Origin of the sequence: Tenacibaculum bernardetii (assembly GCF_029125915.1) — a bacterium.
GTDB lineage: Bacteria > Bacteroidota > Bacteroidia > Flavobacteriales > Flavobacteriaceae > Polaribacter > Polaribacter bernardetii.
Genome location: NZ_JAQJCU010000017.1, coordinates 1 through 44620 on the forward strand (window position 1 = coordinate 1; position 44620 = coordinate 44620).

Consider the following 44620-nt stretch of genomic DNA (forward strand, 5'->3'; position numbering starts at 1 on the left):
ACGAAAGTCCTCGCGGACTTTCTTGGTCGGTAATTATTTACTAAATTAGTTGCTTGAAACACGCAACAAACCATATACATAAACGTTAGCTACAATACCGAAAAGTGAAATTAATGAAAATCAAAATCGATTCAGAATTAGAATTAAGACAATTAGAATTATCAGATTCAGCTGATATATTTAATACGATTAATAGCCAGAGAGAATATTTAGGTAAGTGGTTACCTTTTGTTGCATTTACAAAAAAACTTGAAGACACTGAAAATTTTGTCAATTCAGTTGTGAATGCTCCCAAAGATAAATTTGAATACACTTTCACAATCAGGAAACAGAATGAATTTATCGGTTTGATTGGATTAAAAGACTCTGACAGAATAAATAAGATAACAGAAATTGGTTATTGGATTTCTGAAAAATTTCAAAAAGAGGGAATTGTAACGAAAGCTGTAGATAAACTTTGTGTTTTTGCCTTCGAAGATCAAGGATTTAACCGAATACAAATTAAATGTGCTGTAGAGAACAGAGTTAGTGCTAACATACCTAAAAGACTTGGATTTAAATTCGAGGGAATTGAAAGAGACGGAGAATTGCTAACTGGAAATGTTTTTACAGATTTGGAAGTTTATAGCAAATTGAAAAATGATTAATGATAGAATAAGCCTGAAAAAAAGTACTGTAGCTAACAATGTATAAAAAACATAAGTAGTCCTGTGATTTACGAAGCTTTCGAGCATTTAATCAGCTCCGCCAAATCTGCGATTTGACGGTTTGTTTTAAAGCTTTAAATTTGTGTCAAAACGCAAATTTGGCTCAGTGCAAGTTGACAGGTAAGAGCTTCGAAATTACTTACGTTTCTTATACTCACCGTTGGCGTTAATTTGAGAAAACCGAACAGAAATTAAAATTATGGGATTTTTTGACAATCTATTTAAGAAAAAAAACGAATCAAATTCATCGGAATTAATAACTGAAATTCCCGAAAGTTGGAGTGTTTCGACTGGAGAAAATAATGGAAAACCAATGTTTGTGCGGAAAAATGTTGCGTGCGACAAAATAGCTGGAAATAAAAATTATTCAACGAATTGCGGAATTGCTTTCAAAATGTTATCGCCAAATGCTGACGGATTACCTGACATTGAAAACGAACCTGAATTGGATAATCTTGAAGACGATATATTTGACTTTTTAGAATCGGACTTTAATTCAATTGTTCCAATCACTATTACGACTTCTGGATTTCGAGAATTTGTGATTTACACAAAAGATTTAGCGGAATTTAATGTGAGATTGGAAAAATTAAAAAAGAAATATCCTAAATATGAACTTACGACTTATAACAAAACTGACCAAAATTGGAATACTTATAAATCGTTTAAATAAGAAAAACTAACGCCAACACCGTATAAAAATAATTGCGGTTTAGTGCTTAATCAAAGGTCGTTGCGTGTTTGTAACGTCTGATTTTCCTTCGGAAAATCCTCGTATACAAACCCGCAACTATTCTTATACATAAACGTTGGCAATAATTAACAACCGAAATCAAAAATGAAGAATCTATTATATTTAATATTAGTTTTTTTAACATTTATAAGTTGTGAAGTTTGTCCTTCTGAGAATGAATTTATTGGAAAATATTATTTAAGAACGATGTTGTTTCTTAAGACTTACAAAAAGAGAACTCGATTAATACTTTAGATTTCTATATTTACATAATGGTATAATTAATAAAATCGAAATAAAATAATTATGAAAGAAAAACTAAAAATAGATATCGTATCAGACGTGGTGTGTCCTTGGTGCACCATTGGTTATAAGCGATTAGAAAAAGCGATTAAAGAACTTGGTATCGAAGATCAAATTGATATTGAGTGGCAACCGTTTGAACTAAATCCTAATATGCCTGCAGAAGGGCAAAATGTTATTGAGCATCTTACTGAAAAATATGGTTCGACCGTAGCACAACAAAATCAGTCTAAACAACAAATGACAGAAATTGGTGCAGAGTTAGGTTTTAAATTCAATTATTTTGATGACATGAGAATGGTAAATACATTTAATGCGCATGTTTTATTAGAGTATGCTAAAGATTTTGGAAAACAAACCGAATTAAAAATGCGATTAACAACTGCTTTTTTTAGTGATCAAAAAGATGTTTCTAATAATGCTGTATTAAAAGAAGCCTTATTAGATGTTGGTTTAAATGCTAATGAAGCCTTGGCTAAATTAGATGATGAAAATGCCCGTTACGAAGTAAGAAATAAACAAAACTATTGGAAAAACTTAGGTGTAAACTCTGTTCCTACTTTTGTGTTTAACAAAAAAAGTGCAATTACAGGAGCACAACCTTTAGACTCACTTAAACAAGTTTTAACTGAATTAATTAATCAGCCATCAAATAAAAATTAATTAAGAGAGTAGAAACAAAGACGTATTTAATTTTAAACATCTTAATTTTCTATTTAAATTTGAAATCAAAATTTTAATAACACCTTATGATTAAAGCAAACGCAACAATAAAATTCTCTAACGGCTCAATAATGAACAATCGATTCATGTTAGCTCCTTTAACCAACCGACAAAGTCATGAAAACGGTCAGCTTTCTGATGATGAATTAAATTGGTTAAAATTGAGGGCTGAAGGTGAATTTGGTTTAGTGATGACGTGTGCTTCTCACGTACAAGAAATCGGTAAAGGTTTTCCTGGGCAATTAGGTATTTTTAGCGATGACTTAAATGACGGACATAAAAAACTAACCCAAAGCATTAAAGAAAAAGGAAGTTTAGCTGTTATTCAATTACATCATGCAGGAATGCGTACGCCACATGAATTGATAAACGAAAAACCTGTTTCTTCTTCTGATAATGAAAAAACAAATGCAAGAGGCCTTACACTTACAGAAGTAAAACAATTAAGAGATGATTTTATTACTGCAGCTGTTCGTTCTAAAGAATGCGGTTATGATGGTGTTGAAGTTCATGGCGCACATGGTTATATTTTAACACAATTTTTAAGCTCAGAAATAAATCATAGAACAGATGAATATGGTGGTTCGCTAGAAAACAGAGCTCGAATAATTTTTGAAATTGTAGACGGCATTAGAGAACGATGCGGAAAAGAATTTTTAGTCGGTGTTCGTTTATCGCCTGAAAGGTTTGGAATGGATATTGGTGAGGTGAAAATTGTTTGCCAACAATTAATTGATGCAGGAAACATTAATTTTTTAGACATCTCTTTATGGGATTGTTTTAAAATGCCTAATGATGAAAAATATCAAGAAAATAGCTTATTAGATCACTTTAAAAGTTTAGATTTTAAAGATGTTAAATGGACAGTTGCTGGTAAAATTAGCAAAGCTGTTGATGTTCAAAAAATATTAGATGCTGGTGTAGATTTTGTATCAATAGGAACCTCAGCTATATTACATCACAATTTTCCGAGGTTAGTGATGAATGATTCTAATTTTACACCTGTTTCAACACCTGTTTCAGAAGAACATCTTTTAAAAGAAGGTGTAAGCAAAACATTTATCAAATACTTAAAAAGATGGCCCAATTTTGTTAAAGAAGATTAGAAAGTAACTACTTACATTTCGATTTTAAATTAACTAAAACAGCGTCTTAAAATTACTTTTAAGACGCTGTTTTTATTGTTATAAATATATTTAAAATCGCCAACACACAATGCGTGTAACTTTATTTCCCTGGCTCATCGGTATCACCTTAAATTCTGCTACTTTTAGCTTTTTAGCAGAATCTTCTAAACTCTTTACATTCTCTTTTTTAGACACTAAACTAGTAAACCACTTACTTGCTGTAGGCTGTAATGAGCTTTCATATAAATAGGTGTGTAAAAATGCTTTTTCGCCACCAACATACCAAAGTTCATTTGAATTTCCTGCAAAATTACGAACCGTGTTATTACCTAAGTTTCTAGATTTTCTTCGGTTTGCTCCTCTTGCTTCTTCTGCCGATTTATAAAACGGAGGATTACACATCGTTGCCGAAAAAGAATCTCCTTCCTCTATAATATCTTTTAAAATATGGGCTTCATTAAACTGTTGACGTAATTCAATTTTATCACTTAAATCATTATCATCAATAATATCTTGTGCATAATCTAACGAATCTAAATCGATATCTGTAGCTACAAAATTCCAATCATACTCTACAGTTCCTAAGAGTGGATAAATACAACTTGCTCCCGTACCAACATCAAGTATTTTTACGTTTTTGGCATCACCAATTAAATCCGCTAAATGATGAATATAATCTACTCTACCAGGAATTGGCGGACATAAATTTTCATCAGAAAAATTCCAATCTTTTATATTATAATGCGCTGCTAATAATGCCTTGTTAAATTCTTTTACTGCTATTGGATCAGAAAAATCGATTGTTTCTTTATCAAATTTCTCGATAACAAACTCTTCTATTTTCGGATACTTTTCTTTTAGCAATGTAAAATCATATCCGTTTCTATGTTTGTTATTTTTATGTAATTTACTTTCTTTGTCTTTCATTAATTTTTGTTTATGAAACCGAATTCAAATGCGTATTATAAAAAGAAAACTTCTTTGTTTGTAAAAAACTGGAAAACTAAAAGAAATAACAAATCGCTATTCGCCTTTAAAAGAGCCCTTAGTTTTGCACTTCCTTTTTAGTTTATATTTATTTTTTGGGAAGTTGGTTTTTCTGAAAAATTCTTTTATAAATTCCGTTGTCCTTTTTATCAACATGGTCATCTATTTTACTTTTGCTTATTTCATCTCCTATAAATTAAACGAAAAAAGTTATCAAAAATATAAAAACCAAGGATTTTAATTTAAATCTCTATTACTGTAAATTCTAATTGCAATGGCTGTAAACCTTCTTTTAACGCTTTAATTAAAGTAGCTCCGTACTCTAAATAATACTCAGAAAAATTTCGTTGTCGCTCTTCTAAACTTTGGTTTGGTAATATTTCGTTTTGCAATAATACAATTCTATCTACCAAATCTTTTTGTCTTCGTTTTTCTGCTCGTAACCAACGTTTTTCTAGATTATCTAATCCTTTTAATTGCTTTTTTTCTTGAGCATTTACAGCACCTACAAATGATACATCTGTTTTTTTAGCCAATTCTCTTAAATCGACAAACTGTTGCTGTAAAAATTCTTTTTGACTCGTAAAATCAACTTTTTCTTCTGAGGTTTCTAATACTTTATCTTTTAGTAAGCTGTTTTGATCTTGAAAAGATTCTTCTAATGAAATATCTAGTTTTGCTAATTTCTTAGCTTGCTTTTCAGAAATTATCTGCACTGAATTACGCAACAATAAAATAGGAAAAGATACTTTAACTTCATCAAAGTAATCTTTTAACTGCATCCAATAAGCCAACTCTCCTCCTCCACCGATATAACATAAGTTTGGCAGTACTACTTCTTGAAATAACGGACGCATAATTACATTTGGTGAAAATCTTTCTGGAAAATCATGAACTTCTTTTAACAACGCATCTAACTCCCAATAAATACTAGTGTTATTTACTTTATACACATCATCTTCAAAAACAATACGTTCACGAATTTCATCTGTTAAATAAAATAAATTAATTTCTCTTGGGTTTACCTGAATCTTATACTCTTCACCCAAACGCTTTATAGTTTCGGTTACTTTTTGGTGTGAAATCTCTTCTTTTAATTCGCGCTCAATAAACGGAATAAACTCTTGCTTTAATTCGCGGTTATCGGCATCAAGAATTACCAATCCATATTCACTAAACAATTCATTCGCTATGTATCTTGTTGCATCAGCTAAATTATTGTGTTTTATATATCCTTCTTTAAAAAGGTTGATTAAATATTGTGCATTTTTTGAAGTTCCTAAGTGGTTCGAAAACACCTCTAAAACATCTTCTAATCCCTCTGTAGAAAAACGTCCTACACCTCCTGTTTGGTTAGAATTCCATTGTACTTTTTTCCCTTTGAAGTTGAAGTAGTTTATTTCTTCAAAATCATGATCTTCTGTTGCCATCCAATAAATTGGCACAAAGTTTTGTTGCGGATAATTAGCTCTTAGTTCTTCACACAAATTAACAGTTGAAAATATTTTATATAGAAAATATAAGGGTCCCGTAAACAAATTTAACTGATGCCCAGTAGTTACCGTGAAAGTATTCTCTAATAATAAATCATCAATATTTTGCTTTGTTGCTTCTGATGTTTTTATCGTAGTATATTGTTTTTTTAAAACAGTAACTAAAGTTTTTCTTGCTGCTGTTGAAAAATTTTTGCTTTCTATCTGATTTTTAAAACTTTCTAATGATGGAAAGTTTTTATAAAATGGTTGTAGTTTTTCTGATTTCTCTAAATAATCGATCATTGTTTTAGAGAAAAAACCGGTCTTTTTAAAAGGAATATCTGTAACTTTCATTTACTTATTTATTCTTTGAAACAATGTGTAAATATAAGGTCTTTTTCCACCATACGGATTTACAAATATGTGATTAAATTCTGTGATTAACTTAAACTGATTTCCTAAACGCTCTTGCAACATTTCGCTATTGTATCTCTGCAACTCTAAGCCGCAACATTTTTCTGCGCCATCTAAAGCAAAAACTGCAATAATTACGAATCCGTCTTTAACTACAACTTGCTTTAACAAATTAAAATAAGCTGCTTTTTCTTCTTCTTTTAAAAAGAAATGCAATACAGCTCTATCATTCCATAAATCAATATTACTTAGCTTATTTAATTTTTCAGGCTGTATTAAATCATCCGCAATAAAAGTTACTTTCACTGCTTCTTCAGCTAAGCGGTCTTTTAAAGTAGTTAGTGCTTTTTCAGATAAATCGCTTGCTATTAAATTCGTGTAACCATCAGCCAATAATTCGTCTATTAAAACCGAAGAACCAACACCTACATTTAAAATAGTTGCGGTTTTTTTTAATCTTGATTTAGAAATTAAAGACATTGTTTGTGCTGCCTTTTCTTCAAACCAACCTAACTTCTCGGTTGTGTTTTTTGTGTATGCAGTATTCCAGTGATTTTTATATTCAATTTTCGCTGGGCTTTTACAATCACTCTCTTTTGTAGTCATAGTTCAAAAATAGTGAAATTTGACATCTTGTCGAAAACAAAACACTTTTCTAACAGATTTTTAACTACATTCTTTTTTAAATCATCAATTTGGCTATTTTTACAGTTAATAAGTTACCTTGTAAAAACATTTTTACGAAAGCTAAATCACTTAAAACCTCACTTAGTGAGCAAAAAATGAACTATGCAGTTTAAACATCCTGAAATTTTATACTTCTTAGTACTTTTACTAATTCCTATTATAGTTCACCTATTTCAATTACAGCGATTTGTTAAAGTTCCGTTTACCAACGTTGCCTTTTTAAAAAAATTAGCACTACAAACTCGTAAAAGTTCTCGCATAAAAAAATGGTTGATTTTAGCTACGCGCTTACTATTATTTGCCGCTTTAATCATCGCTTTTGCACAACCTTATTTTAGCAATCATAAAAGCGATCAACAACAACATTTCTTAATTTATTTAGATAATTCTTTAAGTACAAATACCGATGGCGAAAAAGGGAACTTATTACAAGTAGCTAGCCAAGAAATTCTAGAAAACATATCAGAAAAAGCAACTTACTCTTTAATTACAAATGATGAATTTCATAAAAATAAAACAGCTTCTGATTTAAAAGATATTTTGTTAAAAGTAAAAAATACCGCTAAAAAAACGGAATTAAAAGATGTTTTATTAAAAATATCGACCGAAAACAAAACAAATATACTTTCTGAAAACATTATTATTTCTGATTTTCAGAACGTAAAAAAAGAAGACTTATTAAGTTCTCCAAAGAATACCTCTTTTGTAAAATTAAATCCGCAGCAAAAAAGTAATTTATCAATAGATAGTGTTTTTATAAGTGACAACGGTACAACAAATTTTCAAGTAAATATTCTTGTTAAAAATCAAGGTATCTTTAAAAAAAATGTACCAATTGCTATTTACAATAAAGAGAAGTTAATCAATAAACAACTTTTTTCTATTGAAGAAAATAAAACCCAAAAAGTGGTTTTTTCAATCTTAAAAACAACTGATTTTTCTGGGAAAATTGAACTAAATTTTAAAGACACTTATACTTTTGATAATTCCTTTTATTTCGCCATAAACTCCAACACTAAAACTGCTGTTTTAAATATTGGCGAACCTGCTGATTTTTTAAACCGAATTTATACAAAAGAAGCATTTGACTTTACATCTTCTACTATTAAAAATCTGAATTACAATTTAATTCAGAAACAGCATTTAATTGTTTTAAATGAAATTGATAATATTCCAGAAAATCTTATTGCTAGTTTAATTGAATTCACTAAAAATGGTGGAAATTTGGTTGTAATACCTTCTAGAGATTTAACCATTTCGTCTTACAGCAGTTTATTTAACAAACTTAAAATAGGAAAACTACTCTCTAAAAAAACTGATAGTTTAAAAATTACAACTATAAATTACAAACATCCGATTTTAAAAAATGTGTTTGAAAAAAATGTGCGTAATTTTCAATATCCGTTTGTAAAAACCGCTTATAATACGCAACTATTAAACGCGAGTACTGTTGTTTCTTTCGAAAACAAACAAGGCTTTATACAACAAGTAAACTTAACAAATTCGGCTATTTATTGGGTAGCGGCTCCGCTTAGTAAAGAGAGTAGTAATTTTATAAATTCGCCTTTGGTAGTGCCCGTTTTTTATAATATTGGTAAATACAGTTTACAACTTTCTAAATTATATTATACGATTGGTGAGCCCTCGGTTATTGATATTAATAAACAATTAGGTAAAGATGAAATAGTAACTATTTCGAATAACCAAACGTCCTTTATACCGCTGCAGCAAACACTTCAAAATAGTGTAAAAATTACAACTACAGATCAACCTTTAGTTGCCGGGTTTTATCAAATAAAACAAGAAGCTAGTATTTTAAAGAATAGTGCTTTTAATTATCCGAAGAAAGAAAGCTTATTACATTTCTTAGATTCAGAAAACTTAAACTCAAAAACCAAAGCTAATTCGGTTAAAAATACCTTAAACAATATTAATAGTGAAAATAAAATTCAATGGCTTTGGAAATGGTTTTTAGTATTAGCCATTGTATCTTTGCTTATAGAAATTTTGATCTTAAAATTCTTTAAACCATGACAACGCTGCTAAAATCGGCTACAATTATTGATGCCTCTAGTCCTTATCACCAACAAACTAAAGACATTTTAATTACTGATGGTATTATTACCAAGATTAACGATACGATTACTTCTGAAAAAGAATATCAACTTGTAAAACTTGATAACCTTCATGTTTCTACAGGTTGGTTTGATACAAGTGTTTCTTTTGGTGAGCCAGGCTATGAAGAGCGCGAAACAATTAAACATGGTTTATTGGTCGCTGCCAAAAGCGGTTTTACAGCTGTTGCCGTAAACCCGAATACAAACCCGGTAATTGATAATAAATCTGCTGTGGAATTTTTAATTAATAAAGCAAACGGATTCGCTACGAACCTATATCCTATTGGTACGTTAACGCAACAAAGCAAAGGTGTTGAAATGGCAGAATTGTACGACATGCAACAATCTGGTGCTATTACTTTTGGAGATTATAACAAACCTATTGCTAACGATAACTTATTAAAAGTAGCCCTACTTTATACACAAAACTTTAATGGTTTAGCAATGAGTTTTCCAAAAAACAATGCGATTGCTGGTGAAGGCGTTGTTAATGAAGGTAAAAACAGTACGCTTTTAGGTTTAAAAGGAATTCCTGCTTTGGCAGAAGAGCTTCAAATTTCTCGTGATTTATTTTTATTAGAATATACCGGTGGGAAACTACATATTCCTACAATTTCAACTAAAAAATCGGTACAATTAATTAAAGACGCTAAAAAGAAAGGTTTAGATGTTACGTGTAGTGTAGCGGTGCATAATTTATTTTTAACAGATGATGAATTGCATGATTTTGATGGTAATAAAAAGGTAAATCCACCACTAAGAACATCTAGCGATATAAAAGCTTTATTAAAAGGAGTAAAAGACGGAACGATTGATATGATAACTTCAGATCATAACCCAATAGACATCGAACATAAAAAAGTAGAATTTTCAGAAGCAAAAGACGGAACGATTGGTTTAGAGAGTGCTTTTAGCGTTTTAAATTCAATTTTAGACATCGAAACTATTATAAACTGTTTATCTAACAATCCTAAAGAACGTTTTGGAATTGAAAGATCAGTTATCAAAGAAAATGAGAAAGCAAATCTATCAATTTTTAATCCTGATGGATCTTATACTTTTTCTGAAGAAAACATCATTTCAACATCAAAAAACAGTATTTTTTTAGATAAAGAATTAAAAGGAAAAGTATACGGTATTTACAATAATAATCAATTAATCTTAAATTCATAATATGAGTTTACATTACATCCTAAGAGAACCTAAGAACACAACTACAAATCCGCCTTTATTAATTTTACTACATGGGTACGGTAGTAACGAGCAAGATTTATTTTCGTTTGCAGAAGAATTACCTGATAACTTATTAATTGTTAGTGCGCAGGCACCACACAGTATGGGTATGGGAGCTTATGCTTGGTATGCTATTAATTTTGATGCTGTTAACGGAAAGTTTTCTGACTTAGTGCAAGCAAAAGAATCAGTAGATGAAATTGCTTTATTTATTGATGAAATAAAAAACAAATACAACACAAATCCTGATAAAACATTTCTTTTAGGTTTTAGCCAAGGAGCTATTTTAAGCTACGCACTAAGTTTTAATTACCCTAATAAAGTGCAACATGTAATTGCTTTAAGTGGTTATATTAACGAAGAATTACTACCTAAAGAAATAAGAAGTACGATTACTACAGATTATTATATTTCTCACGGAACTGTTGATCAGGTACTACCTATTGATTGGGCTCGAAAAGCGCCACAAATTTTATCAGACAATAAATTACAAAGCGAATATTCAGAATATCCTGTAGGACATGGAGTTGCGCCACAAAACTTTTATAGTTTTAAAAAGTGGATAGAAAATCGTTTGTAAAATTTAATTATTATTTTTAAGTAAAAAAGAATATTTTTGTATTCTAAAGAGTCAACATGGATTTATTAAATCAAGATGTTCTATATTTTTGGAGCACACCATTTTTTATTTCAATAATTTTAATTGAAATATATTTTAGTTATAGATCGAAAAAGAAAAATTATAATTTTAAAGACACTTCTACGAATGTTTATTTTGCACTAATTAACTTTAGTCTAGATCTGTTAATGAAAGTAATCTCTTTTGGAGTAATGGGAATTTGCTATTATTACCGAATTGTAGATTGGGAATATTTAGGCGTAGCTTATTGGTTATTTGCTTTTATTGGTCAAGACTTTTTATATTACATACATCATTATGTAGATCATCATTCAAGGTTTTTTTGGGCGGTTCATGTAACACACCACAACTCTGAATATTATAATATTTCAACAGGCTTTCGTTCACCAGTATTACAGCCTTTATTTCGTTATATGTTCTTTTTACCTTTAGCTTTTTTAGGGGTTGAACCTTTACATGTTATGTTTGCTTATGCACTGAATCAAATTTACGGTACTTTATGCCACACAAATTTCATAAAAAGTAAATTAGGTCTATGGGGATTTTTCTTTGTAACTCCGTCACATCATAGAGTGCATCATGCCTCAAACACCAAATATTTGGATAAAAACATGGGAATGGTTTTAATTATTTGGGATCGTATGTTCGGAACATTTCAAGCTGAAGAAGATGAAGTAACTTACGAAAAACTACGTTACGGATTAACTTCTCCGCTAGAAGACAAAGGTCCTATCAATATTATTTTTCATGAATGGAAAGAGATTTTTAAAGATTTCTTTAATAGAAAAAAACATTTACCACTAGGCACTCGACTTAAATATGTTTTTATGCCTCCAGGTTGGAGTCATGACAACAGCTCTAAAACAAGTAAAGAGTTACAAGCTGAATTATCCGCTGAACAAAAATAAAAAAACCGAGCTTTAAGCTCGGTTTTTTGTTATCCTTTTAATTTATCAAACTACTACAAACTAACGGTTTGTATCTTCACTATTTTTTATATATATTAGAGTTATTTATTTTATGAAAAAACTTATTACTCTTTCTCTTCTTTTATTATTGAATAATGCTTTTTGTCAATTAAAAAAAGACACGATGTTTGTTAATGTCTTTGGTCAAAAACATGGTTTATTACAGTTAAACATAAAAGGCTTAAGTCAAGATAACAGAGGCTATGTTTGGGCAGGAACAGAAGATGGACTTCATCGATTTAATGCCTATGAATTTGATAACTTTGTTCATAACCCTAAAGATTCTTTAAGTATAAAAGATGATCACATTAGAGATTTAAGTGCTATAAATGACACTTTATTCATAGCTACAAATACAAACGGAATTATTGGTTATGAATTTTATTCTAATCGATTTTTTGATATTTACAATTCTGCAGAAAATAAAGAAACTCAATTTGGATATCGGGTTGTTAAATTATCCAATGAAAAAATAATTTTTTCTACAAAAAATCATATCATTTTATATAATCAAAAAAACAAGCAATCAAATGTTATACGCTTACCTAAATCTCAAAAAGAAAATATCGCGTTAGATTTTTTTAAAACAGATGAGGATAATATTTTAATTGCCACCAGTAACTCAGGAGTTTTAAATTTAAATATAAAATCGTTAAAATTAACATCTGTATATAGTGCTATTAACAATACTTCAGCCATATATAAAAGCAACGGAGAAATAATTATAGGAACTCCTTTAGGTTTAAAAATATTAGACTCTGATAAAAAATTAAAAAAAACAAGCATAAAGTCTTTTGTGCAATGCTTCTATAAAATAGAAGAAAGTTTATATGTTGCTACAAAAAAAGGAGTTTATAAATACAACTTATATACTGCAAAAATTACTCCTATTGTTTTTAAGAATAATAATGATAAAATAATACACCCTGTAAATATCATTAAAATAACCTGCGATAAAAAAGGTAATATTTGGTTTGGTAGTGAAGGAGAAGGCTTATTTCATTATAGTAAATACCAAAAAAAATTTAAAACAACCAATATAAAACTAAAAGAGTTTCCTAATATAGGGAAAATAAGTTCTTTTAATTTTCTAAAAAATCAAGATTCTTTATTATGGATTGCTAGCGGACAAGGTATTATTAAATATAATAATAAAACAAAAACTTTTAAATTATATAATAAAACTAAAGGAACCTTAATTTACACAATTAAAGAAGACTATAAAAAAAATATTTGGGCTGGAGGTTTTGGCGCAGGATTATTAAAATACAATCAAAAAGAAGATGATTTCAAGCAATTTTTACCTAATGCAAAAAAAAACAATGGCATTACAGATGATGAAATCATTGAAATAATACCCATCAATGAAAATACTTTATGGATAGCAACCTGGACCGCTGGTATTTTTGAATTTGATATTAATTCTGAAAAATTTAAACCTATTTTAATAAACAACAAGCAATTAAATAGGGCACGTATTTCATTGGTTGATACTAAAAAAAATATATGGTTGGGATCTGACGAAGGGCTATATAAAATATCTAAAAACAACACAAAACTTTATAATTTTGAACTTCATGAAACCAAAAGAATATCAAATAATCGAATTTTTGCAATAAAAGAAGATCGTAAAGGTAACTACTGGATAGGTACCGCATCTGGATTAACCAAAATAGATAAAAATGAGAATACCACGCTTTATCACAAACAACAAGGCTTACCTAATGATTTTATTTACAGCATTAATATAGACAAAAAAGACAACATTTGGGTAAGCACCAACTATGGTATTGCTGTTTTAGATGTTACAAAAAACACCTTTAAAAACTATACTGATAAAGATGGCTTACAAAATGTTGAATTTAACGGTAAAGCAGGATATCAAGATGCTAAAGGGATTTTTTATTTTGGAGGCATCAACGGTATTAACATTTTTAACCCTGCAACGATAAACGAAAACCCAAATCATCCCAAAGTTTACATAGAATCTATTGAATTATTTAACAAACCTCTGAAAAAAAATAAAGCTTTAAAAAACGAATTAGAATTTAAAAGTTCTGAAAATGTGTTAACCTTTAACTATACAGCACTAAATTACCTTAACCCTGAAAAAGTTTTATATCAATATAAAATGGAAGGTTTTGATAATAATTGGAGGCCAGTAACTAAAGACAGAACCACTACTTACACAAACTTAAATCCTGGTGAGTACATATTTAAAGTTAAAGCTACGAATGATGTTGGTGTTTGGAACAAATCACCAATATCATTAAAAATTAAAATAACACCACCTTGGTATGCGCAATTATGGTTTAAAATATTGATTATTTTAAGTGTTTTACTTGCTAGTATTTTATTTTACTTTTATAAAATAAACAAGTTAAAAAAAGACAAAATTAAACTTGAAAAAACTGTTTATGAAAGAACCCATGAGTTAATTGAAAAAAATGAAACCTTAAAAAAGACGTACGCATTAACAAAAAAACAAAAAGAAAACATTTCATTTTTAATGAAAGAAATGAACCATCGTGTACGAAATAACTTACAAATTATTTCTAGCTTACTAAACATTCAAGCCAACACTATAAAAAACTCAGAGACTAAAGATATTTTAATAATAGCAAAAAATAGAATTTTATCGATAGCGCATATTCAAATGTTGTTAAATATAAACTCTGAAAATGTAGAATTAGGTAAATTTATCATCGAAATATCAAACAAAATAATTCATACCTTATCTAATGAAAACAATCCTTTATTTAAACAGGTCTATAATGTTGATGTTATCAACGGATATTCAAATAAAAACCTATCTTTAATTGGTTTAATTCTTAACGAATTAATAACGAACACTCATAAATATGCTTTTAAAGAGAAAAACGAAAAAAACACCCTAAATATCAGTTGTAAAAAAAATAAAACCCATATTGAAATTAAAATCACTGATAACGGTATTGGCTACTCAACTAAAAAGAATAAAAACTCTTCTTTAGGGTTAGAGCTCGTTGCCGAAATGACCTTACAATTAAATGCAAAATTAATTACTGATAATAGTCAAGGTGTTAGTAATAAAATTTTAATACCTCTATAATTTTCTCTATATTTAAAAAAAACTACCTATGAAAAAAATTTTACTTATAGAAGATGAATTTATTATAGCCAAAGACCTACAAATTTTACTCGAAAAAGAAACTGAATATATTGTTAGTGTTGCCAGAAACTATAGCCAAGCAGTTGATACATTTCAAAAAGAAAGTATCGATATTATTATATGCGACATAAATTTAAATGACCATAAAGATGGTATTCACTTTATAAAAAATACAGTTCCAAAAAACAGTATTCCTGTAATATACTTAACTGCATATAGTCAACCAAATATTATTGAAAGAGCAAAAAACACTACGCCTTTTTCTTATTTGTTAAAACCTTTTAATGAAAACCAATTAAAGGTAACTATTGAGTTAGCTTTGTTAAATTATAAAAAAGTAAAATTAAATATAAAAGAAGATACTGTAAACACCGAAAAAACAAACTCCCTAACTAAAAGAGAAAGGGAGGTTTTAATTGTTTTAGCTTCTGGAAAAACAAGTAAAGAAACTGGAATTCTTTTAAACATTTCTAGTTTAACAGTAGAGAAACATAAAAAAAATATAAAAGAAAAACTAAACCTAAATACAATAGGCGAACTTATTCATTTTACAATGTCAAGTAACCTGTATGTAGTAAGCTAGCTGTAATTTTTACACCTACTTTAAAATCTGTTTAGCGTGTTCTTTTGTTTTTACTTTACTTATTATATCTTCAATAATTCCGTTTTCATCAATTACAAAAGTCGTTCTGTGAATTCCATCATATTCTTTTCCCATAAACTTTTTTGGACCCCAAATACCAAAAGCATTGATTACTTCTTTAGTTTCGTCTGCCAATAATGGAAAAGGCAACTCATGTTTGTTTATCCAGTTTTGTTGTCGTTTAGCAGAATCTGCACTTGCTCCTAAAACTTCGTAACCTTTTGCTAAAAAAGCCTGATAATTATCTCTCAAATCACACGCTTCATTTGTACAACCTGGTGTACTTGCTTTAGGATAAAAAAATAAAACTAACTTTTTACCTTTGTAATCTGTAAGTTTTACTGTATTTCCTTTTTCATCAACAGATTCGAAATTTGGTGCTTTATCTCCTATTTTTAATGTTGTCATAATTTGTATTTTTGTCGATATAAAGATAAAGAAAATGACCAAGGCAAACAAAGTTCAATTTGTGATAGATACATTAGAGAAATTGTATCCAGAAATACCAGTTCCTTTAGATCATAAAGATCCATACACCTTACTTATTGCCGTTTTATTGTCTGCGCAATGCACTGATGTTCGTGTAAATAAAATTACACCTCTTTTATTCGCTAAAGCGGATAATCCTTACGATATGGTAAAAATGACTGTAGAAGAAATTAAAGAAATCATTAGGCCTTGCGGATTGTCACCTATGAAATCTAAGGGAATTTATGGTTTATCTAAAATATTAATCGAAAAACATAACGGAGAAGTTCCTGAGAGTTTTGAGTTTTTAGAAGAATTACCTGCTGTAGGCCATAAAACTGCTGGAGTAGTAATGAGTCAAGCTTTCGGTGTTCCTGCTTTTCCAATAGATACTCATATTCATAGATTATTGTATCGTTGGAATTTAACGAACGGTAAAAATGTAGCTCAAACAGAAAAAGATGCAAAACGTTTATTTCCTAAAGAAATTTGGAATGATCTTCACTTGCAAATAATCTGGTACGGACGTGAATATTCTCCTGCTCGTGGTTGGGATTTAGAAAATGATATTATTACAAAAACAATAGGGAGAAAAACTGTTTTAGATGAATATTATAAAAAACGCGCATAAAAAAGCTTCAACTAGTGTTGAAGCTTTTCCTCTCTTAATTCAAATTCAATTCAATGAGATAGTTTGATTTGGTTTTAACTACTTGTAAAGATTTAGAAAAATTAATCAAAAATTGAATTGTTTCTTGTTTAGGTTTCATAATGAAATCCGAAGATCTCTGTGAGTAAGTTTGCATCATATATTCCCTTTATATATTTTGTTATCAAGTATTTAACGACGAATTTTTACTAATATTGTCTAATTTACTAAAATTATTTTATTTTTCTCTATTATTTTCCTTAAATTAATTAATGCATATCTCATTCTCCCTAAAGCCGTATTAATGCTCACGCCTGTATTCTCAGAAATCTCATTAAAACTCATATCGTTATAAATACGCATTTTTAAAACTTCTTTTTGCTCTTCTGGCAATTCTTCTACTAAATCTCTAACGTCAGATAAAATTTGTTCTTTTATAATTTTATTTTCAGCATTTAAAGCACCATCAGTTAGTACCGAAAAAATATCAAAATCTTCTGTATTATTAAAAGTAGGCATTCTATTATTTTTTCTGAAAAAATCGATAATTAAATTATGAGAAATTCTCATAACCCAAGGCAAAAACTTACCTTCTTCGTTATAACGTCCTTTTTTAAGTGTTTTTATCACCTTAATAAAAGTGTCTTGAAAAATATCTTCTGTAGTATCTCTATTCTGTACTTTGCTATATATAAAGCTATATAATCTTTGCTGGTGGCGTTTAATTAGCAATTCTATTGCTAACTCTTTTCCATTAATGTAGTCTCTTACTAAAGCGCTATCGCTTACAACATCTTTATGCATCATAATTACTTTTTTAAGAACGTCGTTAGACATTCTTTCGTTAAGGGTATATCTTTAAAAAGTAATTATTTAGCTATAGGCTTTTTATTTATTGATTAGTAACTAGTTACAAATATTGTTATTTTTATTAACAAATACAAGTATTAAATTAATTTTATAGTTATTTAAAAAAAAAAGAACAAATTATCTTCTTCATTCATTTACAAAAATGGTATTTTTATACATTATTTTTTTATAGATGAAAACAGATATTTCTACCGTTAATCCTAAGGAAAACATTATTATAAAAGGGGCAAAACTGCACAATTTAAAAAATATTGATGTTGTTATTCCTCGAAATAAATTAGTTGTAATAACAGGCCTTTCTGGTTCTGGAAAATCTTCTTTAGCTTTTGATACTTTGTATGCCGAAGGACAGCGTCGTTATGTAGAAAGTTTATCTTCATACGCACGTCAGTTTTTAGGAAAATTACACAAACCTAAAGTAGATTATATAAAAGGGATTGCTCCGGCAATTGCAATCGAACAAAAGGTAAACTCAACAAATCCAAGATCAACCGTAGGTACTTCAACAGAAATCTACGATTATATAAAACTATTATACGCGCGTATTGGTAAAACTATTTCGCCAATATCTGGTAATGAAGTAAAAAAGCATACCGTTTCTGATGTGCTTACTTTCGTTAAAAATTTCGAAGAGCGCACTAAACTTTTATTACTTGCGCCAATTACCATTAATGAAAACAGAGATTTAAAAACTGTTTTACAAGTATTAACGCAACAAGGTTACGCACGATTAAAATATAATGATACTGTTTTAAGAATTGATGATTTTCCTATTGAAGATTATAATGATGAAGCATTATTTTTAGTGGTTGATCGAATTGTTTTAAAACACGAAGAAGATTTTTACAATCGTTTAGGAGATGCTATTCAAACTGCTTTTTTTGAAGGAAAGGGGTTCTGCTTAATAGAAAACCTAAATACGAACGTTGTTACTGAATTTAGTAATAAATTTGAGTTAGACGGTATTACTTTTTTAGAACCGAACACTCATTTATTTAGTTTTAACAACCCATACGGAGCCTGCCCTACTTGTGAAGGTTACGGAAGCGTAATTGGTATTGACGAAGATTTAGTGATTCCGAATACAGGATTATCAATCTTTGAAGATGCTATTTTTCCTTTTAAAACTGATGCTTACAGAATATACAAAGAAGAACTAATTCTTAACGCCGAAACATTTGATATTCCTATTCATAAACCTTGGTTTGAAATTTCTGAAGCACAAAAAGAGCTTATTTGGAACGGGACAAATAAGTTTGAAGGAATACATGATTTATTTAAAAAACTAGAAGAAAAAAGCTATAAAATTCAAAACAGAGTAATGCTTTCTCGCTATCGCGGAAAAACAACCTGTACCGATTGTAACGGTAAAAGATTACGTAAAGAAGCCAACTACGTAAAAGTACACGATAAAATAATTTCTGATTTAGTTACACTTCCTTTAGATGAATTGGCTGTTTTTTTTAAGAACATAAACTTAAATGAAAACGATAAAAACATTGCAAAAAGATTGCTTACCGAAATTAACAATCGTTTGCTTTTTTTAACTGATGTTGGTTTAAAATACTTAACCTTAAATCGCACCTCTAACACGCTTTCTGGTGGTGAAAGTCAACGTATAAATTTAGCCACTTCTTTAGGTAGTTCGCTCGTAGGATCTATGTATATTTTAGATGAACCAAGTATTGGTTTGCATCCAAAAGATACAGAAAGACTAATTGAGGTTCTTAAAGATTTACGTGATTTAGGGAATACCGTTATTGTGGTTGAACATGATGAAGATATTATGAAAGAAGCTGATTATATTATTGATATCGGCCCTGAAGCAGGTACTTATGGCGGACACGTAGTTGCCGAAGGTACTTTTGATGCTATTATGAAATCAGATTCGTTAACGGCTAAATATTTATCCGAAGAATTAAAAATTGATATTCCAACTTCTCGCAGAACATCAAAAAACACCATTAATATTATTGGTGCACGAGAAAACAACTTAAAAAATGTAGATGTTTCTTTTCCTTTAAACAACTTAACGGTAATTACAGGAGTTTCAGGTAGTGGAAAAAGTACGTTGGTTAAGAAAATTTTATATCCTGCAATGCAGAAAAAGCTAAACGGATATGGAGATAAAGTTGGCCAATACACCAACATAACAGGAAGTTTTGATACTTTAAAACATATTGAATTTATCGATCAAAATCCGATTGGGCGTTCTTCAAGATCAAACCCTGTTACTTATATTAAAGCTTACGATGACATTCGTAAATTGTTATCAGATCAAAAACTATCTAACATAAGAAATTACCAACCTAAACATTTTTCTTTTAATGTAGAAGGTGGTCGTTGCGAGGTTTGTAAAGGTGAAGGTGAAGTTACGATTGAAATGCAATTTATGGCCGACGTGCATTTGCAGTGCGATACCTGTAACGGAAAACGCTTTAAAAAAGAAGTGTTAGAAGTTACTTTTGGAGGGAAATCTATCGATGACATTTTAAATTCAACTATTGATGATGCTGTTGCTTTTTTCTCGGAACACGAACAACCTAAAATTGCTAAAAAATTAAAACCTTTGCAAGATGTTGGTTTAGGGTATGTGCAATTAGGGCAATCGTCTTCAACCTTATCTGGTGGAGAAGCGCAACGTATAAAATTAGCCTCGTTTTTAATAAAAGGAAATACTAAGGACAAAGCTTTATTTATTTTTGATGAACCTACAACTGGATTGCATTTTCATGACATTAAAAAACTATTAGCATCGTTTAATGCTTTAATCGAAAAAGGACATTCGATAATTGTTATTGAACATAATATCGAGTTAATTAAATGTGCCGATTATATTATCGATCTTGGTTTAGAAGGTGGTAAAAATGGCGGGAATTTAATTTTTACTGGAACGCCTGAAGAGTTAGTTAAAAATAAAGCATCTTATACCGCTAAGTATTTACAAGAGAAACTAATTTAATATAAGTTCGATATAAGAAAAAGTGTCAGTTCGAGTGAAATTATGCAAGAATTTAATTATAGAAAACAACATTTTTTGTTTTTTAAACTATACTTCTTGATACAATTTTCAATAGAAAATTACTCGAAGTGACAATTTAAAATCAAAATTTTTATATCGAACAGATATTAAACGAATAAAAAAGCTGCTTGGTGACTAACCAAAACAGCTTTTCATTAACAAAAACTAACAAAATAATTAACAATTACTGAAGATTTTTATCTCCAGTATTAACGTTATACACATAATTAAACGTGTAATATTGTGCGCCTGAATTTACAGGGTCTGCAGAATTTGAGCTATCCATATCTTTATAATAACTTATAATTTCCATTTTAGCATAATGTCCGTCATTTGTTTTTACGACTATAATTTTTCCGGCTACAGGGTCTATGCTACGATCTTCTCTATCATAAGAATACCATGTGGTTTTTGGTAGTGCTAATGCTTCAATAGCATCTTGTTTAAAGGTATTCTCTAAAGGTGCAGTTTTAACATCTGAAAATACACCTTCTACTAATGCTAAAGCTGCTTCTTTTTTTCTTTCAGGTTCATTTGTAATTCCTGTAGAAACACCTCCGTTAACCAAAATGGTAGTTCCTCTAAAAGCAATATCCCAATTATCACCTGTTGTTACTGCACCCGTACTAAAACTGAATTTAACAAACTCTCCTGAAACTACCGCTGGATGTACAGATCGATCCGTTGTTTCTTTTGCGTGTAAATTAACTACTTGTTTAGCAACCACCTCATCAGGTAATGTATCATTATTCTCACTACATGAAACAGCTACAAAACTTAACATTACTACTATTAAAACTGATTTTAAAATTCTCATTTTTTATTGATTTATATATTAAAAATTAAATTGGACTCTACCATAATAAGTGCTTCCTAAGCGCAAAACACTATCGTTATTTTTAAAGGTGCTTTTATTTTCTGTTCCTTTTTCATCGAAAATATTATTAACACCAAGTTGAACATTCATCAAATTGAAAAATGTTTTTGAGGCTGCTATATTAACCTGTGTATTGCCTACAACAAAATCATCATACTCATCAATAATTCCTTGACTGTTATTCGTATCAAACAAGGCATGTTTACTTCTGTACACTGCTCTTATATTTGCTGAAAAATCATGCTGATAATTTTCATAAAAAACTTTAAAGTTTGCCATGTGCTTTGATCGATTTGGCAACCCATAATAATTTGAAATTGTCATTTTTTCCGATGAAGACAACGGTGTTCTTCTGTAAAAAACCTTACCTGACTTTATTAAATCTTCTTGCGATTTATCGCCCGTATCCAAAAATTGATACCCTCCTAAAATGTTAAAATTTGAGGATAGTTTATAATTCGCCTCTAGCTCTACTCCTTGTGTGTATACTTTGTTTGTATTTCTGTATGAAAATGTACGTGTTCCGGCGGGCAAACCTAATATTGACGCATTTAATTGAGTGTCATACGTATCAATCAAGTCTTTAATATCATTTCTAAATAAATTAATATTTAGTTTTAAGCTTGGTAATGGTTTTAATTCAAATCCGAAGTTATAACCAACAGAACTTTCTGGTTTTAATTCTTTATCAATTGATTGTATTTCTGGTAGATTACCATACAAATCATGTAACGATTGGGTTCCTAAAACCACGTATCCGCTTGCTGAATTTCTAAAATTAAAATATAGTTGCCTAAAATCAGGTGCTTTAAATCCGTAACCTACCGATACTTTTGCCGTGAGCCAACTATTAATTTTATAGCTTGATGATATTTTGGGTGTAAATGCTGATTTGTATTGATTACTATTTTCAAATCGAGCGCCTATAATTACATTTAAATTATGGGTTGGATTAAAATCAAACTGTCCAAACACATAAGGTGTATCGTATTTTTTAATACCATTGAACTCGGTTCTTTCTAAAGCGTCAAAATTAGCTCCTATTCCTAAAATTAAAGTTCCGTAATTAAACTTATTTGTCGATTTAATTTCTGGTCGTAGCAAAGTTTGTTTATACAATGTTTCATCATTATTAAATACACTTTCTGCCTTATACTTTGTGGTATAAAAATTATAATCTAACTGCCATTTGTCGGTTATTTTATGATTAATTGTAGTATTAACATTCCAATCGGTTTGTTTACTTTTATGCTGATTTTGTTGATAAAATCGATTCGCTACACTAACTTTTAATTGATTAGAAAAATCGTAACTTAACTTTAAATGTCCAGTAAAATTTTGGTGTGCTTCTGTTGTTTTTGGAGTAGTTTCAGGTGATAAATCAAAACCATTACTCGAGTTTAAATTTATTCCCGAAACCAACCCAAAACCCTTCCTTTTCACATAAACGTTTGTATTAATATCTAACTCATTTGCAGCACCGCCTTTTACATAATAACTAACAGTTCCTTTTAATTTTTCATTTTTTGGTTGCTCGGTAATTATATTTATTACACCACCAATAGCTTCAGAACCGTATAAAGATGAAGAAGGTCCTTTAACTATTTCAATTTGTTTTATGTTATTAACCGTTAATCTATTTAAATCAATGTTTCCAGAAGTTCTTCCTACAACCGGAACACCGTCAATTAAAATTAAAGTATAATCTGCCGCAACACCTTGTAATTGGACTCCTTCTGAGCCTCAAAAGTCAGAAACTAAAGCGATTCCTGTTTGTTCTAACAAAATATCTTTTAAACGTATTGCTCCCGATTTCACAAGCTGTTCTTTAGGTATTAGCGTAACAGGCATTGGTATTGATGATAACTGTCGTTTAGTTCTTGTTGCTGTAACAATCACCTCTTCTAACTCATTTATTTCTAGAGTCTCGTTATTTTTAACTGTTTTTTCTTGCGAAAAAACAGTTAAACTTATAAAAGTAAAAAAACCTATCACCTTTCTATTTAGAAACATTCTTAATAATTTTCGACAAATATATTATTTATTTTAAATCAATCTAAATAAAATTTATATTTTTGTCAAAAATTTAATTCAACTAAAAATAAATTATAAAATGAAAAAAGTATTATTAGGAAGCATGTTATTATTAACTGCTTTAACAATAAATGCTCAAAGTAAAAAGACAAAAGACAAAGCAGCTATAAAAAAAATGTGTGGCTGTTTTGAAGTGACTTTTAATTTTGCGGAAACTTTTAATAACAGTAAAGATTCTTTATATAAGCCATCAAAAACAAAAATTGCAAAAGGTTTAGAATGGGCACAATTAATTGAAGATGGTAAAAACAATATTTCAATTCAGCATTTACTTCAAGTTGGTAATCCTGCAAAACCACATATTGTAAAACATTGGAGACAAGATTGGGCATATCAAAATCAAGATTTTTATATGTATAACGGAGATAACAATTGGTTATATGAAAACAAATCAAAAGCTGATGTGAAAAAACAATGGACACAAAAAGTATATCAAGTAGATGATAGTCCTCGTTACGAAGGCTCAGGAACGTGGGTACATGTAGATGGAAAAAGTTACTGGGAAAATACTACTGATGCGCCTTTACCTCGTAGAGAATACACTAAAAGAAGTGACTATAATGTAACCGAAAGAGGAAACCGCCATGAAATTACTAACTACGGATGGATACACGATCAAGACAACAAGAAAATAATTAGAAAAGCAGGCACTAAAGATATTGTATTAGCACATGAAAAAGGCTACAACACTTATGTTAAAGTTGCTGATAATAGATGTAAAGCATCGCAAGATTGGTGGAAAAAAAACACCAACAAATGGCAATTAGTTAGAAATAAATGGGATGAAGTTTATGGAAGAAACACCAATCTTTCTCTAGAGAAAAAAGTACAGAACAAACCATTATACAAACACTTATTTTCAGACCAAATAACCGAGCAACAACAAATAGATAAAACGATTGAATCTTTCGTTAAAAAATAAATAAAACACATGAAAAATTTACAATTTACATTTTTACTTGTTTTCATTACAAGTATGCTACAAGCACAAACAAAAAACGTTTTTTTTGATCGTGCTTTCTGGAAAACAAAACCAACTGTTGCTATTATTGATCAAAAAATAAAAGAAAACAACAACCCTAGCGCATTAACATCTAATGGATTTGATGCTGTTACCAATGCCATTTTAGCTGAAGCACCAAATACTACTATAAAACACCTGCTTAAACAAAAAGATAATGATGTAAATAAGCTAACACATGATAAAAGAACCTACGTGTTTTGGGCCGCTTATAAAGGAAATTTAGAATTAGTTAAACATCTTATTGATAATAAAGCTCGACTAGATTTAAAAGATTCTCATAATTTTTCACCGTTAACTTTTGCTGCGGCAGCAGGACAAACCAACACAAAAATATACGATGTACTTATTAAAAACGGTATCGATATTAAAAATGATGTAAACGAAAATGGTGCTAATGCGTTGTTACTAGTAATTCCTAATTTAAAAGATTTCGCCTTGGTTGATTATTTTACTGCAAAAGGATTGTCTCTTAATAGTTTAGATAATGATGGTAACGGAGCGTTTAATTATGCTGCTAAAAATGGTAATAAAAAAATAGCTCAATTATTATTAAAAAAAGAAATCCCATATAAAAACCTAAATAAAAATGGTGGAAATGCATTTTTGTTAGCTTCAAGAGGTTCTAGAAGTGGTTACAATTCTTTAGCTTTTTTTAAATATTTAGAAAACTTAGGCATCAACCCTAACATAACTAATAACGAAGGTAAAAACCCTATTCATAATTTAGCTTATGGAAATAAAGACATCGCAACTTTTAATTATTTTATATCAAAAGGAATAGCTATTAATAAAGCTGATGTTAATGGAAATACTCCTTTAATAAATGCAGCTAGAAGGAACTCTTTAGAGGTCATTAAGTTATTAGCTTCAAAAACTAAAAACATTAATCATTCTAATAAAGAAGGAAAATCTGCCCTTACAAATAGCTTAAGCAACAGTTTAGAGGTTGTTAAATTTTTATTAGAAAAAGGAGCCAAAACTACTATTGATGACGCCAAAGGTAATAACCTTAACTATTACTTATTTAAAACTTTCAATGCTAAAAAAACAGCAGAATTTCAACAAAAATTACGTCTTTTAAAAGCTAAAGGTTTAAATGTTGAAGAGATACAAAAAGACGGAAATACTTTATTTCATCTAGCTGTTAAAAAACAAAGTATTGCTATGCTAAACTTTATAGCTGATTATAAAATTGATATCAATGCTAAAAACAAAAAAGGATTATCAGCATTACAGGAAGCTGTTTTAATTGCTAAAAATCATAAAATCATAAAACATTTACTTAGCAAAGGAGCAGATAAAAATGTAAAAACAGATTTTGATGAAACTTTATATGATTTAGCTAAAGAAAATGAAAATCTAAAAAATACCGATATCAGTTTTTTAAAATAAACTCAAGTAATTAAACATAAATAACATGAAAAAAACACTTATAATTTTATTCTTGGCTTTCGGAGCGATGGCTTTTACTACTTATAATGATGCTACTTATAAATGTATGATTCAATTAAAAAATTATACAGGCGAAGGTGCTTATATTACAGTTTCTTTATTAAACCCAGATGGCGAATATGAAAAAACGCTATATGTACAAGGTGATGATGAAGATTGGTATTCTGATATAACAGAATGGTGGAAGTTTCAAGGTACAAAAAGAGCTGATATAGATGCGATAACAGGAGCTACAGTTAGTGGAGGTAATAGAACTATTAGTATTCTTAAAATTCCGGAAAGTAAATTAAATAAAGGTTATAAAATTAGATTTGAATCTGCCGTTGAGGATCAAGAATACTATAAAGATGATGTTGAATTCGAACTTACTACAGAAAACGTAAAAACCAAGGTTGAAGGAAAAGGGTTTATACGTTACATCCGCATGATTCCGCAATAATTAGTAAAATACTATTTAATGAAATTAACTACTTCTGTATGGAGGTATAGCCATTTAACACTGGCTATATCTTCATCTATTTTTATACTTATTGCTGCTGTAACCGGTATAATTTTAAGTTTCGAACCTATTTCGAATCAATTAAAACCTTATGCAATAACTACTGATAACGTTTCCCTTTCTCAAACAATTTCTTCTTTAAAAAAAGAATACAAAGAGGTAATAACTATAGATGTTAATGAACATAATTTTGTTACCGCTGCCGTAATTACCAAAAACGGAAAAAATGAAACGTTTTACATTAATCCTATTACAGGTAAAAAAATAAGTAGTGTTGTTTCTAAATCATCTATTTTTAAATGGACAACCAATTTACATCGTTCATTATTTTTAAAATCTACCGGTCGTTTTTTAGTTGGATTTTTCTCTTTCCTCCTATTGCTAATTACTATTACAGGAAGCATTCTTATCATTAAAAGGCAAGGCGGAATTATACGTTTCTTCACTAAAGTTGTTAAGGAAGGTTTTAATCAATATTATCATGTAATTATTGGTCGATTTACCTTAATTCCTATAGTAATAATTACAGTAACCGCTGTATACTTATCTCTAGAAAAATTTTCTCTTTTACCAGAAAACAACATTAACCATACTTTTGATTTTTCAGAGATTTCTTTGGATAAAAAAATTTCCGCTGAGGAGTTCTCTATCTTTAAAGACATTCAATTAAATGAAGTTAAAAGTATTGAATTTCCTTTTTCTGATGATGCCGAAGATTTTTTTTTCTTAAAATTAAAAACCAAAGAGCTGATTGTTCATCAATATTCTGGTGAAATAATTAGCGATAAAAACTTGTCGTGGGTTTATATTTTATCAGATTGGAGTTTGTTTTTACATACCGGTCGTGGTACTATTATTTGGGCAATAATTTTACTTTTATCCTGTGTTGCAATTTTATTTTTTATCTATTCTGGTTTTGCCATGACGTTAGAAAGAAAACGTAAAAGTTCATTACCTAAGAACAAGTTTAAAAAAGAAAATTCAGAAATTATTATATTAGTTGGCTCAGAAACAGGCAGTACTTTTGGTATTGCATCTTCTTTATACAACGCTTTAATTACCGATAAAAAAACTGTTTTTATAGACCATTTAAACAACTACACATCTTATAATAAAGCTACCCAATTAATTGTTTTAACAGCAACTTATGGCGAAGGGCAACCTCCTTCAAATGCGGGTAACTTTTTAACATTAGCAGAAAAAATTAAACAGCAAAACTCCATAAATTATGCTGTAGTTGGTTTTGGCTCATTAGCATATCCTGAATATTGCAAGTTTGCTATTGAAATTGATAACGTATTTAAAAAGAAAAAGCACTTCTCTCCTACTTTACCTCTTTATAAAATTAACAATCAAAATTTTAATGATTTTAAAACCTGGGGGATACAATGGAGTCAAAAAACAAATATCGACTTAGAACTAAAACAAAAACTAGCTAAACCTAAAAAACAGCAAGCTTTTTCGGTAATAAACACTACTGAATTAAATACAGATGCTTCTTTTTTAATTCGTTTAAGACCTCTTAAAAAAATACGCTTTTCATCAGGTGATTTACTAGCAATCACTCCAAAAAACGATAACGTTAAACGCTTATATTCTGTAGGGAAAATTGACAATGATATTTTATTAAGTATAAAAAAACACGAATTAGGTGTTTGTTCAAATTTACTTTTCAATCTTAAATCAGCAAATACTTTACTTGCTAGAATTGAAAAAAACAAAGCATTTCATTTTTCTAAAAAATCTAAAAGCACCATTTTAATAGCTAACGGAACAGGAATTGCTCCATTTTTAGGAATGTTAAATTCACCTTCTACAACTCATTTATTTTGGGGAGCAAGAACTAAAGAGTCTTTAAAAATGTATGCGCCTTTTTTAACAAATTTAAATGAAGAAAATATTCATATTACTTACTCGCAAGCACAAGATAAAGCGTATGTGCAAGATCTTATTTTAAAAGAGCAAGCCTTAATTGCATCCACATTAAAAAACAACGGAACCATTATGATTTGCGGTTCTATTAGTATGATGAATGGTGTTATAAAAGTTTTAGAAAGAATTTCTTTGCATCAATTAAACACTCCGTTAAGTACTTTTCAAAAAGCAAATCAAATTAAAACTGATTGCTACTAAACATAAAATCTATTTTAAATAAATTTCTATAATTTATTTCTACATCTAATGAATGTCTTATTTATTCTCTTAAGAAAAAGTCATGATAATTTTAATATAATCGCTCTTGTTCTTTTAATAATTCAGGCCTTATTTACGCCATTATAAATAATATTTATAATGCAATAAATTTAAATTTCGTTTAGTTCGGATTGTTCCGAACCAGTATATTATCTTTGCATAAAAATTAACTGTAGAGTGATATTTACTTTCAAAAAACAGTTTTCATAAAATTAAATAATGAAAGAAATCTGCCAAGAAAAAATGCGATTAGTAGAAAAACTAGGCGTGCATTTAGAAAACAGAGAAAAGCTAGCTCCTGTAGCTGCTCGTATTTTAGCTTATATAATTCTTACCGGCAAAAAAGGAACCACTTTTGAGGAAATGGTAACAATTCTTTGTGCTAGTAAAAGTACTATTTCTACTCACCTTAATCACTTACAAGATTTACACAAAATAACATATTTCACTAAAACAGGTGATCGCAAAAAATACTTTATCATAAATAAAAATTCTGTTGTACAACATATAGACAACCTCATCAATGAATGGCAAGAAGTAAAAGAATTGCACTTAGAGATTAAAGGATATAAAAACACGATAAACAATCATAAAATTAAAAAAAAAGATGAAAAATTTGATTTAAATTTTCATAATGATTATATAAAATTTATAGACGGAGCAACTTCTTCTATAGAAGAATTAAGAACAAAATTAATAAACCAAAAATTCGATTTCTAAAACTATCCAAAAATGAAAAATAATAAATTATATACCATATTAACACTAAGTGTATTCTTAGCATTTGTAAGTTGTGGAGGCGACAAGCAAAAAAAATCAACTGCTGCTGCAACACCACTAGCCTTGCCTGTATCTCAACTACAAACTAAAACAGTAACAGGTTACACTGATTACCCAGCAACTATAGAAGGTATAGTAAATAGTGATGTACGAGCAAAAACAGCAGGATATATAGAAAAAGTATATGTAGACGAAGGAGAAAAAGTACGTAAAGGACAAAGTCTTTTTAAATTAGAAACACAATCGTTAAGTCAAGATGCTGGTGCAGCAAAAGCTCGTGTTAATGTAGCGCAAGTAGAAGTTGATAAATTGATTCCACTTGTAGAAAAGAACATTATTAGTCCTGTACAATTAGAAACAGCAAAAGCGAATTTGGCTCAGGCAAAAGCGAACCTAAGTGGAGTTTCTGCAAATATTGGTTATGCAACGATTAAAAGTCCAATAGATGGCTATGTGGGTTCAATTAATTTTAGAGAAGGAGCTTTAATTAGCCCAAGTGATGCACGTCCATTAACTACTGTAAGTGAGATTGATCAGGTATATGCATTCTTTAGTTTTAACGAAGCACAATACATTAACCATTTACAAAATGCTGAAGGGAAAACGAAAGCAGAGCGTATTAATAATTCACCTGACTTAAGTTTGATTTTGGCCAACGGAAAAGAATATTCTGAAAAAGGAAGAATTCAGACTAGTACAGGACAAGTTAATCAAAATACAGGAACGATAAAAATTAGAGCTGCTTTTGATAATCCTAATGAAATTTTAACCAATGGAAACAGCGGTACAATAAAATTTCCTATAGAATATAAAGACGCCATCGTTGTCCCTCAAACTGCAACTTTTGAACAACAAGGAAATATTATGATTTTTAAACTTGGAGCTGAGAACAAAATTGAGACAGCAATTATAAAAGTTCAAGGTACTGTAGATAATCTCTATGTTGTAGAATCTGGCTTAGATACCAATGATAAAATTGTTGTATCTGGAGTTGGTAAATTAAGAAACGGTATGGTGATTTCTCCTCAAGACACTTCTTTTGAAGATGCTATTAAACCTATAGCCACTTTATTTAAATCTAATTAACCTAGAAACATAGTAATCATGTTAAAAACATTTATTGAAAGACCAGTGCTTTCAACAGTCATCTCTATTATTATAGTGTTGCTTGGAGTTATTAGTATTTCAAGCCTACCTATAGAAGAGTATCCAGATATTGCACCACCTACCATTAAAGTAACGGCAAATTATACAGGTGCAAATGCAGAAACCGTTTTAGAAAGTGTAATTATTCCTATTGAAGAGCAAATCAATGGAGTAGAAGGTATGACGTATATTACGTCTACGGCATCTAACACAGGAACCGCAGAAATTACAGTGTATTTCGATCAAAATATCGATGCCGATATTGCAGCCGTAAACGTTCAGAACCGTGTAGCTAGAGCAACACCTTTATTACCATCTGAGGTTACACAAACAGGTATTATAACGCAAAAGCAAGAAACTAGTGTGTTAATGTTTATTTCAATGTATTCTGAAAGTGAGAATTATGATGCCACATTTATTCAGAATTACTTAAAAATTAATGTTATTCCTGCTATGCAACGTATTAGTGGTGTTGGGGATGTTAGTGTATTTTCACAACAAGATTATGCGATGCGTATTTGGTTAAATCCTGAAAAATTAGCATCATATGGTTTAATACCTTCTGATATTTCTGCCGCTTTAGCTGAACAAAATTTAGAAGCCGCAGCAGGTTCTTTAGGACAGAATAATGGGGAATCATTTTCATATACATTAACATATAGCGGTCGTTTTAAAGATGAAAGTCAATACAGTGATATTGTTATAAAAGCTTTAGGAAATGGTGAATTTTTAAGATTGAAAGATGTTGCAACTATTGAGTTAGATGCACAATCCTATTCGTCTAACGCAATGAGCTTAGGAAACCCTGCTGTATTTATGGGGATTTTTCAAACTAAAGGTTCTAATGCACAAGAGATTATTGAAAATATTAAAATAACTTTAGAACAGGTAAAAGCAGATTTACCAGAAGGCTTAGATATTTTTGTACCATACGATACCAGTTTATTTTTAAATGCATCGATAGATAAAGTAGTAACGACGTTATTAGAAGCCTTTTTACTAGTATTCTTAGTTGTTTTTATCTTCTTACAAAATTTTAGATCGACTTTAATTCCTGCAATTGCAGTACCCGTTTCTATTATTGGTACCTTCTTTTTCTTGAATGTTTTTGGATATTCTATTAACTTATTAACGCTATTCGCATTAGTACTCGCCATTGGTATTGTAGTCGATGATGCCATTGTTGTTGTAGAAGCCGTCCATGCGAAAATGGATGAAGGTGAACACAATCCTAAAAAAGCAACGTTAACAGCGATGAACGAAATTTCTGGAGCGATTATCTCAATTACTTTGGTAATGGCAGCAGTATTTATTCCTGTAACGTTTGTAACTGGTCCAACTGGTGTATTTTACGAGCAATTTGGTGTAACCTTAATTATTGCTATTCTTATTTCGGCAGTAAACGCCTTAACTTTAAGTCCGGCGTTATGTGCCCTATTATTAAAGGAACATAAAGATGATGAAGAGTTAAAAGGAAAGAGTCCGTTAAAACGTTTTTACACTTTATTTAATCGTGGATTTAACGCTACCGTAGAAAGATACGGAAGATCTCTTCACTTTTTATATAGAAGAAAAATTATTTCAGTACTACTTTTAGTTATTGCTGGTGTCGGAATTTATTGGGCATCTAATACAACACCTACAGGATTTGTACCGAATGAAGATAGAGGTATTATTTTCGCGAATATTGAATTACCTCCAGGAGCATCATTAGATAGAACAGATGCCGTATCTAGAGAATTATATGAAAAAATTGAAGGTACAGAAGGAATCGTCGGTGTAAACTTTGTTAAAGGTCGAAGTTTAATTAGTGGTGCTGGTAGTAACTTCGGTTTCGGAATTATTAAATTAGGTGACTGGGGAGATCGTAAAGACGCCTCACTTTCTGCACAAGCGATTACCGGAAAATTATTTGGTATAGCAGCATCAATCCCTGAAGCTAATATTATTTTCTTCTCACCGCCAAGTATTCGTGGTTTTGGAAACTCGGCTGGTTTTGAAATTAACTTATTAGATAAGTTTGGTGGCGAATTTGCAGATTTAGATAAAGCAAAGAATGATTTTACGATGGCTTTAATGCAACATCCTGAAATTAAATATGCGACATCTTCATTTAACACCAACTATCCACAATACGAAATGGATGTTAATGTGCCTTTAGCTAAAGAGAAAGGAGTTTCGGTAACGAGCATCTTTTCAACATTACAAGGCTATATCGGTGGAATTTATGCTTCGGATTTCTCTAAATTCGGAAAACAATTTAGAGTATATATACAAGCATTACCAGAAGATAGAGCAGATGAGAATGCGTTGAATAGTATGTATGTTAGAACTGATTCTGGCGAAATGACACCAATCACACAGTTTGTAAATTTAAAACGTGTGTATGGTCCGCAATCGGTAACCCGTTTCAATTTATTTAATTCTACAACCATAACTGGTGCAACAAATGATGGGTTTAGTACTGGAGATGCTATTAGAATTATAGAAGAAGAAGTTGCAAAATTACCAAGTAATTATACAGTTGCTTATTCAGGTTTAACACGTGAAGAAGTAAATGCAGGTAACCAAACTACGTTTATTTTTATATTAAGTATTCTGTTTGTATATTTCTTATTAAGTGCACAATATGAAAGTTATTTACTGCCATTAGCTGTTGTTTTTTCTATTCCTTTTGGAGTATTTGGAGCATATATAAGTACTAAATTTTTTGGGTTAGAAAACAACATTTATTTCCAAATTGCCTTAATCATGCTTATAGGGTTGCTCGCTAAAAATGCCATCTTAATTGTGGAGTTTGCATTGCAAAGACGAAAAAATGGAGAAAGTATTGTTGATGCAGCTATACATGGAGCAAAAGCACGTTTACGTCCAATTTTAATGACCTCGTTTGCCTTTATATTAGGGTTAATGCCATTAGTATTAGCAAAAGGTGTTGGTTCAGAAGGAAACAACTCTATTGGATCTGGTGCCGCAGGAGGAATGTTAATTGGTACAATTTTAGGAGTCTTTGTTATTCCTATCTTATTCATACTATTCCAATGGTTACAAGAAAAAGTTTCGGGTAAACCAGCAATACAAACTATTGAAGACTAAAAAAATGAAACGTAATAAAACATATAAAAATCTTAGCAAAGGAGCCTTAATACTAATTGTAGTGTTAACACTACAAAGTTGTTTTGTGGCTAAAGATTACGCCAGACCAGATTTAAATACTGAAACGGAAGCTCTTTACAGAACAGATAATTTACCAGCAGATAGTATATCTATTGCAAATATATCTTGGAAAACATTATTTAAAGACCAATATCTTCAGCAGTATATAGAAGAGGGCTTGCAAAATAATATAGACATTCGTATTGCTTTACAACAAATAATAGCAGCACAATCTTACGCCAAACAAGGTAAGGCTGGTTATTTTCCATCTGCAAGTATAGGTACAAAATGGACGCATCAAGATCAATCTAAAAACACACAATTTGGTGCTTTTTTAAGTGAAAGATCTACAGATCAGTTTGATTTAACCGCTAACTTATCTTGGGAAGCAGATATTTGGGGTAAAATAAGAAGTAATAAAAGAGCAACGCAAGCAGCATATTTAAAAAGTGTAGCAGGACATCAAGCTGTAAAAACCCAGTTAATTTCTAGTATAGCAAACACATACTATAACTTACTTGCTTTAGATGCTCAATTAGAAATTACAAAACAAACCATAGCTACAAGAGAAAGTGGTGTAACAACTATTAAAGCCTTAAAAGATGCTGGTCAGGTAACACAAGTTGCTGTCGATCAGAATATAGCACAATACAATAATGCAAAAGCATTACAAATAGATATTGAAATTACTATATTTAAAACAGAAAATACCTTAAGTATTTTTTTAGGTAAAGCACCGCAAAGTTTTAAAAGAAGTACGCTTGATATTCAAAAAATAGAACAAGATATTGTACTAGGAGTACCATCTACTTTACTTAGTAACAGACCCGATGTTATGGCTGCCGAATATAACTTAATACAATCATTTGAGTTAACTAACGTAGCAAAAAGCAACCTATACCCGTCATTAACATTAACAGCTTCAGGAGGGTTTCAAAGTTTAGAATTAGATAATTTATTAAATGCTAATTCACTGTTTTCTAACATTGTTGGAGGCTTAACACAACCTCTTTTTAATCAAAGAAAGTTAAAAACTCAAAAAGAAGTTACCATTGCACAGCAAGAACAATCTTTACTTCAGTTTAAAAAGACTTTATTAACAGCGGGTACAGAAGTATCTAATGCGCTGTTTAGTTACGAGTCTGAGGTTAAGAAATTCGAATTCAGAAGAAATGAAGTTGAAGCTTTACGCACAGCTGAAGCGAACTCTGAAGAATTACTTAAAAATGGTTATGCTAACTATTTAGATTTATTAACAGCAAGACAAAGTGCCTTAAGTGCAGAACTTAATATTATTGACAGTCAACTACAACAACTAGTGTCTGTTGTTGATTTATATGAAGCACTTGGTGGTGGATGGAGATAAATTAATGGCTCGTATAAAATAAACTTAAAATGATTACCAAAGCTCAGTTGCTAGAATTCGCTATCTCTAAATTTACCCAGTTTGGCAGTAAACACGTGACTTTAGACGATTTAGCAAGTGAGCTTGGAATATCAAAAAAAACAATTTATTCTTTTTTCAAAAACAAAGAAGACTTAGTAACTTCTAGTCTAGAAAGCTTATTAAATAAATATAAAAACGACATAAATAAGATCATTAACAATAACAATGATGATCCTATCTTATGTGTCGTATTAATTTATAAAAGAGGGTTTGAGTATTTAAAATACTTTAAACCCTCTTTTCTTTTTGGCTTAAATAAATACTACCCAAAAGCAAGTACCTTGTTTGACGTATTTATTGAAGAATTATCTAATAAAACAGTATACAACTTATTAAAAAAAGCACAAGATTCTGGTGATATTAAACCAGAGGTAAACTTAAAATTAATAGTTAAAATTTATTTTTTTAGAATTGACAACCTTGTTTTTAAAGAAAATAACTTATTTGAACTTTTTAATAAAGATGAACTTTTTAAACATTTAGTAATTTACAATCTTAAAAGTATATTAAGCGACCACTACTTAAATGCCTACTTTAAGTAAATTAAAAAGTATAGACTAAGTTATATATACTCCTTTTTTAACGAATTCTAATTTATATACTACGAATTCTAATTAGCTTAAAATTACTCCTTACTTCCTTCCTACTTTTGAACATATAAAACAAATATTATGTGGTCAAACAACAATTACTCATCAGTATTAAAAATGTATTTAAGCAAATATAACAGCTTAAAATTACAGATAAACAACAACGGATTAATAGCTTCTGTTGAGAAGCAAAAAAATGGTCAATGGATTAGTGACAGAAACTTGCCAAACATTTTAAATAAATTATCTACTAATTTTAATTTAGAGAAGAACGTGACGATCATATTACAACAATAATAAAATAATAACCTTAAAAACAATACCTATGAAACAACACATTTTAAAAGTAGGAATAGTAATGGGATTACTACTATTAATCGGAACATTTACAAGCTGTGATAAAACAAGAAAAAGCAACACTCAAGAGCTGGGAAACATTGCTAAAAAAGAAGAAACGGGAAACAAGATTAATTTAAATTCAAGAAAACCAATTGTATTTATTGCTGGATATGACAAAAGCGATAGTAAATTTTATGATAACGCTAGAGCTTATTTTAAAGATAAAAAATACCGTGTCATAAATGAGGAATATTCTTTAGAAGAAATTATTACGTGGATGAATAAAAACGCTACTGAAAATCCGTACGGCGATATTCATATTGTTAACTACAGTACCCCATTTAAAGGAATGCATCTTGAAACGGTTGTAAACGGAGAAAAAATTACAACAGAATCTTTACAAAAAAGTATTTCTAAAGGTAATTTACCAACACTAAAAAAAGGAATTAATATAAACACTAAAATTGTATTTCATTCAAACGGCTTAGGTAAAAATGAAGCACTTTTAAATAGTTTAAAACAAGCTTTTTCTACGGATGAAGTTCCGCAAGTTGTAGCTTCACCTTACTTTAATATATTCGGAGGCGAGTTTACGAATCACTATTTAGCAGCACCATATTACGTATTTTATCCGACAGCAAATTCGCCAGGAAAAGTAGATTTATCTAAAGAAATTGCTAAAAAATATCCGAAGGAAAGAGACATAGATTGGTTTGCTGCTTTAACAAACGAAAGAGAGCGTTACATAGGCGAGCCATATACAAAACAATTTAGTGTGCCTGTAAGTTTAGAAGTTAATTATTTACATTCAGATGAAGAAATTCCAACTTTTGTAATGCAAGAAGAGTTAATGGATTTTATTGCCAATGATGAAGATTTAATGAAAAAGATGAATAAACTAAATATTCCTGTTGAAAAATTTAGATGGACCTATAAAATAAAAGATAGTAAGTTACTTATTAAAGGAAAAACATCTGTGCTGTGTGTATTAAAGCCACTTACAAAACCTTTTGGCGACTTAGAACACATTAAACCCGACACGAATAATAAACGCTTATACGCTATGAAATAATTTAATATTTGGGGAACGTCATCGCTAATAAAGTAACAGTATTTATCTTAAAAAGATTACTTCTTATACTTTATCGCGATGACGTTTAAATTGGTTAAGTTTGTTATTATGAAGTTACTTAAATATGTATTTATTTTTATCTTTTCATTAACTGTTACAAATACAGTTGCACAGTTAAACACGCTAAAAAATTATAATTTAAATGATGGGTTACCTAGTTTAACTATTACTGATATTACACAAGATGAAATTGGTTATTTATGGTTTACTTCTAATAAAGGAATCTCTCGTTTTGACGGATATGAGTTTATAAACTTTAGCAAAAAAGACGGATTACTAACTGATAAATCAACAGTTGTTACTACTACGAAAAACACTCTTTATATTGGTAGTAATAACGGATTAAGTATTAGAAATAATAATATATTTAGTTCTTTTGATGAAAAAAAAATTAACTGTATACTAACTACAAATCATGGTACTTTTTTAGGTACAGATAAAGGTATATTAAGAGTTCGTGAAGATTTCCTTTCTAATATTCGAACCAATTTTCAGATTGATTTAAATAAAATAAACAATTTAAAATTTGACGGTTCATTTTATTGGATTGCGACCAACAAAGGGTTATGGAAACTAGATAAATTAATTAATCCGACTCTTTTAAAAAGAATAGACTTAGGTAATTACACTTCTATTATCTTTCATAAAAAAAAGACAATTGCAGCTACTTATAACAACGGCATTAAATTAATTAATAACGACCAGGTTAAGACAATTACTAGCTCTTTAATGAACATAATTGATATTAAATTTATTAACAATCAATTTTGGATTATTTCTGAAAATGACGGAATTGAAATACTTAATGAAAATTTTAACTTTGAAAAAAACATCAACAAATACAATACATTAACAACAAATAAAATAAATACTGTTTTTCAGGATCAACAAAAGAATATTTGGATTGCCACAAAAAACAAAGGTGTTTATAAGTTAAAAGGTAAGAATGTTACAGAAAAAAATCCTGTAATTACCTTTCAAAATATTGAAGTGGTTTACAAATCATTAGACAGCATAGATATTAACAACTACCAAAAAACCTTACAATTAAAACCTACTAAAAACCATATTTCATTTACTTATAAAACGGTTAACATTAACAATCCGAAAGATGTTTTATACCGCTATAAATTAAATAATGAATTTAGTAATTGGACTTCTAAAAATACCGTAGACTTTCCATATTTAAACTACGGAAACTATACTTTTTCGGTACAATCAAAAAGTGCTAAAAAAATAAGCAAGCCAATACATTTTCAATTTTTTATTGATACACCTATTTATCAAAAAAACTGGTTTATATGGGCAAACATCACTTTAATATTCTTTTTATTAACAGTGGTAACTTTATTTTATATTCGAAAAATTAAAGCTAAAAACAAAGCTAAAGTTAAAAAACTACAGTTAGAAAATCATTTATTGTCGCTAGAGCAAAAAGCACTGCAGTTACAAATGAATCCGCATTTTATTTTTAATGTTTTAAACGGAATTAAAGCTTTAGGCACTACCAGAAAATCTGCAGAACTCAATACAACAATAAGTAAATTTGCAACGTTGTTACGTGGAATTCTACATAATTCTAGACAAGAAGAAATTAGTTTAACTGAAGAAATATCAGTTCTTAAAAACTATATAGAGTTAGAGCAGCAAATGAGTTCAAATACTTTTAAATATGAAATTATTACCGATTTAAAACTAGATCCTGAAGAAATATTAATTCCGCCTATGCTAATTCAGCCTTTTGTTGAAAATAGTATTAAACATGCTTTTAAAACAACATCAGAAGGTAAAATTACGATTGATTTCTCTATTAAGAATCAGTTTTTAGTATGTACTATTATTGATAACGGTATCGGAATTCATCAATTAAAAAAAGACACTAACGCAAATTCTCATAATTCAGTTGCTATTAAAATCACTGAAGAACGTATTAGAGCCTTGTCTAAAAAAAGCCTATTTAATATTGATGAAATCATCCATAAAAATAAGGTAACCGGAACAAAAGTATCTTTTAGAATTCCTTTAAAAACTGATTTTTAACATGAGTAAATTAACTGCTATTATTGTTGATGATATGCCATCTGCTTTAAAAATGTTACAAAACGACATTTTAAATAACTACAAAGAAATAGAAATAATCGGTACCGCAAAAAGTGTTGTAGAAGCATCCATATTATTAAGAAAAAAACAACCCGATATTTTATTTTTAGATATTATGCTTGGTGACGGCACTGGTTTTGATGTTCTTGAAATTCACCCTAATTTATCATCAAAAATAATTTTTGTTACCGCAAGTGATGAGTACGCTATTAAAGCTTTTAAGTTCGCTGCCATCGATTATATATTAAAACCATATACGAATGAAGATTTATCTAATGCCATTGATAAAGCTAAAACTCAAATTAAACCAGATAAGGAACAATTAACTGTTTTACAAGAATCTATAAAGCAACCTAATTTGCGCCCAAAAAAGATTTCTTTAAGCACTTCTGATAAAATTATTGTGGTAAACTTAGATGATATTGTACGTTGCAAGTCCGATAATAACTATACAGAGTTCTTTTTAATCGATAATCAAAAAATTTTAGTTGGTAAAACACTCAAGTACTTTGCAGACATGTTAAAAGAATTTGAATTTATTAGAGTACACCAAAGTCACTTAATTAACATACAGTATATCAAAGAGTTCATTAAATCTGACGGAGGATATTTGGTCTTAAAAAACAAAATTACAATACCTGTTTCTGTTCGAAAACGAAATGAAGTTATTCATATTTTAGAAAAAATATAAACTTTTTTTACTATTTACTATATATTTTAACAACTATGTTAAATTTTTATTAAAATTTTACCTATTTTAGTGATGTAAATAATTAAGTATATGGTTGCACTTAAACTCGAAAAAGGCAGGTTGTTAATTGCAGAGCCTACTATTTTAAATGATTGTTCTTTTAAGAGAACTATTATCTTATTAACAGAACACACGTCAAAAAGCTCTGTTGGCTTTATATTAAACAAACCTTTAAATTACGTACTAAGTGATTTAGTGCCCGAAATAGATTGTGATTTCACAATATACCAAGGAGGTCCGGTAGAGGAAGATAACTTATACTTTATACACAAAGTACCAAATTTAATACCTAATAGTATTGAAGTTGCAAATGGTATTTATTGGGGAGGTAATTTTGAGCTTTTAAAGGAACTTTTAACAAGCAATAAATTAAAATCAACTGATATACGTTTCTTTTTAGGATATTCTGGTTGGGAAACAAATCAACTAGAAGATGAATTAAATACCGATTCTTGGTTTATTTCAGAAAATGATTACACAAATATTTTAACAACAAACGACAAAAACCTGTGGAAAGAAAAGCTGCTGCAAAAAGGCGGTAAGTATAAAATTTGGGCAAATGCACCAAGTGATATTCAAATGAATTAACCTGTTATTGTTACTAATTTTAAACTACTTTTAATTTTATTAGTGATATTTGAGGTAAACTCTTTCTTACGATAATTAGTTACCGTTTGAATACCTATAATTGCATTGGTTATAAAAACCTCATCTGCTTTTTGTAATTCGAACGGAGAAATTGTAGTTTCTTCAATAATGTATTCTGAGTTTTTCTCTAGAATTTCAATTACTTTCTTTCTAACAATTCCCTTTATACATCCTTCTGTTAAGGCCGGAGTTTTTATTATGTTATCTTTTATTATAAAAATATTTCCATTCGTTGCTTCAACAACCCCTTTTCTTTCATTTAATAATATACAATTGTCTAAATCATTTTCATCTGCAAAAACAGCAGACAATGTATTTAACATCCTATTAGAAGTTTTTATAGTTGATAACAACCCTGAATAGTTATAAAAATCCTTAAACAAATCTACTTTATAACTAGATTTTTCTATATAAGTAAACTCAGATGCTTCTATTAAGTAATCAATTTCGTTTGACTCAGGTTTATACAATCCTCCATCCTTTCGGTAAACAGTTAATCTAACTCTATAGTTATCTGCCTTTGGAAGTTCTTTTGTAGTTTTTAAAATTTCTTCTTGCAAGAATTCTAACGTAAACTCCATCGGTATTTTCATACGTAGCATTCTCATAGATGCCATTAACCTAAAATAATGATCCTCGAAAAAAACAACTTTAGCATTAAGTACTCTTACCGTTTCAAAAATAGCGTCACCATATTTAAAGGCTCTATTATTGTTAGATAATTGTAATTCTTTATTTGATATTATTTTCCCGTTAAAATTTAGCATCTCTCAAAAAATTTGATTGCAAATTTACAGCTTAGGTAATTAGTAGCCATAAAAAAACTCGACAAAATGTCGAGTTTTTAATAGCTACTATAAAAGATTAAGCTCCTATACTGTTTTTTAGACTTTCTATTTGGCTTTCCCATAACATTTTTGCTTCTTCTACAGCATCTTTATCATCTGCAAAGTCGGTAACAATTACCACTACATCTTTAGTTAAAGGATCTACTTCTATTCTAAATTCAAAATAACTTTCATCATCTTCACTTTCTTCCCATTTAAATTTAATGCGTTCATTATTCTTTTTAGCTAATATTTTTGCTTCTTCTTCAGAATCATCCCACATAAAAGTGATTAATTTTCCTCGAGAATTAACTCTATCAGCAAACCATTCCTCTAATCCTGAGGGAGTTGCTAAACTATTATATAACATACTTGGTGATGCATGTATCGGGAATTCTAATTCGAACTTTACTTTACTCATTTTTTTTTTCTTGAGGTGGCAATATATATCTTTATTTTTTAAAAAAAAATTTCATTTTTTGTTGCTTAAAACCAAATATCTTGTATATTTGCACCCGCATTAGGCGAGGTAGCTCAGTTGGTTAGAGCGCAGGATTCATAACCCTGAGGTCGGCAGTTCAAATCTGCTCTTCGCTACTAAACTCAAACTTAACGGTTTGAGTTTTTTTTTACCTAAATTTTAGTAAACATTTTAAAATGCTCGCCTACTTTATCAACATTAAATACTGCTCCTACTTTATTAAAATTTAACTCTTCATAAAAAGAAACTGCCTCTTTACGAGCATTACACCATAAAATATGTGTGTTTTTTTGACCTAAAATATTCTTTGATTCATTAATTATCTTTTTACCATAACCTTTACCTCTCACTTTTAAGACTGTAGCCATTCCTCTTAATTGGTATTGATCCTCTTCAAAATCCTCCATTTTATTTTTAATAAAACTTGCAACTCCTACTAACTCATTATTATGATAGGCGCCCAAATGAAAAGTACTTTCATCAAAGTCTTCTTTAAATTTATACGGTAAATCAATTTCTTTTCGTAAAACAGATAATCTTATCTCGTAGGTATCTTCTGCTTTAATTTCTTTAATATTAATCATTTCTTATCCTTTAAACTCTTATATATAGTTTCTCGAAATTTTTTAGCAGATATAAACCATGCTCCATATTCATCCTTATACTCTTTGGTAATATTACTATCTTTAGATACTTCATCAAACGACTTTCCTTCATTTAAAGCTTCTTGCACACGGCTTCTTAAAGTTACCAACATGCTTTTATAAATTTGTAACTCTTTCTTATTAGAAACACTTCTATGTCCAGGAATAATTTTTGTTTTATCATCTGCAAGCATCAAAACCTTGCCTATAGACGCTATATAACCATCAATACTTCCACCCGTTTCTATATCTATAAAAGGAAATTTTCCTTGAAAATAAGTATCTCCCATATGTATTACATTACTATTTAAAAAATACACATGAGAATCTCCGTCGGTATGTGCGTTATGAACATGAGACACTAAAATATCTTCATCATCTATATGAAACATCATATCTTTAGAAAAGGTTATTACAGGTAATGCTTCTTTTGGTGCTGCTTTTTTGTTTTTCCCTTTTATAACCTGATCCATACTCATTCTTTTTCTAACATTTTCCTGCGAAAATATTAAAACACCTTCTTTTTTTAGATTTTCATTTCCTCCTGTATGATCTCCATGCCAATGTGTATTAACCAAATATTTTATTGGTTTATCTGTAATTTCTTTGATTTTACTGGTAATTTTATCTGTTAAGGGAGCAAACTGATCATCAATCATAAAAACACCTTCTTTTCCTACAAAAATTCCGATATTTCCACCTTGACCTTGCAACATATAAATATTTTCTGTTATTTTTTCAGAAGAAATTTTCACTTCTTTTTTTTGAGAAAAAACACCTAAACTAAATACACCTAATAAACTTACTGCTATTACTTTTTTAAATTTCATGATTTTAATTTTAAATACACAACTATTAACGAACTTTGTAATTACAAGAAGTAAGTTACCATATAATTACAAGAAACGAAACTCTTATTAATATTCTATAAAATTTTAAACTATTAATGAATATCAGCTTTAAACCTATTGATAAAAAAGATAAATACAACTACTTCTACTAATCTTTTAAAAGAACGTGTATTAGAAATGGCTACTTATAACACATACGAGTGTGTTAATATTTTTGATGATAATTTATTAATTGGTATTTCTGGCCTTTGGTATAGTATGCGTCATTACCTGGGAAAAAGTGTAGAACCAGATCATGTTATTATTGATAAAAAATACCGCGGTAAAAATTTAGGAAAGCTATTTTTTGAATGGATTTACGATTATACAAAAGCTAAAGGATGTGAAGCAGCCGAATTAAACACTTATACAGGCAATAGGAAGTCACATAAATTTTATTATAATGAAGGATTTGAGATCTATGGTTTTCATTTCGTGAAAGTTATGAGAGAAGATCAAAAATTTTATTAATTTTATGTAAAAAACCATTGTAAATTCTAGAAACTATTTTATATTTGCAACCGCTTTACAATAGAACTTATTTTTATTTAAAAGCACAGCAAGTAATTGCAATAATCTTTACCAATGCGAAAGTAGCTCAGTTGGTAGAGCGTCAGCCTTCCAAGCTGAATG

39 protein-coding genes, 1 tRNA gene and 1 pseudogene are annotated in these 44620 nt (G+C 29.6%); 28 read left to right on the forward strand and 13 right to left on the reverse strand.

The genetic code is table 11. The features are described 5' to 3' along the window. The first annotated feature begins 113 nt into the window (after positions 1–113). The 4 genes from P2G10_RS11560 (at position 114) to P2G10_RS11575 (ending at position 3572) form a co-directional block, all read left to right on the forward strand. Positions 114–647, forward strand: a complete 534-nt coding sequence (locus P2G10_RS11560; RefSeq protein WP_275316726.1) for a GNAT family N-acetyltransferase — start codon at positions 114–116, stop codon at positions 645–647. Between the two features lie 259 nt (positions 648–906). Continuing rightward, on the forward strand, positions 907–1380 hold the full coding sequence (locus tag P2G10_RS11565; RefSeq protein ID WP_275316727.1) for a DUF695 domain-containing protein: 474 nt from the start codon (positions 907–909) through the stop codon (positions 1378–1380). Between the two features lie 366 nt (positions 1381–1746). Continuing rightward, complete coding sequence (locus P2G10_RS11570) at positions 1747–2406, forward strand: DsbA family oxidoreductase (protein WP_275316729.1); 660 nt, start codon at positions 1747–1749, stop codon at positions 2404–2406. A gap of 86 nt (positions 2407–2492) precedes the next feature. Beyond that, positions 2493–3572: an NADH:flavin oxidoreductase gene (locus tag P2G10_RS11575; protein WP_275316730.1), complete on the forward strand. Its 1080-nt coding sequence runs from the start codon at positions 2493–2495 to the stop codon at positions 3570–3572. A 90-nt stretch (positions 3573–3662) separates the two neighbouring features. Here the strand turns inward: P2G10_RS11575 and rlmF are convergent, their stop codons facing one another. From rlmF to P2G10_RS11590, 3 genes are all read right to left on the reverse strand, one after another. Further along, on the reverse strand, positions 3663–4520 hold the full coding sequence (gene rlmF, locus P2G10_RS11580) for a 23S rRNA (adenine(1618)-N(6))-methyltransferase RlmF (RefSeq protein WP_275316732.1): 858 nt from the start codon (positions 4518–4520) through the stop codon (positions 3663–3665). A 302-nt stretch (positions 4521–4822) separates the two neighbouring features. Next, entirely contained in the window at positions 4823–6409 is a 1587-nt protein-coding gene (gene bshC / locus P2G10_RS11585) for a bacillithiol biosynthesis cysteine-adding enzyme BshC (protein ID WP_275316733.1), read from the reverse strand. Beyond that, complete coding sequence (locus P2G10_RS11590; protein WP_275316734.1) at positions 6410–7075, reverse strand: class I SAM-dependent methyltransferase; 666 nt, start codon at positions 7073–7075, stop codon at positions 6410–6412. It lies immediately after the preceding gene. A 183-nt stretch (positions 7076–7258) separates the two neighbouring features. Between P2G10_RS11590 and P2G10_RS11595 the strand changes: the two genes are divergently transcribed. The 6 genes from P2G10_RS11595 (at position 7259) to P2G10_RS11620 (ending at position 15848) form a co-directional block, all read left to right on the forward strand. After that, positions 7259–9190, forward strand: a complete 1932-nt coding sequence (locus P2G10_RS11595) for a BatA domain-containing protein (RefSeq protein WP_275316736.1) — start codon at positions 7259–7261, stop codon at positions 9188–9190. Beyond that, positions 9187–10446: a dihydroorotase gene (locus P2G10_RS11600; protein ID WP_275316737.1), complete on the forward strand. Its 1260-nt coding sequence runs from the start codon at positions 9187–9189 to the stop codon at positions 10444–10446. The genes P2G10_RS11595 and P2G10_RS11600 overlap by 4 nt, the downstream gene beginning before the upstream one ends. A gap of 1 nt (position 10447) precedes the next feature. Next, positions 10448–11086 (forward strand): alpha/beta hydrolase, encoded by a 639-nt coding sequence (locus P2G10_RS11605; protein ID WP_275316738.1) that lies wholly within the window; start codon positions 10448–10450, stop codon positions 11084–11086. Between the two features lie 56 nt (positions 11087–11142). Continuing rightward, positions 11143–12054 carry a sterol desaturase family protein gene (locus tag P2G10_RS11610; protein ID WP_275316739.1) on the forward strand — a complete coding sequence of 304 codons (912 nt, stop codon included), beginning with the start codon at positions 11143–11145 and terminating at the stop codon, positions 12052–12054. Positions 12055–12166: 112 nt separating this feature from the next. Next, positions 12167–15205, forward strand: coding sequence for a ligand-binding sensor domain-containing protein (locus P2G10_RS11615; RefSeq protein WP_275316740.1), 3039 nt, complete (start codon positions 12167–12169; stop codon positions 15203–15205). A gap of 28 nt (positions 15206–15233) precedes the next feature. Next, positions 15234–15848, forward strand: a complete 615-nt coding sequence (locus P2G10_RS11620; RefSeq protein WP_275316742.1) for a response regulator — start codon at positions 15234–15236, stop codon at positions 15846–15848. Between the two features lie 15 nt (positions 15849–15863). Here the strand turns inward: P2G10_RS11620 and bcp are convergent, their stop codons facing one another. Beyond that, positions 15864–16316: a thioredoxin-dependent thiol peroxidase gene (gene bcp, locus P2G10_RS11625; protein ID WP_275316743.1), complete on the reverse strand. Its 453-nt coding sequence runs from the start codon at positions 16314–16316 to the stop codon at positions 15864–15866. 34 nt (positions 16317–16350) lie between these two features. On the opposite strand from bcp, the gene P2G10_RS11630 reads away from it, so the two are divergent. Then, positions 16351–17007 (forward strand): endonuclease III domain-containing protein, encoded by a 657-nt coding sequence (locus P2G10_RS11630; RefSeq protein WP_218773413.1) that lies wholly within the window; start codon positions 16351–16353, stop codon positions 17005–17007. Between the two features lie 237 nt (positions 17008–17244). Here P2G10_RS11630 and P2G10_RS11635 read toward each other — a convergent pair whose 3' ends face one another. Next, entirely contained in the window at positions 17245–17862 is a 618-nt protein-coding gene (locus tag P2G10_RS11635; RefSeq protein ID WP_420833289.1) for an RNA polymerase sigma factor, read from the reverse strand. A gap of 205 nt (positions 17863–18067) precedes the next feature. Between P2G10_RS11635 and uvrA the strand changes: the two genes are divergently transcribed. After that, positions 18068–20857, forward strand: a complete 2790-nt coding sequence (gene uvrA, locus P2G10_RS11640) for an excinuclease ABC subunit UvrA (protein ID WP_275316744.1) — start codon at positions 18068–18070, stop codon at positions 20855–20857. A 244-nt stretch (positions 20858–21101) separates the two neighbouring features. On the opposite strand, the gene P2G10_RS11645 is transcribed toward uvrA, so the two are convergent. The 4 genes and pseudogenes from P2G10_RS11645 to P2G10_RS11660 all read right to left on the reverse strand — a co-directional run bounded on the left by P2G10_RS11645 (position 21102) and on the right by P2G10_RS11660 (position 23807). Next, positions 21102–21734: an HmuY family protein gene (locus P2G10_RS11645; protein WP_275316745.1), complete on the reverse strand. Its 633-nt coding sequence runs from the start codon at positions 21732–21734 to the stop codon at positions 21102–21104. Positions 21735–21752: 18 nt separating this feature from the next. After that, positions 21753–23237: a TonB-dependent receptor plug domain-containing protein gene (locus P2G10_RS11650; protein ID WP_275316746.1), complete on the reverse strand. Its 1485-nt coding sequence runs from the start codon at positions 23235–23237 to the stop codon at positions 21753–21755. A gap of 120 nt (positions 23238–23357) precedes the next feature. After that, positions 23358–23522, reverse strand: a pseudogene (locus tag P2G10_RS11655) (TonB-dependent receptor plug domain-containing protein); the annotation flags it as partial. Positions 23523–23537: 15 nt separating this feature from the next. Continuing rightward, positions 23538–23807, reverse strand: coding sequence for a hypothetical protein (locus tag P2G10_RS11660; RefSeq protein ID WP_275316748.1), 270 nt, complete (start codon positions 23805–23807; stop codon positions 23538–23540). A 100-nt stretch (positions 23808–23907) separates the two neighbouring features. Here P2G10_RS11660 and P2G10_RS11665 point away from each other — a divergent pair, with 100 nt between their 5' ends. The 14 genes from P2G10_RS11665 (at position 23908) to P2G10_RS11730 (ending at position 41085) form a co-directional block, all read left to right on the forward strand. After that, positions 23908–24810, forward strand: coding sequence for a DUF6607 family protein (locus P2G10_RS11665; RefSeq protein ID WP_275316750.1), 903 nt, complete (start codon positions 23908–23910; stop codon positions 24808–24810). A gap of 9 nt (positions 24811–24819) precedes the next feature. Beyond that, a complete protein-coding gene (locus tag P2G10_RS11670) occupies positions 24820–26304 on the forward strand; it encodes an ankyrin repeat domain-containing protein (protein WP_275316752.1) in 1485 nt (494 codons plus the stop codon). Between the two features lie 25 nt (positions 26305–26329). Then, a complete protein-coding gene (locus P2G10_RS11675; RefSeq protein WP_275316753.1) occupies positions 26330–26803 on the forward strand; it encodes a DUF2271 domain-containing protein in 474 nt (157 codons plus the stop codon). Between the two features lie 18 nt (positions 26804–26821). Then, a complete protein-coding gene (locus P2G10_RS11680; protein WP_275316755.1) occupies positions 26822–28996 on the forward strand; it encodes a PepSY domain-containing protein in 2175 nt (724 codons plus the stop codon). Positions 28997–29275: 279 nt separating this feature from the next. Next, positions 29276–29776: a GbsR/MarR family transcriptional regulator gene (locus P2G10_RS11685; RefSeq protein ID WP_420833290.1), complete on the forward strand. Its 501-nt coding sequence runs from the start codon at positions 29276–29278 to the stop codon at positions 29774–29776. Positions 29777–29788: 12 nt separating this feature from the next. Beyond that, complete coding sequence (locus P2G10_RS11690) at positions 29789–30922, forward strand: efflux RND transporter periplasmic adaptor subunit (protein WP_275316756.1); 1134 nt, start codon at positions 29789–29791, stop codon at positions 30920–30922. Positions 30923–30940: 18 nt separating this feature from the next. After that, entirely contained in the window at positions 30941–34078 is a 3138-nt protein-coding gene (locus P2G10_RS11695) for an efflux RND transporter permease subunit (protein ID WP_275316758.1), read from the forward strand. A gap of 4 nt (positions 34079–34082) precedes the next feature. Continuing rightward, positions 34083–35504, forward strand: coding sequence for an efflux transporter outer membrane subunit (locus P2G10_RS11700; protein ID WP_275316760.1), 1422 nt, complete (start codon positions 34083–34085; stop codon positions 35502–35504). Between the two features lie 29 nt (positions 35505–35533). Then, on the forward strand, positions 35534–36127 hold the full coding sequence (locus P2G10_RS11705) for a TetR/AcrR family transcriptional regulator (RefSeq protein WP_275316761.1): 594 nt from the start codon (positions 35534–35536) through the stop codon (positions 36125–36127). A gap of 129 nt (positions 36128–36256) precedes the next feature. Further along, on the forward strand, positions 36257–36472 hold the full coding sequence (locus tag P2G10_RS11710; protein WP_218773421.1) for a hypothetical protein: 216 nt from the start codon (positions 36257–36259) through the stop codon (positions 36470–36472). Positions 36473–36500: 28 nt separating this feature from the next. Continuing rightward, positions 36501–37586: a hypothetical protein gene (locus P2G10_RS11715; protein WP_275316762.1), complete on the forward strand. Its 1086-nt coding sequence runs from the start codon at positions 36501–36503 to the stop codon at positions 37584–37586. A gap of 108 nt (positions 37587–37694) precedes the next feature. Next, entirely contained in the window at positions 37695–39686 is a 1992-nt protein-coding gene (locus P2G10_RS11720; protein ID WP_275316764.1) for a sensor histidine kinase, read from the forward strand. 1 nt (position 39687) lies between these two features. Beyond that, positions 39688–40437, forward strand: a complete 750-nt coding sequence (locus P2G10_RS11725; RefSeq protein WP_275316766.1) for a LytR/AlgR family response regulator transcription factor — start codon at positions 39688–39690, stop codon at positions 40435–40437. A 90-nt stretch (positions 40438–40527) separates the two neighbouring features. Further along, positions 40528–41085 (forward strand): YqgE/AlgH family protein, encoded by a 558-nt coding sequence (locus P2G10_RS11730; RefSeq protein WP_275316768.1) that lies wholly within the window; start codon positions 40528–40530, stop codon positions 41083–41085. On the opposite strand, the gene P2G10_RS11735 is transcribed toward P2G10_RS11730, so the two are convergent. Together P2G10_RS11735 and P2G10_RS11740 are read right to left on the reverse strand one after the other, a co-directional pair. After that, complete coding sequence (locus P2G10_RS11735; protein WP_218773426.1) at positions 41082–41912, reverse strand: aminotransferase class IV; 831 nt, start codon at positions 41910–41912, stop codon at positions 41082–41084. The genes P2G10_RS11730 and P2G10_RS11735 overlap by 4 nt on opposite strands. 97 nt (positions 41913–42009) lie before the next feature. Then, positions 42010–42393, reverse strand: a complete 384-nt coding sequence (locus tag P2G10_RS11740) for an START-like domain-containing protein (RefSeq protein ID WP_275316770.1) — start codon at positions 42391–42393, stop codon at positions 42010–42012. 102 nt (positions 42394–42495) lie between these two features. Here P2G10_RS11740 and P2G10_RS11745 point away from each other — a divergent pair. After that, positions 42496–42569 (forward strand) — tRNA-Met (locus P2G10_RS11745). Between the two features lie 36 nt (positions 42570–42605). Here P2G10_RS11745 and P2G10_RS11750 read toward each other — a convergent pair. Together P2G10_RS11750 and P2G10_RS11755 are read right to left on the reverse strand one after the other, a co-directional pair. Then, positions 42606–43037, reverse strand: a complete 432-nt coding sequence (locus P2G10_RS11750) for a GNAT family N-acetyltransferase (protein ID WP_275316771.1) — start codon at positions 43035–43037, stop codon at positions 42606–42608. Then, the gene (locus tag P2G10_RS11755; protein ID WP_275316772.1) at positions 43034–43927 is read right to left on the reverse strand and encodes an MBL fold metallo-hydrolase; all 894 of its coding nucleotides are present in this window, start codon (positions 43925–43927) and stop codon (positions 43034–43036) included. Before P2G10_RS11755 ends, P2G10_RS11750 begins: the two co-directional genes overlap by 4 nt. A 138-nt stretch (positions 43928–44065) precedes the next feature. Here P2G10_RS11755 and P2G10_RS11760 point away from each other — a divergent pair, with 138 nt between their 5' ends. Further along, entirely contained in the window at positions 44066–44458 is a 393-nt protein-coding gene (locus P2G10_RS11760) for a GNAT family N-acetyltransferase (RefSeq protein WP_275316773.1), read from the forward strand. The last annotated feature ends 162 nt before the right edge of the window (positions 44459–44620 follow it).

Bases quoted from the DNA above. Each gene is read 5' to 3' on its own strand.
- P2G10_RS11560 (WP_275316726.1), top strand. From the start codon at position 114: ATGAAAATCAAAATCGATTCAGAATTAGAATTAAGACAATTAGAATTA.
- P2G10_RS11565 (WP_275316727.1), top strand. From the start codon at position 907: ATGGGATTTTTTGACAATCTATTTAAGAAAAAAAACGAATCAAATTCA.
- P2G10_RS11570 (WP_275316729.1), top strand. From the start codon at position 1,747: ATGAAAGAAAAACTAAAAATAGATATCGTATCAGACGTGGTGTGTCCT.
- P2G10_RS11575 (WP_275316730.1), top strand. From the start codon at position 2,493: ATGATTAAAGCAAACGCAACAATAAAATTCTCTAACGGCTCAATAATG.
- rlmF (WP_275316732.1), bottom strand. From the start codon at position 4,520: ATGAAAGACAAAGAAAGTAAATTACATAAAAATAACAAACATAGAAAC.
- bshC (WP_275316733.1), bottom strand. From the start codon at position 6,409: ATGAAAGTTACAGATATTCCTTTTAAAAAGACCGGTTTTTTCTCTAAA.
- P2G10_RS11590 (WP_275316734.1), bottom strand. From the start codon at position 7,075: ATGACTACAAAAGAGAGTGATTGTAAAAGCCCAGCGAAAATTGAATAT.
- P2G10_RS11595 (WP_275316736.1), top strand. From the start codon at position 7,259: ATGCAGTTTAAACATCCTGAAATTTTATACTTCTTAGTACTTTTACTA.
- P2G10_RS11600 (WP_275316737.1), top strand. From the start codon at position 9,187: ATGACAACGCTGCTAAAATCGGCTACAATTATTGATGCCTCTAGTCCT.
- P2G10_RS11605 (WP_275316738.1), top strand. From the start codon at position 10,448: ATGAGTTTACATTACATCCTAAGAGAACCTAAGAACACAACTACAAAT.
- P2G10_RS11610 (WP_275316739.1), top strand. From the start codon at position 11,143: ATGGATTTATTAAATCAAGATGTTCTATATTTTTGGAGCACACCATTT.
- P2G10_RS11615 (WP_275316740.1), top strand. From the start codon at position 12,167: ATGAAAAAACTTATTACTCTTTCTCTTCTTTTATTATTGAATAATGCT.
- P2G10_RS11620 (WP_275316742.1), top strand. From the start codon at position 15,234: ATGAAAAAAATTTTACTTATAGAAGATGAATTTATTATAGCCAAAGAC.
- bcp (WP_275316743.1), bottom strand. From the start codon at position 16,316: ATGACAACATTAAAAATAGGAGATAAAGCACCAAATTTCGAATCTGTT.
- P2G10_RS11630 (WP_218773413.1), top strand. From the start codon at position 16,351: ATGACCAAGGCAAACAAAGTTCAATTTGTGATAGATACATTAGAGAAA.
- P2G10_RS11635 (WP_420833289.1), bottom strand. From the start codon at position 17,862: ATGTCTAACGACGTTCTTAAAAAAGTAATTATGATGCATAAAGATGTT.
- uvrA (WP_275316744.1), top strand. From the start codon at position 18,068: ATGAAAACAGATATTTCTACCGTTAATCCTAAGGAAAACATTATTATA.
- P2G10_RS11645 (WP_275316745.1), bottom strand. From the start codon at position 21,734: ATGAGAATTTTAAAATCAGTTTTAATAGTAGTAATGTTAAGTTTTGTA.
- P2G10_RS11660 (WP_275316748.1), bottom strand. From the start codon at position 23,807: ATGTTTCTAAATAGAAAGGTGATAGGTTTTTTTACTTTTATAAGTTTA.
- P2G10_RS11665 (WP_275316750.1), top strand. From the start codon at position 23,908: ATGAAAAAAGTATTATTAGGAAGCATGTTATTATTAACTGCTTTAACA.
- P2G10_RS11670 (WP_275316752.1), top strand. From the start codon at position 24,820: ATGAAAAATTTACAATTTACATTTTTACTTGTTTTCATTACAAGTATG.
- P2G10_RS11675 (WP_275316753.1), top strand. From the start codon at position 26,330: ATGAAAAAAACACTTATAATTTTATTCTTGGCTTTCGGAGCGATGGCT.
- P2G10_RS11680 (WP_275316755.1), top strand. From the start codon at position 26,822: ATGAAATTAACTACTTCTGTATGGAGGTATAGCCATTTAACACTGGCT.
- P2G10_RS11685 (WP_420833290.1), top strand. From the start codon at position 29,276: ATGAAAGAAATCTGCCAAGAAAAAATGCGATTAGTAGAAAAACTAGGC.
- P2G10_RS11690 (WP_275316756.1), top strand. From the start codon at position 29,789: ATGAAAAATAATAAATTATATACCATATTAACACTAAGTGTATTCTTA.
- P2G10_RS11695 (WP_275316758.1), top strand. From the start codon at position 30,941: ATGTTAAAAACATTTATTGAAAGACCAGTGCTTTCAACAGTCATCTCT.
- P2G10_RS11700 (WP_275316760.1), top strand. From the start codon at position 34,083: ATGAAACGTAATAAAACATATAAAAATCTTAGCAAAGGAGCCTTAATA.
- P2G10_RS11705 (WP_275316761.1), top strand. From the start codon at position 35,534: ATGATTACCAAAGCTCAGTTGCTAGAATTCGCTATCTCTAAATTTACC.
- P2G10_RS11710 (WP_218773421.1), top strand. From the start codon at position 36,257: ATGTGGTCAAACAACAATTACTCATCAGTATTAAAAATGTATTTAAGC.
- P2G10_RS11715 (WP_275316762.1), top strand. From the start codon at position 36,501: ATGAAACAACACATTTTAAAAGTAGGAATAGTAATGGGATTACTACTA.
- P2G10_RS11720 (WP_275316764.1), top strand. From the start codon at position 37,695: ATGAAGTTACTTAAATATGTATTTATTTTTATCTTTTCATTAACTGTT.
- P2G10_RS11725 (WP_275316766.1), top strand. From the start codon at position 39,688: ATGAGTAAATTAACTGCTATTATTGTTGATGATATGCCATCTGCTTTA.
- P2G10_RS11730 (WP_275316768.1), top strand. From the start codon at position 40,528: ATGGTTGCACTTAAACTCGAAAAAGGCAGGTTGTTAATTGCAGAGCCT.
- P2G10_RS11735 (WP_218773426.1), bottom strand. From the start codon at position 41,912: ATGCTAAATTTTAACGGGAAAATAATATCAAATAAAGAATTACAATTA.
- P2G10_RS11740 (WP_275316770.1), bottom strand. From the start codon at position 42,393: ATGAGTAAAGTAAAGTTCGAATTAGAATTCCCGATACATGCATCACCA.
- P2G10_RS11750 (WP_275316771.1), bottom strand. From the start codon at position 43,037: ATGATTAATATTAAAGAAATTAAAGCAGAAGATACCTACGAGATAAGA.
- P2G10_RS11755 (WP_275316772.1), bottom strand. From the start codon at position 43,927: ATGAAATTTAAAAAAGTAATAGCAGTAAGTTTATTAGGTGTATTTAGT.